Source organism: Amycolatopsis sp. NPDC043885 (assembly GCF_056435685.1).
In genome coordinates this window covers 194,857-252,527 of sequence record NZ_JBWKEA010000004.1, presented here as the reverse complement: position 1 = coordinate 252,527, position 57,671 = coordinate 194,857, and the positions used below count along the sequence as shown (strand labels likewise).

Genomic DNA, 57,671 nt, shown 5'->3' with positions numbered 1-57,671 from the left:
TTCCAGCCGGTCCCCGAGGGGAAGTCGGGCAAGAACCGGCTGCACCTCGACATCGCGCCCACCGAACTCGAGCAGCGCGAGGAGGTCGCCCGGCTCGTGGCACTCGGCGCGAAGATCCTCGAAGACCCCGAGTCGGACCACTGGGTGGTCATGGCCGACCCGGAAGAGAACGAATTCTGCGTGCTGCCGCGGCGCTGAAGCCGCCCCGGTACCGCTTTAAGGGTGACTTCTTCGGCGCGCGCTGGCACGCCTCGGAAACCCCACGCCCTGAGGGCCTCCTTCGAGACATCCAGCGTCTCAAAGGGGCCTTCAGGGCATGTTCGGCGACTCACAGCCCGCTGACCTGGCGACGTGGTCGCCTTCCCAGTCCGTGAAGGCCTCCTTCACTACCTTCAGGGTAGGGAAGGAGGCCTTCACGGACTACGAGCAACTGCCGCCACATTCAGTTACTTCCGGACCGCGGCTCAGGCGGCCTCGTCGTCGCTTCGCGCCGACCGGTCGGAATGCAGCCCCAGCATCTCCAGCAGCATCCGGCAATCCGTCGCGTCGCGGGCGTTCGCGACCACCGCTTCGGTCGCCTTGCGCAGCACCGCCGCGCGCACCGCGGTCGCCCCACCGTCGACCAGTTCCTCCACCGGACGCATTTCCTCGAACGGGTTCCCCATGACCCACCTCCATCGTCCCTTTCGTTGATACCCGATTCCGGCGGCGAAAGCCCCCGCGTTCTTGCGGTTCCGGCGGCGCCCCAGCCGGTTTCTCCCTAGACTGGCGCCATTCGGACGAGTGGACGGAGCGGGAACTGACCACCGAGTTGCGCGGGGACTTCGTGACCCTGACCCCGGTCACCGAGGCCCATGTCCCGGACTTGCGGCGGATCCGCGGCACGGCCGAGGTCGGGGCGCGCTGGGGTTCGGTCGACGGCTCCCCCACCTGGCCGTTCGACGACCCCACGACGGCCTGCTTCACGGTCCTGGAAGGGGGCGTCGTCCGGGGCTTCGTCCAGTACGGCGAAGAGGAGGACCCGATGTACCGGCACGCGTCGGTCGACCTCTTCCTCGACCCGGCGGCCCACGGCCGCGGGCTGGGCACGGACACCGTCCGCACGATGGCGCGGTATCTCCTGCACGATCGTGGGCACCATCGGCTCGTGATCGACCCCGCCGTGGACAACGAAGCCGCCATCCGCTGCTACAAGGCCGTGGGCTTCCGCGAGGTCGGGGTGATGCGCGGCTACGAACGCGACACCGACGGCGAAGGCTGGCACGACGGACTGCTGATGGACTTGCTCGCCGAAGACCTCACGTAGCGGGTCAGGGCGACTCCGAGCAGCACCACGACCATCCCGGCGAGCACCCGCGGGCCGAGTTCCTCGCCGAGCACGAGCGCGCCCAGCGCGACCGAGACGACCGGCAGCAGGTAGCCGACGGTCGCCGCGGAGGTCGCGCCTTCGTCGGCGATGAGCCGGTAGTTGAGGTAGAAGGTGACGCCGGTGCCGAAGATCCCGAGGACGACGACGGCGACCACCGCGGTCACGTTCAGCGGTCCCGACGGTGCGGCGTCGAACGGCAACGCGAGCGCGCTCAGCCCGGTAGCGGTCAGCAGTTGCGCGGCGGAGATCGCGATCGGACCGCCCTCGCCGACGAGTTTCCTTCCCATATAAGCGAAAGCGATCGCGTAGCTGATACCGGCGCCGAGCAGGGCCAGTGTCCCCCAGCCCAGCAGGCCGCTCTTCTGCCAGGGCGCGAAGATCAGCAGGATGCCGGCGAAACCGAGGATCAGGCCGCCGACGCGGATCACGGTGATCCGGCGTTCCGTGCCGATCCCGATGCCGATCAGCAGCGACCACAGCGGGGTCGTCGCGTTCATCACCCCGGCGACACCGGAGTCGACGGTCAGTTCGCCGATGCTGAACAACACGAACGGCAAGGCGTTGCAGAAGAAGGCGGCGACGAGGAGCCTGCCCCAGATCCGCCGTCCGCGCGGGAGACGTTGCCCGGCCCAGCGGCTCAGCACGAGAAGGACGGCCGCGCCGAGCGCGCAGCGGATGACGGTCACCTGAACGGGTGGCAACCCGGTCAGGGCGAGCTTGATCCACAGGAATCCCGATCCCCACAACAGGGCGAGAACTCCCATCCGGATCAGGGTTCCCGGCGCGCCGATGCTCACTTCGTTCCTTTCGCCGGACCGCTCGATACGTCTCCAAGCTGCCTCGGACGACTCGTCAGGACAAGTGAAAAGATCTACACCGACGTTAAGCGGTCCTACATGCTCCGAAGTCCCGGCCGTGGCCGCCGGGAAAGGCGGCCACGGCCGGCTTCCGAGGAGATCAGCACTCGCCCGGTAGCTCGCAAGGCGGAACAGGGCCTGCTCACATTTCGCGGTCGCGCATGATCCACCTCCCTTTCGGCCGGCGCACCGGTGGGGAACGGGCGCGTTCTCGCACAGTTTGCGGGCTGTCTTCGCACCTGCGCATACCCGGTGGCCGTGTTGTGACCCGGGTAATGGGAAGGTTGTGGCACCATCTGCCGCGCAGCGGGAAGAAAGGTGCTTCTGGTGACCGAGAATTCCGGCTCGGCCAGATCGGGGGAGACCGGTAGAGCACGCCCGGTTTCGACGGCCGCGCTGACCTTCGGGCGCGCATTGCGGCAACGACGGCAGGCGCGCGGACTGGCCTTGCGGGAACTCCAGAAACTCGCCTATGTCGACAAAAGCCTCATCAGCCGGGTCGAACGCGGGCTCACCCCGCCGAGCGCGGAATTCGCCGAAGCCTGCGATCGCGCGCTTTGCGCGGGCGGCACCCTGATCGTGCTCGCCGAAGCCGCCCGCGCGGAACCCTATGTGCATCTTCCCCCGCCGCCGCATCATTTCGTCGGCCGTGCGGAACACTTGGCGCTGCTGGACGAAAAAGTGTTCACCGAAGCGGCCAAAGTGGTCTTCGTGGCCGGTCCGCCGGGGGTCGGGAAGACCGCGCTCGTGCTGAATTGGGCGAACCGGCGGCAAGAGGAGTTCGACTGTGTCCTCTGGTCGGATCTTCGCGGCTATGCGGCAGGTTCTCCGGCGCAACCCGCGGACATCCTCGACGATCTTCTGCGCTGCGTCGGTGTCCGCCCCGACCGTGTCCCCGCCGAGGAACACATGCGGCTCGCGCTCCTGCGGGGCCTGTTGCGCGGCCAGCGCACGCTCGTCGTGCTGGACAACGCCCTCGACTCGCACCAGGTGCGGCCGGTGCTGCCGGGCACCCCGGACACCACCGTGCTGATCACCAGCAGGCGACGGTTGTCCGGGCTGGTCGTCGGCACCGGCGCGGTCCAGGTTTCCTTGGAGCCGCTGCAAGATCTCGAAGCGGCGCGGCTCATGGCCGATCTCATCGGCGACGAACGCGCGGCAGGCGATCCCGAAGGCGTCGGCAGGCTCGTCCGGCTGTGCGCGGCGCTGCCGCTCGCGGTGAACATCGCCGCCGAACGGGTCGCCACGCATCCCCATCAGAGCGTCGGCGACCTCGCCCGTGAACTCGTCGCCGAGGGACGAAGGCTGGAACTGCTCGCGGTCGACGACGACGCCGTCGGGGTCCGGGCCGCGTTCAGCTGGTCGTACCGCGCGCTGGAGGCCGACACCGCCCGGATGTTCCGGCTGCTCGGCCTCCATCCCGGGCCGCGGTTCCCCGCGGGCGCGGCGGCCGCGCTCGCCGGTCTGCCGGAACACGACGCGCGACAGCTGCTCGACAAGCTCGTGCAAGCGCATCTCGTCCAGCAGGTCGGCGCGCGGTACTACCGGTTCCATGACCTGCTCCGCGTCTACGCCGCCGGAGAGGCCGCCGCCGCGCGATGGCGGGAGGAGCGGCAGGCGGCGGTCTCCCGGCTGACCCACTGGTACCTCTACGCCGCCAACGCGGCGAGCTGGACGCTGACCCCGGCGCGCGACCACCACATCGACCTGGGCCCCGCGCCCGAAGGCGTCGAGCCGCTCCGGTTCGCCACGTTCGACGATGCCTATATCTGGTGCGCGTCGGAGATGCCGAGTATCACCGGTGTCGCCCGGCTGGCGCTGGACCACGGGCTGTACGAGGTCGGCTGGCGGCTGCCGGTGGAACTGTTCGACTACCACCTGCTCGGCAGGCCGTGGCAGACGTGGATCTCCAGCCACGAGGTGGCGATCGAGTCCGCGGAGGCGGGCGGCGACCTCGGCGGGCTGGCGTGGTCGGCGATCAACCTCGCCGAGGCGCACCGGCGGCGCGGCGACCTCGACCGCGCGCGCGACCTGTTCGGCCGGGCCGTCGAGCTCTCGGAAGAGATCGGCGAGAACCCGAGCCTCGGCTGGGCGCTGGTCGGGCTCGGCAACATCGCGCACGAGCGGGAGGACTACGTCGAAGCCGTTCGGCTCGCCGGGCAGAGCGTGGAGGTGAACGCCCGGATCGGCTACCGGATCGGCGAAGCGACCGCGCGGGTCCACCTCGGCCGCGCGTACCGCGACCTCGGCGAACGAGACCAGGCTCTCGACCACGGACTGCGCGCCTTCGAGGCCTACGCGAAGGACGCCGACCAGCACGGCATGGGGTTCGCCTTGGTGCCGCTGGCCAGGACCTGCCGCCGGTTCGGCGATCTCGAGCAGGCGCTCGAGTACTGCGAGCAGGCGCTGACCGCCTACCGGAACTGCGGCGACGTCTGGGGGCAGGCCGACGCGCTCGACGAACGCGGCTGCGCGCTGGCCGCGCGGGGACAGGCCGACGAGGCCATGGCGGGCTGGCGCGACGCGCTCCAGCTCGTCATGGATCTCGACGACCGGAAGGCGAGCGTGCTGCGGGGCCGTCTCGAAGGCGCGGTCTAGGGACGCTGGCCGGTCGCGGCTGATCCGGGCGCGCCGCACCCGGCGCGAGTAAGCGACGCGCCGTGACGGGCTCGTCGATGAACCTGGCGCGCTTGACCGTCCACAAGGGACACCGGTTCAGGTCGCAGCGTCCCTTATGGGCGCTTTGCGCGGGGTCGTGAGTGGCAATGATCGTTCTAACCCTCTTTGCCACTCACGACCTCCGCCCTGAACTGTACGAACAGACATCAACCGGTCATTTCGTCGCCCAAAGTATCCTTTGTGGACACTCCAGGTGCGGCCTGCTCCCGTACTCGTCCAGCACCACGCCACGAAGCGCTCCTCACCACTCACGACCCTCACGAAAGCCGCACCGGCAGGTTGTGCAGGCCCCGGGTGATCGCGCTCGGCCACCACACAAGCCGGTCCTCCGGCACGGTCAACGTCATCGACGGCGCGCGGCCGAACAACGTCTCCAGCGCCGCGGACGCCTGCATCCGCGCGAGCGCGGCGCCGATGCAGATATGCGGGCCGACACCGAAGGCCACGTGCCGCACCGGCCGCTCGCCCGGCCGGAAGGCGAGCGGTTCGGGGTGCACCTCCGGATCGCGATTGGCCGCCAGCAACGACAACAGGATCGGATCGCCCGCCTCCATCCGCTGCCCGGCGAGTTCCATCGGTTCGGTGACGAATCGCCAGCTCGTGTTCTGCAGCGGGGTGTCGCGGCGCAGGACCTCCTCGATGACGAGCGTCAGGTGCGCGCCGTCGGCGCGGGCGCGGGCCGCCTCCTCCGGATGCGTGATGAGGGTCAGCGCGGTGGACACGATGAGGCTGATCGTCGTCTCGTGCCCGGCGATCAGGGAGAGGAACGCCGTCGCGGCGACCTCTTCGGTGGTCAGTTTCCCGGCGGCCTCCTGTGCGAGGAGGTCGCTGATCAGGTCCGCACCCGGTTCGGCGCGTTTGCGGGCGACGACGTCGGCGAGCAACGCGTCCAGGTCATCGGTCGCCTTGAGCATCGACGCCATGTCCGTGACGTCGCCGGCGGCGACCACCAGCGCGGGCGGGCGGACCTCGTCCAGCAGGCTGTCCGGGATACCGATCAGCTCGCAGATCGACCGAATTCCCAGTGGATAGGCGAAATCCTCGACGAGGTCGCCTTCGCGCCTGTCCAGTATCGGGTCGAGCAGTTCGTTCGCGAGCCGATGCGTGCGGTCGCGCATGTGCCGCAGCCGCCGCGGGCCGAAGGCACCGGCACAGGCCTTGCGCAGACGTGCGTGTTCTTCGCCCTCGAAGTTGTTCATATGCCCGATGAGCGTCGGCCGGTGATCGGCGGGCAGCCCGAGATTGGCCTTGCGCCAGTGGTCCGCCGCGACGGACGGGCATTTGGACAAACGCGGGTCGGCCATCGCGGAAACGACGTCCGCGTGCCGGGTCAGCAGCCAGGCCCAGGTGTCGCAGGGAAGCGGAAGCCGGAACGCGGGGGCGTTCGCCCGGAGCCATTCGTAGGCGGGTGAGGGATCCCTGTCGAATTCCGGGCCGAACAGCATGGGAACCGCGGCGGCGTCGTATGCGGCATCAGGCATACGAGCCACGATGCCAGCTCGTGGCGGAAGAGCGTCCGGCGAACGCGGGTATCGGCCTGTCTCACGCGATCGTCAACGCGGTCCCCCTGTCACCCCCTTGTGGTGACCCAGCAAGATCGAAGCGGGTGCGGTGCGTAGCGGTGGGAGGTGACCCTCGTCAGCGAGTTCGGCAAGCACGACCCTGACGCGGTTTCGGTGCGGCCGCGCGGTTCGCTCCGGAGTTTCGCCGACACCGTCGGCCTCGCCGCCGCCCGCGTCTGGCGGCTGCGTGGCCGTGCCTGGAACACCCTGCGGCATCCGGCGGGGTGGGAACTGTGGCGGCTGCCGCCCGCGGCGGTCTTCTGGATGCTCGGCACCGAGATCGCGGTCGCGGCCTGGGCGCTGTACAGCGGTTTCAAGGCCTCCACCACGACCACCGATCTCGTCCGCTTCGGCGTGATCGCGTGTTGCGCGGTCTGGTATGTCGTCCAGACGCAGCATCCCGAGGAGCAGCGCCGAGCCGACGACCGGCGCGGCGAACACATCGACCAGACCGCCGTCTGGCTGGGCGGCGGGGCCGTCCTGCTGCCGCCCGCGTTGTCACTCGCGCTGCTGCTGATGGTGCGCGTGCAGCGCTACTCCATCGCGCACAAGGCGATGACGACGTTCCTCTTCACCACCGCCGCGCACGCCGCCTCCATTCTCGGCGTGCACACGATCACCGAACTGACGGCACTGCACACCTGGCTCGAATCGGGCACGCTCCCCCAGCGACCGGGTGACATCGCGGTCGCCGCCGTCGCGCTGGTGGGTGCCGCGCTCTGGTACTTCGCGTCGCAGACGCTCCTGATCAGCATCGCGCGCGGCCTCGCGTGGGGCGGCTGGCGGCGGCAGAAGCTGATCGGCAGCTGGGCCGACAACGCGGACTTCGTCTACGCGCTGCAACTCGCCGCGTGCACCACGATCCTCGGCGCGGTCAACATCGCGCTGGTGCCGCTCGTGATGATCGGGGTCGCGCTGCGGTCGACCCGGCTCTCGCAGGTGCTGGCGGACACGATCGCGCGCAGCCAGCGTGACCGGAAGACCGGACTGCTGACCGAGGACTCCTTCCACGCCCCCGCGGCCCTGCGGCTGCTCGAAGACCAGACCGGACGGCGGCCGACGGCGTTCCTGATGCTGGACCTCGACCATTTCAAGCAGTGGAACGACAAGTACGGGCATTCCGGCGGCGACATCGTGCTCGGGTGCGTCAGTGCCGTGCTGCGGCAGAACACCCGCTCCACCGACATCGTCGGGCGCTGGGGCGGCGAGGAGTTCTCGGTACTGCTGCCGGACACCACCCGCGAAGAGGCGATGCGGATCGCCGAGCGGATCCGGGCGGCCGTCGCGAAGACCGCCATCACCGGCCTGACCGAACTCGCCAGCGGGCACGCCACCAACGAGCCCCGCGCGGTGGGGCCGATCCACGGCTGCACCGTGTCGATCGGCGTCGGGCTCTCGCCCGAACACTCGACGGACTATGGCGAGCTCTTCCGCGCGGCCGACGCGGCCATGTACCAAGCGAAACGGAGCGGGCGGAACCGCGTGGTCGTGGCACCGTCCGCCGTCCCGCCTTCGCCCCGGACGACTGACACGCGTTTAGTCCTCTGAATGCGTTCGGCGAGCGTCAGCGGCGGGTCACGAGGCGGGTCTCGAGCAGATCACCGACCACGCGGGTCTCCACGCCGGTCCTCCGCTCGAACGCGGAGCCGCGCAACGGCCACAGCGCGACCAGCACGACACCCACCGCCGCGCAAGCGGCCAGCACCAGCGCGGCGACGAACTGGGCGGCTCCGGCGGTCGCCGTGCTCAGCACCGCGAAGCCGATCAGGACGATCACGGTGGGCAGCACCGCGGCCAGCGCGACCAGGAAAGCGGGGGTGCGGCGCAGGTCCCGGCGCCGGGTGGTCAGCCAGGCGGCGAGCAGGCAGGCGAACGACGCAGCCAGCAGGCAGGCACCCGCCGTGTCGCTGAGCCGATGCCAGCCCAGCGCGATGGTCGACGACGCGACCCAGGCGACGGCGACGCCGCCGATCCCGATGATCGCCGGGCGGAATCGTTGCGGCAGAACGAAAGCGAGCGCCATCAGAATGGCCATGGCGGCGCTGACGTGCCCGCTGGGGAAGCTGTTGTGCCCCGGCCCGCGGCCGCCGTCGGGCAGTTCGGGGCGGACGAGGATGTAGAGCTTGAGCAACTGCGCGGCGACGAGCGGGAGCACGAGGACGCTCAGCGCGGGGACCAGGAGGCCGGGTTTGCGCCGGAGCAGCGCCAGGACGACCAGCCCGATCCCGGCGGCGCCGATCACGAGCACCATGTCCTGGTCACGCAGCGGCCCCGCCCAGTCCATTGTGGACCACTGGCCGGACTGGGCGCTGCGGACGACACCGTTCTCCGCGAGCTGCCCGGCCGACGTGTACACGAAGAGCACATAGGTGACGAGGAACGCGACGGCCAGTCCCAGTCCGGTGGCGAGCTGGAACACGGCCCTGGAGAGGGTCCGCCTGGTCTCGGCGTGCCGTCCCGGCAGCGGACGGCGGGCGGGGGTCGGCTTCGCTTCGTGGATGAGTAGGGCCATGCGTCTCACTGTCCCCACGGCGTTTAGCCATGAGGTCCGGACAATGTCATGGTTCTGCTACAAGATCGAGCCGAGTCGCACACGCGCGGCGACATCCGAATAATGGCGGCGTGGCAAGTGTCCTTTTGATCGAAGACGACGCGTCCGTGCGGGAGGGGCTGGAACTCGCGCTGCGCCGGCAGGCGCACACCGTCCACACCGCCGAGAGCGGTGAGCTCGGGCTGGAGAAACTGCGGGTGTTCCAGCCCGACATCGTCGTGCTGGACCTGATGCTGCCCGGCATCGACGGCTTCGAGACCTGCCGCCGCATCCGCTCGGCGGGCGAGGTGCCGATCATCATGCTCACCGCCCGCAGCGACGACTTCGACATCGTGGCCGGGCTGGAGGCAGGCGCCGACGACTACGTGACCAAGCCGATCGAACCCCGCGTGCTCGACGCCCGGATCCGGGCGGTGCTGCGGCGCGCGGTGAGCGAGAAGCCCGCGAACGACGACGCCGCCGGGGAGCGGCACGGCGGCCTGGTCATCGACCGGGCGGGCCTGGTGGTCACGAAGAACGGCGAGCCGGTCTCGCTCACCCCGACCGAGCTGAAACTGCTGCTGGAGCTGTCGCGCACGCCAGGACAGGTCTACAGCCGCCAGCAGATCCTCTCCGCCGTCTGGGACCACGACTACCTCGGCGACTCCCGGCTGGTCGACGCCTGTATCCAGCGGCTGCGCGCGAAGATCGAAGACGTCCCCGCGAAGCCCGAACACGTCCAGACCGTCCGCGGCTTCGGGTACCGGTTCGGCCGTTCATGAGGCTGCTCTCCGGGCTGCGGCCCCGGCTCATCCTGGCCTTCGCCGCGATGACGATCATCGGGGCGGCGGCCGCGGCGGGGGCCAGTTACGTGTCGGCGAGGAACGCGATCCTCAAGTCCGTCCAGGACGCGGCGATGGATCAGCTGAAGGACCGGGTCGGCGCCTACGACCGCCCGCTGTCCACGCCACCGACCCAGGACGAGCTCAACGACTTCGCGGGCAGCCTGCGGTTGAACGCCGTCGCGGTCCACGGGACCCTGCGGTCGGTCAACGGCCCCGACCTGACCCGGTTCTCGACCGAACTGCGGCGGACGGTCGCGGGCGACATCCGGATCCAGTTCCAGCGGCTGGACCGCGACACCGGCCCCGAACTCCAGGTCGGCCTGCCGGTGCTGACGCGGCAGCCCGACGGGTCGCTGGGGGCCAGCGGCATCGAGGTGTACTCGCTCACCTCGCTCGTCCAGCAGCAACAGGCCATCGACGAACTCGCGAAATCGGCCTGGCAGATGGCCGCGCTCGTCCTTCCGCTGGCCGCGGCGCTCGCCCTGCTCGCGGCGAGACAGGTGCTGAGACCGGTACGCGCGCTCAACACCGCCGCCGCCCAGCTCGGTGAGGGCAGGCTCGACGTCCGGCTGCCCGCCAAGGGGTCCGACGAGCTGGCCGAACTGGTCACGACCTTCAACAACACCGCCGCCGAATTGGAACGCACGGTCGGCGAGGTGAGAGCCATGGAGGCCGACGCCCGCCGGTTCGTCGCCGACGTCTCGCACGAGCTCCGCACGCCACTCGCGGCGATGAACGCGGTCACCGACGTCCTCGACGAGGACGCGGACACCCTGCCGCCCGACACCGCCGTCGCGGCACGGCTGGTCTCGGGCGAGACCCGGAGGCTGACCCGGCTGGTCCAGGACCTGGTCGAGATCTCCCGGTTCGACGCGGGCCGCGCCGAACTCGTGCTCGACGAATGGGATCTCGCGACGGCGATCCGGGACAGTCTCGACGCCCGCGGCTGGCGCGAGGGCGAAGACCTGGTCACGGACCTGCCGGAAGGCGTCCTCGCCCGCGTCGACCGGCGGCGGCTCGACCTGATCGTGGCCAATCTCGTCGGCAACGCGTTCCGGCACGGCGCGGCCCCGGTCGAAGTCCGTCTGCGCGCCGGTGACGACGGCGTCACCCTGGCGGTCGAGGATCACGGGCCCGGTATCGATCCCGAGGTCCTGCCGCATGTGTTCGACCGGTTCACCAAGGCCGACACCGCCCGTGCCCGCTCCGAGGGCAGCGGGCTCGGCTTGGCGATCGCACTGGAGAACGCTCGCCTGCACGGTGGCGACATCACCGCCACCGACACCGGGCACGGCGCCCGGTTCATCCTGCGCCTGCCGCACCGCACCGAAGGAGGGACGCGATGAGAAGGACCAGGGTATTGCCCGCTCTCGCGGCCGCGACGCTGGTGGCGGCCTGCGGCGTCCAGCCGACCGGCGTCGTCCCGGCCGGGCCCGGCCCGTCGATCCGCGCGACCACGGGGACCTACGTTCGCGCCGGTCTGACGCTGTACTTCGTCTCCGACGGCCGTGTCATCCCGGTGACCCGGCCAACCGAAGGCTTCATCTCCCCCGAAGGCGCGATCACGCTGCTGTTGAAGGGGCCGACGGAGCGGGAAGCCGCACAGGGGCTCACCACGTTCGTCCCGCCGGAGATCGGGCGGGTCGAGGTGTATTCGGGCAACCCGACGTCCATCGTGCTGCCGTTCTCCGTCCGCAAATTGTCCAACCAGGCCATCAACCAGCTGGTCTGCACGACGATCGCGGCCTCGGCGGACACCGGACGGGCTCCGGTCATCCCGGGCGTGAACGTGTCCTCACCGGACGACAAGATGTACTTCCAATCCTGCAAAGCGGACTGAATTCGTCACTCACAGTGCTCACATAAAAGCACTTCTTGTGTCTGTACGGACATGAGCCCCTTTTGGTTCAACGATCAAGGTAACTGTGGGCGAACACACTCGGGCGTGACATTGCCGTGTCCTTTTCGTAATGTTGCCCGGAGCTCGCGGCCCCCGACGCGAGTTCCCGTCCCCGAAGTGGTGAGTGATCAGAGAAATGGCCGGCAGACATCGCAAGAACAAGGCTCCGCAGTGGAAGCTCCCCGCGGGTATCGCGGCAGCGGTCGCCACGGCGCTCCCGGCGTCGATGTGGCTGACCACCGCAGGTTCCCCCGACGTCGAAGCGGCCAGTGCCGCACTCGCGGTGAAGGCTCCCCCGGCCTCCAGCGTGACGCCCCCGCCGTCGACCAGCAGCACCCCGCCCTCCAGCACAAGCCCTACCCCCTCAACGGCCCCCTCCCCCGCGACCTCCTCGGCTCCCCCGAAGCCGACGACGTCGACCAAGGCCCCCGCCCCGGTCAAGAAGACCGTGCCCGCCGCGACGGCGTGTTCCACCGACCTCGCCGGCACCAAACCGCACGTGGCCCAGGTCGGTAACCACGTCAAGGCGAAGTTCGGCGTCAAGAACGTCGGCGGTGTCGCCGGCCGGGCGAACGCCAGCGACCACCCCTCCGGCCTCGCGCTGGACTTCATGGTGGACACCGCCACCGGCAACGCCATCGCCGAGTACCTCCTGGCCAACCAGAAGGACTTCGGTGTCACCTACGTCATCTGGCGTCAGCGCTACAACGACGGCAGCGGCTGGGACACCATGGAGGACCGCGGCGGCGCGACCGCCAACCACATGGACCACGTCCACGTCTCCTTCGCCAAGAGCGCGAAGGTGAACGTCAGCTGCTAACGATTCCGGGCGGGCCGCTCGCCGGGCTGGATCACCGGTCGTCCGACGACCTCTTCCACGCCTTTGACGGCGAGCCGGTCCGCCCGCTCGTTCTCCGGATGCCCGGCGTGGCCCTTGACCCAATGCCATGCGACGTCGTGCCGTGAGGCGGCTTCGTCGAGACGGCGCCACAGGTCGGCGTTCTTGACCGGTGTCTTGGCCGAGGTCATCCAGCCGTTGTTCTTCCAGTTCCGCACCCAGCTGGTGATGCCGTTCCGCACGTAGGTGCTGTCGGTGTAGATGTCCACCGTGACCCGGCGCTTCAGGCTTTCCAGCGCCTCGATGGGCGCGGTCAGTTCCATCCGGTTGTTCGTGGTCGGCCCGGGATCCCCACCGTAGATCTCCTTCTCGACGGTGCCGTACCGCAGCACCGCGCCCCAGCCGCCGGGACCGGGATTCCCGCTGCACGCGCCATCGGTGTAGATCTCGACTTCCGCCACCGGGACACCCTAGCGACGGGGTCAGTCCGGCAGCAGCGGCACCCACGGCCGCTCAGCCTGCCCGAGATGCACCGCACGCGTGATGGATTTCGACCCGAACCGGTCCCGGACGGTGTCGAGCGTCGAATCGAGCGCGTCCCTCGGCTTCGCCCCGAACGGCAAGGCCAGCTGGATCGCGTCGTCCTTCGACAGATTCGTGAGCGCGAGCCCGATCAGCGTGAGCCCGCGTTCGTCGATCAGCGGTCTCGCCGCCGCGAGCAGGTCACGGGCCGCCGCGACGATCGCGCCGGTCTGTTCCGTCGCCTCCATGAGGGTGTGCGAACGCGTCGCCTTCGTGAAGTCGGCGAACCGCATCCGCAGCACGACGGTGCGGCACACCCGGTGCGCCGCCCGCAGACGGCGGGCGAGGCGATCGGCAAGGGTCAGCAGCATCGCGTCGAGTTCGGCGGGTGACCGCGGCCTGCTCCCGAGCGCGTGCTGCGCCCCGATCGACCGGCGGCGACGGCCCGTCTGCACGCGGCGAGGGTCGTCGTTGTGGGACAGGGCGTGCAGATGGGCGCCGACGCCGCGGCCGAGCATCCGGACGAGTTCCTTCTCCCCGAACCCCTCCATCTGCCCGACCGTCGTCACGCCGCGCTCGCGCAGCTTCCGCGCCGTCACCTTGCCGACACCCCACAACCGCTCGACCGGGAGCGGGTGCAGGAACTCCAGCTCCTTGTCGTGCGGCACGACGAGGAGGCCGTCGGGTTTCGCGACGCCACTGGCCACCTTCGCGAGGAACTTCGTCCTGGCCACGCCCACGGTGATCGGCAGGCCGACCTGCTCCAGGACGTCCTTGCGCAGCTTCGCCGCGATCCGGCTCGGTGTGCCCGCGATCTTCAGCAGCCCGCCGACGTCGAGGAAGGCCTCGTCGATCGAGATGCCTTCCACGAGTGGCGTCGTGTTGCCGAAGACCTCGAAGACCGCCTTGCTCGCCGCCGAATACGCGTGCATCCGGGGCGGAACCACGATCGCGTCCGGGCACAACCGCCGCGCCTGGCCGCCGCCCATCGCCGTGCGGACGCCGAACGCCTTGGCCTCGTAACTGGCCGCCAGCACCACACCGCCGCCGACGATGACCGGCCGCCCGCGCAGTTTGGGGTCGTCACGCTGCTCGACCGACGCGTAGAACGAGTCCAGGTCGGCATGCAGGATGGGCCCCTCGGTCGTCATAGAACATATGTTCGCATCAAACGGCCCAACGACCAAGCGCCCCGCTAACCTGGCCCTGGTCGACGCAGTGAAAAAAGGGGGCCACATGCGGCGACTCTCACCAGGGGCGACAGCGGCGGCCGCGGGAGTGGCCGCCCTGACCTCGATCGCGGCCGGCGTGGTGGGAAACCTGGCGACCGGCACCGTCGGTGAGATCAGCGCCGGATGGAAACCGGTCATCTGGACGGGGCTCGGCCTCTTGGCGGCCGCACTGACGTTCTCGGCGATCCAGAACGCCTTGAGATCCGCGCGCGATCCGGCGTCCGCCACCGATGTCCCGGACGCCGGATCGGCCGAGCACGGCGAACGCGATCGCCGGGCGACGCCGTGGCAGGTCAAGGCGGTGCCCACGGTTTGGGCCCTGATCGTCATCGTCGGTCTTGCCGGTACCGCGCTCGCGTTCACCTCGCCGGGTTTCTTGGACATCGGCGAGATCTACCTCTCGTCCTTCCAGCTCCAGCCCAATACAAGGGGCGGCTGGGAGGTCACCGCTCCCGCCGGCATCGCGATAGGCGTCGCAATATTCGCGTGGTGTATCCCCCCCCCCGTTCCTCGCTGGCGCGCACGCCTACCGCGCCGTTCCTGTTTCCGTCGGCGAAACAACTCGCACACTCGCCGCGAGCGTCGCGTTCGCCGGCGCCGGCTGGTCCGTCTTCGCCGGAACCCTCGCCGTCGCGGCGGCACTCCGGCAGCTGGTGTCGCCGGCGGCCGCCCTTTACGTGGCGCTGATCGGTCTCCTGGCCCTGATCTTCACCGCGTGGGGTTGGGCCAAGGAAGCGGAAACGCTCAGTCGAACGGCGGCCCAGAACAGGAAACCCGGTGCTTGAAGACCTCTCCGTCCCGGATCTCGGCGGAGTACGTCGGCCTCGGCGAGATCGCGCGCCAGGCGTTCAGCACCTCCTCCGACTCCCAGTACTCGAAGATGTTCACCCGGCCCGGCTCGAGCGTGTCCGCCGCGATCACCACGTCGAGACACCCGGGGTGGGCCCGCGCCTTCTCGACGATCACCTGGTGCCCGGCCACGTACCGGTACCTCTCCTCCGGATCGACGTACACCTTGCCCGCCACGATCACGGTCATCTCCACATCCCTTCGTCCGGTCGGTTCACCCCACCGACGAACGCGGACGCCGGGAACCGACACGGGCGCGGACGAAATCCGTCACCGATCGTCCGCCGGCGAAACACCAGATCGCGATCACCGGGTCGCAGATCGCGCAGCCGAACGACGAATGCTCGGCGAACGGGATGATCGGGGCACCCTTGAGGTGGTGGACGACGTCCCAGCCGGTGTGCAGCAGCCAGGCGATACCGATGAACGTCCAGGATTCGAGGCCGAGGTAAGCCACATAGGTCACGAGCGCGGTGAACGCGAACTCCCAGATCCCGAGGCCGCCACCGCTCAGATAGGCGGCGCCCGCCCCCGCCACCATGACCGCGTTGAAGCGGCGGCGGTGCGGTTCGTGGATCAGCGACATCAGCACGACGTAGACGAGGCCGACGAGAATCGGCGCGATGATCATCATGGCTCGACGCTAGAACCGGCCGGGGTCCGCTCCCAGTGGCGTGAACGACGCCTTCCAACGGGATCTCGCCATCGGGTGGATACGGTGCGGTCATGCACACCGTCGCGGTCCTCGCCCTGGACAAGGTGATCCCGTTCGACCTCTCGACGCCGATCGAGGTCTTCACCCGGACCCGGCTCGCCGACGGCAGCGCCGGTTACCGGCTGCTCGTCTGCGCCGAACACCCGGACGTCGACGCCGGGCACTTCACCCTGCGCGCGCCGTGGGGGCTCGAGGCGCTGCGCGAGGCCGGCACGATCATCGTCCCCGGCACCGCGGATCCGACCGGACCGTTGCCGGAAACCGTCCGCGACGCGCTCACGTCGGCCGCCGCGAGAGGCACGCGGATGGCCTCGATCTGTTCCGGCACCTTCGTTCTCGCCGCCGCGGGCCTGCTCGACGGCCTCCGCGCCACCACGCACTGGGTCGCCGCCGAAGCGCTGGCCGCAGCGTACCCCGGAATCGAGGTCGACCCGGACGTACTCTATGTCGACAACGGGCAGATCCTGACGTCCGCGGGCGCCGCCGCCGGCCTGGATCTGTGCCTGCACCTGATCCGGCGGGACCACGGCTCCGCGATCGCCGCCGACGCGGCCCGCCTTTCGGTCATGGCGCTGGAACGTGAGGGCGGCCAGGCGCAGTTCATCGCGTTGCGGCATCCGCCCGCTCCCCGCGGCGCGGCCTTGGAACCCACCCTCCTCTGGATGCAGGAGAATCTCGCGCGCGAACTCACCTTGGCCGACATCGCCGCACGCGCCGGGATGAGCACGCGCACGCTGATCCGCCACTTCCGCGAGCAGACCGGGACGACACCACTGCAGTGGCTGCACCGGGCGAGAGTCCGGCAGGCGCAGCATCTGCTGGAGACCACTCAGTACGCCGTCGAACGGATCGGCACCGAAGTCGGTTTCGGTTCGCCCACAGCGTTCCGCGACCGGTTCAAGCGCACGACGGGCGTCAGCCCCGGCACCTATCGACGCGCTTTCCGTTAAGCGGCGCGGGCCAGAGCGGTGTCCGAGGCCCGCGCCCGGGCCTGTTCCGCGAATCGCTTCCGGGCGGCGACGACTCTGAGCCAGCGTTCCGAGCGCTCGGCGTCCAGATCGGAGGTGGCGCGGGCGAGCACTTCGGCGGCGCGTGCGGCGGAATCGATCTCGGCGGCGGCGCCGAGGTAGTCGCCCGCGTCGATCAGCTTGCAGGCGTGACGCATCTCGGTCTGCGCGGTCGAGTAGATGGCGTAGGCGGCGAGGTTGTTCGCCAGCGGGCCCAGTGAATGCGACATCGGATTCTCCGTTCCTTCTCTTACTCACACGTCGAACGGGCACGCGCCGGTTCGACACGGCGGACGGATTTTTCTCGAGGGTTGCGCCGGGTGGCCGATTCACGACAGCCTGAAGCGCATGCCAGCCCGAGCGGCGTCGTTCCGCAGTGTCTTCGCGGTCGCCGGATTCCGCCGGATCTGGCTCGCGCATCTGCTCTCGGTCGCCGGCGACCAGCTGGCCAGGGTCGCGCTCACGGTGCTGGTGTTCGACCGGACGTCGTCGGCCGGGTGGGCCTCGGCGGCGTACGCGCTGACCTTCGTGCCCGATCTCCTCGGTGGCGCACTGGGCGGCATCGCGGACCGGTTCTCACGACGCACCGTGATGGTGGTGACCGACGTCGGCCGCGCCGTCCTGATCGCGCTGATGGCGGTGCCCGGGCTCCCGCTGCCCGTCGCGGCCGCGCTGTTGTTCCTCGTGCAGCTCATGGCCGGGCCGTTTCACGCGGCCCGGCAGGCGATGCTGCCGGATCTGCTCGATCCGGACCGGCTGGTCGTCGGCCAGGCCGTCATCTCGTCCACGTACCAGGCCGGGCTCGTGGTGGGCTTCGGCGCGGGGGCCGCCGTCGTCACCGGCCTCGGCGTGCCGGGTGCGCTGCTGATCGACGCGGGAACGTTCGCGCTGTCGGCGCTCATGCTCCGCTTCGGGCTCGAACGATTCCCACCCTCGGCACCCGCCCACCACGAACGCCCGTCCCTGATCGCGGGCTGCCGTCTGGTGGCACGCGACCGCAAGCTGCGCTGGCTGCTGCTCATCGCCTGCTGCTGCGGTTTCTACGTCGTGCCCGAGGGCCTCGCCGTCCCGGTCGCCGCCGAACTGGGCGGCGCGGGCGCGTTGCCGTGGTTGCTGGCCGCGAACCCGGTCGGTTCGGTGCTCGGCGGCATCCTGCTGAGCCGCGTCCCGCGCGAACGGCAGCTCCGGGTGCTGGGCGCGTTGGCGGTGGCGAGCAGCCTGGTGCTGATCCCGACCGGCTGGGCGCCGGGCCTGGTCACCATCGTCGTGCTGTGGACGATCTCGGGTGTGTTCTCCGCGCACGACATGATCACGCAGACGCAGTACAGCCTGGCCGCGCCGCCTGCCCATCGCGGTCAGGTGATCGGGGTCGCGATCGCGGCGTTGCGGACGGCTCAGGCGGCGGGGATCGCGGCGGCCGGGCTGCTGGCCCAGGTCGTCGCGCCGACCACCGTGGTCACCGTCGCGGCGGCCGCGGGTGTGGTGGTCGCCGCTGTCGCCGGGGTGGGCTGGTCACGGGCGGTGTCGTCCCGCCGCGGCCTGGCGGAATCCGAAGATCCCGTGGGGCCGGTCGGCGGGACGACACCCGTTGGCGAGCACGGTTCCTGACACATCACGTCCAGTTGTTGTCACGACGGGTCGTCCAGTTGTTGTCACGCACTACGTTCACCTCCCTTCGCGAAGCCGCGCGCTCGTGGGCGAGATCACTCACGTCCAGTTGTTGTCCCGCATGTCGTTCACCTCCCTCGAAATAGCGATCTATCCGGCAAAACGCTCACCAGTTGTTGTCCTGCATCGGTGCACCTCCCTCGTTTCGGTTGGGCTGTCCGGGGGAATTCGGCGCCGCCGGTCTTATCGTCCGGACAACGAGGGTCGTCGCCGTCCCGGTTCGATTACGGTGTAGATCACCGACGGAAGAGGGTGCGTGGACGGACGACTCGGCGGCGCGCGGCGGCGGCTCAGGGCCTGGCACCTGTGGAGCCTGCCGCGACCTGTGCGGTCCTACGTCCTGGTCGTGAATCTCATCGCAATCCTCTCGACCGCCGCCACGGCTTGGCTGATCCCGGTGACCGGTACCGACCTGGTCCGGTTCGGCGTCTTGACCCTGTGCGCGGCCATCGCGATCGAGGGCACCCGGCAGATCGAACGCCAACGGGAGTACGACAGAGCACCGTCGGTCGCCTACGTCGACACCAAGGCGGTGTGGAGCGTCGCCGCCGTCATCGCGCTGCCGCCGGTGCTCGCCGCCGCGATGGTCGTGGTGACCTACACCATCGCATGGCTGCGGATCTGGCCACGTCAACGGCCGGTTCTCCCCCATCGGTGGATCTTCTCCGCCGCGACGGTCCTCTGTGGCACGCAAGCCGCCGTCGTCGTCCTCAGCCTCGGCATGCGCCACTACCCCGGTGCGCCCGATTCCGGGCTGCTCGCCGGACTGGGCGACCTCGCCGTCATCATCGTGGCCGCGGCCTTGCGGTGGGCGATCAACACCGCGCTGGTGATGATCGCGATCGCGCTCTCGTCGCCGCCGAAGTCGATCAGCGAACTGTTCTCCGGGTTCGGCGACCAGATCCTCGAGGCGGGCGCGCTCGGCCTCGGTCTCGTGACGGCCGTCGTCCTCGTACAGGCCAACCCGCTCGTGCTGGTCGGGGTCGTCATCGCGCTGGTCGCGCTGCACCGCGGGCTCCTGCTGACGCAGTACCGGCGCGACGCGCACACCGACGCCACCACCGGTCTCGTCACGAAACGCCGCTGGCGTCAACTGGCCGAAGAGCAGCTGGGCCGGACGCGTGCCGGACGCAAACTCGGCGTGCTGTTCCTCGACCTCGACAATTTCAAGACGATCAACGACACCTACGGCCATCCCAACGGCGACCTCGTCCTGCGCGCCGTCGGCGACGCGCTGCGCGCCGAGATCCGCGAACAGGACGTCTGCGGGCGGTGGGGCGGCGAGGAGTTCGCGATCGTCATCCCGGACATCCACGGCGAGGAGACGCTGCTCCACGTGGCCGAACGGATCCGGCACCAGGTGGCGGTGGTGTCGGTCGCGCTGCCCGATCGCGACACTGTACTGACCGATCTGACGGTGTCGATCGGCGGGGCGCTGTATCCGGCGGCCGACATCACCAGCGTCGACGACCTGCTCGTCGCCACCGACATGGCGCTCTACCGAGCGAAACAAGGCGGCCGCAACAGGGTCGAATTGGCTCCGCCCGCGCAGTAGTCTCCCCTCGTCTGGGGAGGCGATTCGCTCGGGGTCCGGTCGGTCTGGTGGTCGCTATCCAGATCCTGGTGCTGACCTCGCCGCGGGGGAACGGCTCGACTGTGGTTATGTCGATCAGCCGCCGCTGACGCCCTTGCTCGCGAGGATCTCCACCGACGTCTTCGGCGCCACTCCCGCCGGCCTGCGCGTGGTCGCGACGCTGTGCGCCGCCGCGACGGTGATCCTGCTGGCACTGGTCGCCCGCGAGTTCGGCGGGGGTCGCGGCGCAAAGGTCCTCACCGCCGCGATGACCGCGCCGGCGGCGTTCGTCGTGGTGGACGGGCACGTGCTGGTCTGGAGCGCGCTGGGCCTGGCGGTTCTGCGTCTGTTCCGCACCGGCTGGCTCCCCGCTGGGATCCTGCTCGCGCTCGCGGTGGCCGCGCCGGCACTGATCTGGCAGGCTGCGCACGATTTCACTTTGCTGACCGTGGCTTCCGGCATCAGCGAGGACGACGGCGCGGAGAACCGGATCCTGTTCGTGCCGATGCAGTTGCTCTATCTCTCCCCTCTGGTCGTGCCGGTCTGGATCGCCGGAGGACTCAGGCTGTGGCGCGATCCTGAGCTGCGCTGGGCCCGCTCACTGGTGCTGGGCGGAAAACCGTACTACTCGGCGCCCTTCCTGTTGCTGCTCGCGGCCGCCGGCGCCGAACCCTGTCTGCGCGGGCTCGACCGTGCTTGGCGCCGCGCTCTCGCCGTCGGCCTCGCTTTCATGGGCGCGGCCGTGTCGCTACGGGCTTCCCGCGGTGCACTCGGGGCATATGTCCTATGCGGACCGGGGCCCTCCGCCCGCTGACGCTGTCGGCCCGGTGGTCGCCGTGGGGCCGTACCTTCAGGCGTGGTTCATCGGATGCCGCGAGGCGGCCGTGCACGACAACGGGCTCGGAGTGGAGAACGAGGAGCAGGGAGTGCGAATTTCCTTTTGTGCGGGGACTTCCCGGCCTGGGTCTTCGCTGTGGGGCGAGTTGCGGAATTACTGCTGATCGGGCCGTTGCCGGAAACGGCGATTGGAGAATAGCGTTGCCGTGTAACGGAAACCTCTTGGAGCCGGAAACTGTCGGTGGTCGGTTGTAGCTTCTGCGTGTGGACACACACAACGCCACTGTGGCGCTACTCAAGGAAATCACCTCATCCGATCTGCTGCGGGAGGTCAACGCCGCACTGGATTCATTGGAGGACAAGGATGCTGTCGACGCCGCCGTCGCGGCCTCGGAAGGAATCGCACGATTGGAGGCGGTCCGGTTCCGCGCGCTCGCGCAGCTGAACCGGCACCGCGACGGGGCGTCGAGTGTGGTGCAGGAGGTCGCGTTCGCCCTGTCCGTTGTGGACGGTCACGCAGGCGCCTTGGTGTCCACGGCGGCGGCGTTGACCACCCGCCTGCCCCGAACACTCGGACTACTGGACCGGGGACAAGTGGGGGGCTACGGGGCGATGAAGGTCGCGACCGCGACCGCGTGGCTGTCGGACGACGACGCCCGCGCGGTGGACGAGGTACTGGAAGACCGGCTGCCCGGCCGGAATTCCGAGCAGATCCGGAAGGCGGCGAACCACGCGGCGATGCTGGCCGACCGTGACGGCGCCGCCCGACGCGCGGAACGCCACCGTGCCGGGCGCCGGTTGTCGATCCGGCACGGCGAGACCGGGGTCGCCTCGATCGAGGTCGACGACGGCCCGGTGGAGAAAGTCGCCGCCGCCTACACCCGGATCGATCGCGAGGCACGCGCGCTCAAGGCCGGCGGGGAGACCCGCACCCTGGATCAGCTCCGCGCCGACGTGGCCCTCGATCTGCTGTTGGGTGGCCAAGGCGGCAAGAGTGAACGGTGCGAGGTGTTCCTCTACCTGGACCTCAACACCTACCTCGGGATCAACGAGGATCCCGCCGAACTGGCCGGACACGGCCACATCCCGGCGTCGTTGGCGCGGCAGATCGCGTCCGGGCCGGACACGGTCCTGCGGCGGATCATCACCGACCCACTCTCCGGGCAGGTCCTGGATTTGGGTCGGGACCGGTATCGGCCTACGGCGGGGTTGGGCGAGTTCGTACGGGTACGGGACCGGGAATGCCGAAGACCCGGCGTATCTGCCACCGCCCCGCCCAAACCTGCGACCTCGACCACTCCCTGCCCTGGCAACACGGCGGCCACACCGCCGACACCGAACTGATCGACCTGTGCCGCCGCGACCACCGCCTGAAAGACGAACCCGGCTGGATCTATCGACTGGGTTCGGACGGCACCCTCACCATCACCACACCCACCGGACACAGCTACGACAGCACACCACCACCACTACACGAACCCCGCACGGAGAAACCACCGTTCTGAGGCCATCGCCGAAAAACGGCTATGGCTAGATCGAGAGCTGCCGTCACAACTCGCCGCCACCGGCGAGCCGGCCCGACACGGCTCCCGGCTCAGGAATCACCACCGCTGTCAGCGTCGCCGAAAACCGACCACGACGTCCCCAGACGACAGCGACTCACAACGACGCAATGCCTCTGCAGCCGCCCCGATGCCGGCCCCGGCCGTCGCCGAAAACCGACCACCGCCCAAGCACCGCGGTGTCGCGGACCCGACCACCGCTTTCCACCTTGCCCGAGAACCTTCGGACTTAGGCCCGCCGAGACAACCGCCGCCATCCCGTACTGCCGTAGCCGAAATACGGCCACGACTCGATCGAGGCCGCACCATAGCTCGCCCCCGCCGGCGAGCCGTCCAGCGCGTGCTCCCGACTCAGGGATCACCACCTATGGCAGCCTCACCGGCAGCCCCAGAGCGACTCGGAGCGACCAACTGCCGCGCACCCCAGCCCCACCCGTCGCCGAAAACGGCCACCCTCACCACACCGGACAGAACAAGCCCCGAGCCACCTCGATGAAACCGGCGTGAACACCGGATGACACCTCGCGAACCCGGCTACCAAGCCGAACCCCCAGTTGTCCACTTCGTCACGTCATCAGGCCTCTCGACTAGGTGTTCCAGGACACTTTTTGGCGGGTTCCTACAACACCCGGCCCTCGGCATGCGCCACCGGCGACATTCTCGTACCGGCCGGTAAGAGGCAGGCTGTTAGACAGGTACAGGAGACTGTCCCGCGCCTGATCCGGCGGGACGTCAGCTGTTGTGTCGCGTACTTGGGAGGCTCAGTCGGTGTTCAGTCGTGTCGCCATCGTCAACCGCGGAGAAGCCGCGATGCGGCTCATCCACGCCGTCCGCGAGCTTTCGGCGGAGACCGGACGGCGGATCGAGACCGTCGCGCTCTTCACGGACGCGGACCGGTCGGCGACGTTCGTGCGGGAAGCCGACATCAGTTACAACCTCGGCCCCGCGTCGGCGCGTCCGTATCTGGATTTCGCCGTGCTGGAGCGGGCGCTGACCGAGACCGGGGCCGACGCGGCCTGGGTCGGCTGGGGTTTCGTGGCCGAGGATCCGGCCTTCGCCGAGCTGTGTGAGCGGCTGGGCGTCACCTTCATCGGGCCGAGCGCGGACGCCATGCGCAAGCTCGGCGACAAGATCGGCGCGAAGCTGATCGCCGAAGAGGTCGGCGTCCCGGTCGCTCCGTGGAGCCGCGGCGCCGTCGCGGATCTCGACGCCGCCATCAAGGCCGCCGACGAGATCGGCTACCCGCTGATGCTCAAGGCGACCGCGGGCGGCGGCGGCCGCGGTATCCGCGTCATCACCTCCGCCGACGAGCTCAAGGACGCCTACGAGCGCACCAGCCTGGAGGCCGAGCGAGCCTTCGGCAGCGGCGTCGTCTTCCTGGAGCGCCTGGTCACCGGCGCCCGGCACGTCGAGGTCCAGGTCATCGCCGACGGCCAGGGCACCGCGTGGGCGCTCGGCGTCCGCGACTGTTCGGTGCAGCGCCGCAACCAGAAGATCATCGAGGAGTCCGCCTCCCCGGTGCTGGCCCCCGAGCAGGCCGACGAGCTCAAGCGGTCCGCCGAGCGGCTCGCGCTCGCGGTCGGCTACCGCGGCGCCGGAACGGTCGAGTTCCTTTACCACCCCGGCGACAAGCTGTTCGCCTTCCTCGAGGTCAACACCCGCCTGCAGGTCGAGCACCCGATCACCGAGCTGACCACCGGCATGGACCTGGTGAAGGCCCAGCTGCACGTCGCTTCCGGCGGCAAGCTCGAAGGCGTCCAGCCCGCCGAGTTCGGTCACGCCGTCGAGGCGCGGCTCAACGCCGAGGACCCGGACCGCGACTTCGCACCGTCGCCCGGCCGCATCGCGCGCCTGGACCTGCCCGCCGGCCCCGGTATCCGCGTCGACACCGGGGTCAGCGAAGGCGACACAATCCCGGCCGACTTCGACTCGATGATCGCGAAGATCATCGCCTACGGCCGCGACCGTGACGAGGCGCTCGGCCGTCTGCGCCGCGCGATGGCCCAGACCACGGTCATCATCGAGGGCGGCGCGACCAACAAGAGCTTCGTCCTCGACCTGCTCGACCAGCCCGAGGTGATCGACGGCAGCGCCGACACCGGCTGGATCGACCGCGTCCGCGGCGAAGGCAAGCTCGTCACCCACCGCCACTCGGCGATCGCGCTCGCGGCCGCCGCGATCGAGGCATACGAGGACGAGGAAGCCGTTGAGCGCCAACGGCTTCTCTCCACCGCGCACGGTGGCCGCCCGCAGGTCCAGCACGAGAGCGGCCGTCCGCTCGACCTCAAACTGCGCGGCGCCGCGTACCGCGTCAGCGTCGCCCGGATCGGCCACCGCCGGTTCCGCGTCGGTGTCTCGGCGGGCGGCGGCGACATCCACCCCGCCGACGTCGAGGTCGACCGGTTCGACGAGCACACCGGCCAGATCACCGTCAACGGCACCCGGTTCCGCCTGGTCACCGGCACGCACGGGCCGATCCACCTGGTCGAGGTAGACGGCGTCACCCACCGCGTCAGCCGGGACGAGGGCGGCGTCGTCCGCTCGCCCGCGCCCGCGCTCGTCGTCGCGACACCGCTGGAGGTCGGCGCGGAGGTCGAGGCCGGCGCGCCCGTGCTGGTGCTGGAAAGCATGAAGATGGAGACGGTGCTTCGCGCGCCCTTCCGCGCGAAGCTGCGTGAGTGTGTCGTCTCGGTCGGCAGCCAGGTCGAGACCGGCGCTCCCCTGCTGCGGCTCGAGCCGCTGGCGGAGGAAGGCGCGGAGGTCGCCGAGGACGCGGGCAGTGTCGAGATCGAGCTGCCCGCCGAACCGAACGGAACGTCGGCGGCGCAGCGGATCTCGCGGGGACAGCAGGATCTGCGCAGTCTCCTGCTCGGCTTCGACGTCGACCCGCACGACGAGCGCCGCACGCTCAGCACGTACCTCGCCGCCCGTGCCGAACTGGACGGCAACGGCGACCGCCCGCTGGAGGGCGAGGTCGAGCTGCTGACGGTGTTCGCCGATCTTTCCGAGCTGATGCGCAACAAGCCGGCCCGTGAGGACGCCAAGACGGACACCCGGGTGCACAGCTCCCGCGAGTTCTTCCACACCTATCTGCAGAGCCTCGACGTCGAACGCGCCGGGCTCTCGGAGTCGTTCCAGAACAAGCTGAAGAAGGTGCTCGCGCACTACGGCATCAAGGACCTGGAGCGCACGCCGGAGCTGGAAGAGGCGGTCTTCCGCATCTTCCTCGCCCAGCAGCGGACCTCGTCCGACGTCGCGGTCGTCACCGCGCTGCTGCGGCAGTGGCTCACCGAACCGCAGCCGTTCGAGTCGATGCGGGAGCCGGCGGGCAAGGCGCTGGAGGCGCTCATCGCCGCCACCCAGCTCCGTTTCCCGGTGGTCGGCGACCTGGCGCGCAGCGTGGTGTTCCGTTGGTTCGCCCAGCCGCTGCTCCGCCGCACTCGCGCCGAGGCGTACAGCGAGGTCCGCAAACACCTGCGGCACCTCGACCTGCACCCGGATTCGCCGGACCGCGCCGAGCGGATCGCGAGCATGCTGGCCAGCGCGCAGCCGCTGGTCCGCCTGCTCGGGCAGCGGATCGGCCGCCCCGGCACCGATCACGGCCCGCTGCTGGAAGTCCTGAGCCGTCGCTACTACGGCAACCGCGCGCTCACCGGTGTCCAGCAGGTGACCGTCGGCGGCTGCACCTTCGTCACCGGTGACTACGCCGACGCGAACGAGCGGTTCCACATGGTCACCACCGCCGTCGACCGCGCCGGTCTGCCCGGCGCGGTCAAGGCGGTCGCCGACCTCGCCGCGCAGCTGCCCGCCGACACCGACGTCGAGGCGGACCTCTACCTGACCTGGGACGACGAGTCCGCCGACGACGACACGATGGCGGCCGGGCTGCGCGAGGTCCTCACGGCCGAGTCGCTGCCGAGCCGGATCCGGCGGATCACCACGACGGTCGCCGGGCACGGCGGCGCGGTGATGCACCACCACTTCACCTTCCGCCCGTCGTCGACCGGGTTCAGCGAGGAGCGGCTGATCCGCGGTCTGCATCCGCTGATCGCCCAGCGGATGCAGTTGCAGCGGCTGGCGAACTTCGACCTCACGCGGTTGCCCTCGGGCGACGAGGACGTCTACCTGTTCAAGTGCGTCTCGCCGATGAACCCGGCGGATCAGCGGCTGGTCGCGCTCGCCCAGGTCCGTGACCTGACCCCGTTGCGGGACAACGACGGCAAGCTGCTGGCGCTGCCCGCGGTCGAGGGCACGCTGGCGGGCTGCCTCGACGCGATCCGCGAGGTGCAGGCGAAGCTTCCGCCGAAGAAACGCTTCGACACCAACCGGATCATGCTGTACGTGTGGCCGACCAGCGAGCTCACCGGTGAGGAGCTGGACACCGTCGCGCAGCGTGTGCAGCCGTCGACGGCGGGCGCGGGTCTCGAAGAGGTCCAGTTCCTCGGCAGGCAGCGCGACCGCGCGACCGGCGAGGTCAAAGAGGTCGCCGTGCGGATCGGCTACGACGTCAGCGGCGGCGTGCAGATGTCGCTGTCCGAGCCCACCACCCAGCCGATCCTGCCGCTCGACGACTACCGCCAGAACGTCCTGCGCGCCCGTCGCCGCGACACGGTGTACCCGTACGAGCTGACCGAGATGCTCGGTTCGTTCACCGAGTACGACATGGACGACACGAACACCCTCGTCCCGGTCGACCGGAAGAAGGGCCGCAACAAGGCGGCGATCGTCGCCGGTGTGGTCACCACGCCGACCGAACGTCACCCCGACGGCGTCAAGCGCGTCGTGCTGCTCGGTGACCCGACGAAGGCGCTCGGCGCGCTGTCGGAGCCGGAGTGCTCGCGGGTGATCGCGGCGCTGGACCTCGCCGAACGGCTCCAGGTCCCGCTGGAGTGGTACGCGCTGTCGGCCGGTGCCCGGATCTCGATGGAGTCCGGTACCGAGAACATGGACTGGGTCGCGGCCGCACTGAAGCGGATCGTGCACTTCACCCAGAACGGCGGCGAGATCAACATCGTCGTCGCCGGGATCAACGTCGGCGCCCAGCCGTACTGGAACGCCGAAGCGACGATGCTCATGCACACCAAGGGAATCCTGGTGATGACGCCGGATTCCGCGATGGTGCTGACCGGCAAGCAGTCGCTCGACTTCTCCGGTGGCGTCTCGGCGGAGGACAACTTCGGCATCGGCGGCTACGACCGCGTGATGGGCCCGAACGGCCAGGCGCAGTACTGGGCGCCGAACCTCGCCGCGGCGCGTGACGTGCTGATGTCGCACTACGACCACACCTACGTGGCGCCGGGCGAGTCCGGCCCCCGCAAGGCGGTCACGAACGACCCGATCGACCGGGACATCTCGTCGTTCCCGCACGCGGCCGTCGACAGCGACTTCACCACGGTGGGCCAGATCTTCTCGCGGGAGGCCAACCCCGACCGCAAGAAGCCGTTCGACATCCGCACCGTGATGCGCGCGCTGTCGGACCAGGACCACCCGGTACTGGAGCGCTGGCCGGGCATGGCGGACGCGGAGACCGCGGCCGTGCAGGACGTACACCTCGGCGGACGGCCGGTCTGCCTGCTCGGGATCGAGTCACGTTCGGTGCCGCGCCGCGGCTTCCCGCCCACCGACGGCCCGGACACCTACACCGCGGGCACGCTGTTCCCGCGGTCGTCGAAGAAGGCGGCGCGGGCGATCAACGCGGCCAGCGGCAACCGGCCGCTGGTGGTGCTGGCGAACCTGTCCGGCTTCGACGGCTCGCCGGAGTCGATGCGGAAGCTCCAGCTGGAGTACGGCGCGGAGATCGGCCGGGCGATCGTCAACTTCGAGGGGCCGATCGTGTTCACCGTGATCTCGCGTTACCACGGCGGCGCGTTCGTGGTCTTCTCGAAGGCGCTGAACCCGAACATGACGGTGCTGGCGCTGGAAGGCTCGTTCGCCTCGGTGCTCGGCGGCGCGCCCGCCGCGGCGGTCGTGTTCGCGGGTGAGGTCAACGCGCGGACGGCGGCCGACCCGCGGGTGCGGTCGCTGACGGAGAAGCTCAGCGGGGCGACCGGTGCCGAACGCGCGGCGCTGGCCGCGGAACTGGCGGAACTCCAGTCGTCGGTGCGGTCCGAGAAGCTGGGCGCGGTCGCGGCCGAGTTCGACGGCGTGCACAGCATCGAGCGTGCGGTGAAGGTCGGTTCGGTGGACGCGATCATCAGCGCCGCCGAGATGCGGCCGCGCATCATCGAGGCGATCGAACAGGGCCTGGCTAAGCAGTAGCACTCAACCGCAATGAAGGGCCTTTCATAGCAAAATTTGCTATGAAAGGCCCCTTCATCTCACGGGCGGGAGGGCGGATCAGGCGGCAGGTCCCCGAAGTCCTCCGGCGCGATCTTGTCCAGCGCCTCCCGGAACTCCTCGACCGCCCGTTCCTGCGCGACCGGATCCGACGGCACCTCGGGCAGTTCCGCGTCCGGGTCGCTTCCGACGATCTCGACCCGCACGGAAGCGACCTCCAGCACCGCGTCGGCCACCTCGATCCCGACCCCGGCGCGTAACCCGATCGCGACCGCGTCACTCGGCCGCGCCGAAACGCGGATACCGGAATCGAGCACCAGGTCGGCGAAGAAGATGCCGTCCCGCAGCGCGGTGACCTGGACCCCGGTGACCCGGTGCCCGAACGACTCGACCACCTGGCCGATCAGTTCGATCGTGCCCGGCCGCGGCAGCCGGATCCGCTCCTGCGCGAGCGCCACCGCGCTCGCCTCGGGCCCGCCGATCGTGATCGCCAGCCAGCGGCGTTCGCCCTCCCGCTCCCGCAGCAACATCACCGGTGCCGCTTCCGGAGCCAGGACTGCCATCCCTTCGACATCCATGGGGATCATGCGCGGTACCTCATTCCCTCGGTCGGGCGGTGTCGTCCTTCAGTGCCTTGTCCGCCACCACTTCCGAAGGGGTGGCCTGGTCGCGACGCTGGAACGGGGTCGTATGCCCCTCGGCGCGCAGCCTGGGGATCATGTGGGGGTAGTGGAGTTCGAACGCCGGGCGTTCGGACCGGATCCTCGGGAGGTCGAAGAAGTTGTGCCGGGGCGGCGGACAGGTCGTCGCCCATTCCAGGGAATTCCCGTGGCCCCACGGATCGTCCACTTCGACGACCTCCCCGAACCGGTAACTGCGGACGATGTTCCACAGGAACGGCAGCACCGAAGCACCGAGCAGGAAGGCGCCGATCGTGGAAATGGTGTGCAGCACCGTGAAACCGTCGGTGCTCAGGTAGTCGGCGTAGCGGCGCGGCATTCCTTCGTTGCCGAGCCAGTGTTGGACGAGGAACGTCGCGTGGAAGCCGATGAACGTGGTCCAGAAATGGAGCTTCGCGAGCCGCTCGTCGAGCATCCGCCCGGTCATCTTGGGGAACCAGAAGTAGATCCCGGCGAACGTGGCGAACACGATGGTGCCGAACAGCACGTAGTGGAAGTGCGCGACCACGAAATAGGTGTCGTGGATGTGGAAGTCCAGCGGTGGCGCGGCCAGGATGATCCCGGTCAGCCCGCCGAGCAGGAACGTCACCATGAACCCGATCGACCACAGCATCGGTGATTCGAAGGTGAGCTGCCCCTTCCACATGGTGCCGATCCAGTTGAAGAACTTGATCCCGGTCGGCACCGCGATGAGGAAGGTCATGATGGAGAAGAACGGCAGCAGCACCGCGCCGGTGGCGAACATGTGGTGCGCCCACACCGCGAAAGACAGCGCGGTGATCGCGATCGTCGCGAACACCATGAGCTTGTAGCCGAAGAGCGGTTTCCGGCTGAACACCGGAACGATCTCGGTGATGATGCCGAAATACGGCAACGCGACGATGTACACCTCGGGATGGCCGAAGAACCAGAACAGGTGCTGGAACAGGATCGCCCCGCCGTTGGCCGGATCGAAGACGTGCGCGCCGAGCCGCCGGTCGGCCTCCAGCCCGAACAGGGCGGCGGTGAGGATCGGGAAGACCGCCAGGATCAGGATCGCGGTGAACAGGATGTTCCAGGTGAACAACGGCAACCGCCACATCGTCATCCCGGGCGCGCGCAGGCAGAGGATCGTGGTGACCATGTTGACCGCGCCGAGGATCGTCCCGAGCCCGGAGACGATCAGGCCCATGATCACCAGATCGGCGCCGACGCCCGGGGTGTGCGCGGCGTTGGACAGCGGCGTGTACATCGTCCACCCGAAGTCGGGCGCCCCGCTCGGCGTGAGGAACGCGCTGAGCGTCATCAGCCCGCCGAAGAGATACAGCCAGTAGGAGAACGCGTTCAGCCTCGGGAAGGCGACGTCCGGCGACCCGATCTGCAGCGGCAGGATGTAGTTGGCGAACGCGAAGAGGTTCGGTGTCGCGTACAGCAGCAGCATGATCAGGCCGTGCATGGTGAACAGCTGGTTGTACTGCTCCTGCGACAGGAACTGCATCCCCGGCCTGCCCAGTTCGCCGCGCATCAGCAGCGCCATGAACCCGCCGATGAGGAAGAATGCGAACGAGGTGCTCAGATAGAGCACGCCGATCATCTTGTGGTCGGTGGTGCGGACGACGTTGAGGAACACGCTGCCTTTGGGGGCCCGGCGCCGCCCGCCGAAACGGACGGCCTGCGGTCGGAGCGATGTCTTCACCGCGGTCATGACGACTCCCAGCACGAGGACGCACCTTCTGAAGGCTGGTACCCCTCCAGGAGAGTCCCTACACGCGTGCTTTTCAAGAGGCTGAAGGGGGACCATGCCCGCGTCTGATGAGGTGAACGCCCTTCACCGCGCGCGACACGGGGAAAGTCCCCATCAGCCGCTGAGCAGAGCCTCCAGATGGTCCGCCGCCGCGGCGGCCCCGCCCGCCGCACGGAACGAGGCACCCACCTTTTCGGCGGCCGACCGGTACCCCGGATCGTCCAGCACCCTGGTCACCGCGGCCGCGATCCGGTCCGGTTTCGCGTGGCCGAACCGCAGCCGGACACCGGCGCCCGCGTCGACGACCTGTCCGGCGACGATCGGCTGGTCGTCCCGGATCGGCGCGACCACGAGCGGCACCCCGTGCCACAGGCTTCCGCAGACGGTGTTGTACCCGCCGTGGCAGACGACGGCGTCCACGCGGGCCAGAACTGCCATCTGAGGCACGTGGGGCACCACGAGCACCGTGTCCCCCATCGGCCCCACAGCTCGGCCGGGGTCGGCGATGACGGTCCGGATCCCGTCGATCCGAGAGAGCCCCCGTGCCGCCGCGCGGAGGAAGTCGCCCGCGGCGTCGGCGTTCGTGGTCCCGAGGGTGACGAACACGGTCGGCACCGCCGGGTCGAGCCGGTCCCAGGGGAGGTCGCAGGTGGGCGCGCGGCCGCCGATGGACGGCCCGACCAGCCGGACCTGGTGCGGCACCGTGGCCGGGCCGAGCAGTTCGCGGGTGGTGAAGGCGAGCACACCGTGCGGGGACATCCTCGGGTCGGCGGGGCCGCCGTCGATCCGCGTGCGCAGACCGTCGAGGAGTTCATCGAGCCAGGCCGCCACCTTCGGCGTCCCGGCCAGCCGGTCGACGAGCTCCGCGGACGTCGTCGCGGAGGTGATCCACGGCAGGCCGAGCCCGTCGGCGACGAGGCCGCCCGCGATGGCCTGCTGGTCGGCGACCACGACCTGCGGGCGGAACCGGCCGATCGCGGCGCGGACGCCGGGTGCCATCGCCTCGGCCAGCGGGATCAGGAACTGCTCCCACAGGGACCGGAACGCCGCCGGTCCCTTGAGACTCGCGTCGCGCTCGGGCAGGCGGCGCGGGACCGCGCACGGGAACACGTCGGCGCCGTCGCCGGCGAGTCTCCGGATGATCTCCGGCCGCCCCGCCCAGGCGACCTGGTGCCCGCGCGCGGTCAGGGCGGCCGCGACCCCGACCACGGGGTTCACGTGCCCTGTCAGCGGCGGCGTGACGAAGAGGACTCTGCCCACTCAGGCCGCCGCGCCGTGGTTCTCGGCGATCCAGCCGATCACCTCGTCATTCCCGAGCCGGTTCTTCGCCTCGGCGAGCCCGGCCGCCACGGTTTCAGTGGTCATTCTTCGTTCTCCGTCCAAGCCACGACGTAATCCTTCGCCGGTGTGGTGATCGTGGTGTGCCACACCGGATACCGGGTACCGCTCACCGCGACGGTGAGCCGACCGTCGTCCGCGCCGACGACGGTGAAAGCGCGCGGGCCGGTGCGGAGCCGTTTCGCGACGGCTTGCTTCGCGGCCCGGAATCTGGTGGACCACAAGGCTTCCGGCGCACCGAGCAGCGCTCGTTCCGCCTCGTTGAGGTCGGCGTCCGTGCGGTCTTCGACAGCCTCGACGTCGATACCGCACGGTCCTCGGCGGGCGATGGCGACGCCGAGCGCGTCCCGGTGGGCGATCGAGACGGTGAGCTCCGGCAGTGTCCTTCCGTAGGCGCCCGAAACGGTCGGCGCGCCCGAGGAGTCGTTCCCGATCCGGATCTCTGCCGGGAAGATGTCGCCTTCACCGTTTGTCCACAAGAGACGGCGGAGGGCGTCCTTCGCCGCGATGCGGCCGAGCAGCCAGGCCCGCTTCCGGCGCGGCGGCTGATCGGCGTACGCCTGTCTTTCCGCACCGGCCAGCACGTTCCGCATGATCAGGTCGCGGGCCACCGGATCCGGCCATTGCTCGCGGACCAGCGCCCAGCCGCCGGGCCGTTCTTCGGACAGCGTGGCGCGCTCTGGCCGCCGGTCCACCGCCCGGATCACGGGATCGCTGTCGAAGCGGCGATCGCGCCGCGCCCGAGGCGCCGGCGACACGGAGAATTCGGCTGCCGGCGGGTTTCGTTCCCCGATTCGCTCCAAAATGGACTTCGTCGCCGCGGCGGTGCGGAAGCCGCGGCAGGCACCCTCGTCGAGCGACACCAGCGCGCCGCCGAGGTCGAGCCGGATCGTCCGGCCGTTTTTCACGCCGTCTCGGCCGGGCAGGAATTCGAACGCCGGATCGGCACCGTCGGCCCACAACGCCGTGACGACCCGTAGCAGCTGCGGGAGGCCGCGCCGGTGCCCGCAATGCGCGGCGACGACGAGGTGTTCGCGGTCGTGCAAGGTGTTCCCGATCAGCGAGCCGAGCTGTCCCGCGCCCGTCTGCACGAACGCCCGGAATCCCGCCGCGTACATGTTCTCGACGAGAGCGCGGAACCGCACCGGCTCCAGCAGATGCCGCACGAACAGTGCCCGCATCTCCGCGTCCGACGAGGGATAGTGCCGTCCGGTCGTGGCCGACCAGACGGGCAGTTTCGCCGGGTGCAGCGTATGGCGCTCGGCGGCCTCGCGGATCGGGCCGAGATACGGTGCGAGCATCGGAGTGTGGAAGCCGGACCGGAACGGCAGCACCTGGGAGATCACGCCGTCGGCGCGGAATCCGCGCACGAAACCCTCGACGGCCTCCGCCTGCCCGCAGATCATCGACTGGTTCGGCGCGTTGTCGTGGGAAAGGACCACGTCGGAGTGTCCTTTGAGGACTTCGGTAACCGACGACGCCGCCGCGCCGATCACCGCGGAGGCCAGCCCCGGAACCTTGAGCGCGTCGGGATCGAAGTCCTCCATGAACGAGTCGGCGTCAGTGTCGGAATGGATCCCGGCCACGGCCATGGCGGTCCACTCCCCCAGGCTGTGCCCGGCCAGCGCGTCCGGGGTCATGCGCAGTCCGCGTAACGCCTTGTCGAGCAGCCTGCCCAGCTGGAACACGGCGTGTGGCTCGAATTCGTCCTCCAGCCCGGGGAAGACGAACGCGAGTTTGCCCTCGCCCGCGCCGAGCAGCGGTTCCGGAACGAACCAGAGGTCGTTACGGGCCCGCCAGGGTCTCCCCTTCGCGACCACTTTCCTGGCCAGGTTCAGCCGTTTGGGCGTCGGGTCGACGAGCCCGAGCCGCACCCGGCCGCGACCGGTGTCGCCACCGCTCAGGACGTCGTCGCGGTCGAGCAGACAGCCCATTTCCGCGACGGTCGGCGCGGAGAGCCGCAGGACGCGTTCGGGCTCGGAGACCTCGACGCCCGCCCGCGACGCGGCCTGTCCCAGGACGACGTGGGCGTTGATCCCGCCGAAGCCGAAGGCGTTCACAGCACCGACATCCCGACGATCGCGATCGGGGGCGTAGCGGCCACCGGTCACCACCCCGACGCGGTGTAGGTGACGGCCGTGAGGCCCTCGTCACCCCACGCCAGTTCGCGTAGCAGGCTCAGCGTGCCTTCCTCGGGGTCGATCAGTTCGATCCCGCGCCGGGCGTAGTCCCGCATCAGTTCCGGGGTGACCATCCCGTTGCCGACCCCGGTGGGCGCCCACGGTCCCCAGTGGACGGTCAGCCCTCGCCGTCCGTACACGGTGGCCCAACGGCGGCCCAGCGCCTCCAGCGCGTCATTCGCGGCCGCGTAGTCGGACTGGCCTCGATTCCCCCGTGTCGCGGCGATACTGCCGAACAGGACGGCGAATTTCGGCGCTTCGGGCAGTTCCCCCGCCGCCGCGAGCAAGGTGCTCGCCCCTTCGACCTTGGTGGCGAAGACACGATCGAACGACGCTGGGTCCTTCTCGGCGATCAGCTTGTCCTCGATGACGCCCGCCGCGTAGACGATGCCGTCGAGCCGTCCGTGTTCGGCGTGGATCTCCTTGACCGCGCGGTGCGCGGCTTCCGCGTCCAGCATGTCGACCGAGCGGTAGCGCACCGGGCTGCCGAGGTCGCCGATCCGCCGCAGCGTCCCGCGAACCTCGCGTTCGTCCTCGATGAGCCGGATGGTCCGTTCGATTTCGGCCGGTTCGGTCAGCCCGTCGCCGATCAGGGCCGCACGCAGTTCTTCCGTCGTCGTGGCCGTGGCGATCACCGGTTCCTCGCCGTCGATGGGCACGGCGGTGCGGCCGAACAGTTCGACGCGGCAGCGCGACGCCGAGGCCAGCGTGATGGCCAGCCGGGCGGTGATGCCCTTGGCCCCGCCGACGAGGAGGACGACCGAATCCCGGTCCAGCCCCAGCGCCTCGGCCTCGGCCGTCCCGTCACCCGCCGGACCGGCGCCCGTGCCGCCGAGCAGGCCGAGGCCTTCCTCGGTCATCCGCAGACCGCGCCGCGCGCCGTCGCGGCGGACGACGACCGGCTCCCAGTCCCGGGCGGACAACTCCGCGAGCAGGCTCTCCACCAGTTCGTCCACAGTGGACTTGGGATGCTGCTCGACCACCCGGGCGACCGTGTCCGGATACTCCCTGGCCACCGTCCGGAAGAAGCCGCGGGCACCGTCGGCGGGTCCGTTCGCGATGAGCCAGCGCGGCCCGCCCGCCAGAACCGCTTGATACAGCGCGAAGTCGTCGGGGAAGGACGGTGACAGATGGAACACGCCGTCCGCGCCGTGCCGCGGTACGCCCTGGACCAGTTCGGTTTCGGCGCCGTACCCGGCGAGCCGGGCGGTGAGCATCTCGGCGACCTGGCCTTCACCGACGACGGCGAAGCGCAGCCCGGCCAGCTCCTCGTCGACGGGGACGGCGTCGGCGAGGTCGAACTCCCGCATCAGGTAGCGCTTCGGCGCCACCACGACCGCGTCCGGCTCCTCGGCGGGCAGTGCCGGTTCGGTGCCGCCGCCGGAGATCAGGTCCGCCGGCGCCGCCGCGGTCCTTGCTTTGGCGAGCACCTCGGGATCGGTACCGAGGTAGCCGAGCAGGACGTCCCGTTGCGCGGCGATCATCTCGCGGCCGGTGCGGAGGAACTCCGAGATCAGCGCCTCGCCGCCGTCGGTGCCAGGCCGGGAAGTCACGATCGCCTCCGTGGAGATTCGTTGTGCGGGGTGCAGGGGATCTCGCCGTCGGCGGTGCGGACGAGGTGCCCGTCGACGGTCCAGCCCGCCTTCGAACACGACCGTCCGATGTGGACGGCGATCGAGCACGGCGCCGACGAGCCGGGCGCCAAGAATCGACCTACCCACGGGAAGCCTCCGGCACACGGAAGAGCGACTTGGTTACCGGGCGTACTTAAACGCAGGCGAGGCTTCCCGTCAATACTCGACGGTAGGGTTTGCGGTCACAGGAACCGGATGGCGGAACGCCGACCCGCGAAACGCGAAGACCTTCGCGGAAATTTAGCGTTCCGAATACATCGCAGACCGCTGAGCGGCTTGCTTTTCCCGCAGTGGCAAGGAAGAACGGTCAACGGCCGGGCGACCCAACAGCCGATACGCCATCCGGCCTGTTACCCGGAGTCCACCATTCCGCTTTCATCGGACCACTGGGAATAGTGGTCCGCACCTATTTCCGGAAATCGACGGTGATTCCCCCTATCGTCGGTAGCACGCCGATGACGGATTCGGTATCGCGCGCGTTCATGAAGAAACATGAAAGGACTCAGCGGGTGTTCGCGTTCCGGACCGCGATGCTCAGCAGTTCCGCGGCCGGACCGGCGAGCCGCCGTCCGGCCGGCCACACCGCGCGCAGTTCCCGGCCGAAGTCGACGCCGTCCACCGCGACCGGGACGAGCCTGCGGTCGGCGACGTCCCGGGTGATGGCGAGTTCGCTGATCACCGCCGGTCCGGCGCCCGCGATCACGGCGTTGCGGACGGCGGAGGCGGAACCCAGTTCCAGCAACGGTTTCGCCGGTCCGACCCCGGCCTTGCGCAATGCCGCGTCCACGGTCTCCCTGGTCCCGGACCCCGGTTCGCGGACCACGAGCGGCGTGATCGCCAGTTCGGCCGCCGTGAGCGGACGGCGTTTGCGCGCCCACGGATGGCTCGCGGGTACGACGAGGACCAGCCGGTCGGTGGCCACCCGCCGGGACGAAAGGCCGGGCAGCGAACCGGGCGACTCGACGAACCCGAGATCGACCTTGCCTTCCCTGGCCATTTCGGCGGCCTGGTCCGAGTTGGTGACCTCCAGCCCGAGGTACAGCCCGGGGTCGCCGCGTTTGAGTTCGCCGATCCAGCCGGGCACCAGGTACTCGGCCAGTGTCATGCTCGCGGCGACCCGCAGATGCGCCTCGTGCTGGGTGCGCAGTGCTTCGGCGCCGTCGAGCAGGCCGTCGAGTTCGGACAGCACGCGGTGCGCCCAGCCCGCGATCACCCGGCCGTCGGGGGTGAGCGCGGAACCACGCCGCGTGCGGTCGACCAGCACCAGCCCCAGCCTCCGCTCGACTGTGGACAGTCGTTTGCTGGCCGACGGCTGTGCGATCCCGAGGCTGGCCGCGGCCTGTCCGATACTGCCGAGCTCGTCCACGAGCACCAACAGGCGCAGGGAGTCCAGATCGGGTGTGGTCATAGCCCAAGTGTATGACCTACCCCTGGTATTCCCGGCTACCGAGGTCGGCCCGTCCGGGCGAGGCTCGAACCATGAGCACCACGCACGCGAGACCGACGAAGCCCTACCTGACCGCGTTCGCGATCACCGGCGCCGGAGTGGCCGCCGCGTACCTGGTCGGCACCGCTTTCCCGGTCATCAGCGCGCTCACCATCGCCGTCGTGCTCGGCATCGTCACCGGATCGCTGCCTTCGCTGTCCGACGGGACCCGGAAAGCCATCGCCGGGATCACCAAGAAGCTGCTCCGCGCCGGTGTCGTGCTGCTCGGTCTGCAACTCTCGCTCCCGGCCGTCCTGGCGCTGGGCCCCGGGACCCTGGTCGCCGTCGTGCTCACCGTCGGGATCACGTTTCTCGGCACGATCGGTCTCGGCAGGCTCCTCGGCGTGCCCCGCGGCCTGGGGATCCTGGTCGCGACCGGGTTCTCGATCTGCGGCGCGTCCGCCATCGCCGCCATGGAAGGCGTCGTGAAACGCGAGGACTCCGACGTCGCGACCGCGGTCGCCCTGGTCACCTCCTACGGCGGGCTCGCCATCGCCGCGGTCCCGCTGATCGGTGGCTGGCTGCGGCTCGACGCGGCCCGGATCGGCGAGTGGGCGGGCCTCAGCGTGCACGAGGTCGCGCAGGTCGTCGCCGCGGCCACTCCCGCCGGGAGCGCCGCCATCGCGGTCGCCATCGTGATCAAGCTCAGCCGGGTGGTCCTGCTGGCCCCGATGGTCGCCGCGGTCGGCGTGCACGAGCGGCACCGGCCCGTCGACGGCAAGCGGCCGCCGCTGGTCCCGCTGTTCGTTCTCGGCTTCCTGGCCATGGCCGCCCTGCGCAGCACCGGGATCATGCCGGGTGTCGTGCTCGACGTCGCCAAGGTCGCCTGCACCCTGCTACTGGCCGGGGCGCTGTTCGGGCTGGGCTGCGCGGTGCGGATCGGCAAACTCGTCCGCACCGGGGGCCGCGCCCTGCTGCTCGGCCTGCTCTCGACCCTGCTGGTCGGGACCACCGCGCTGGTCACACTGACCGTGCTCGGCTGAGGACGGCGGCCGCGAGCAGCGCGACCACGCCTCCGGTGACCATCACGGCCGGGACGGAGACCGCGTCGACGACCAGCCCGCCGAGCAGCGCGCCCGCCGAAAGGGTCGCTTGGAACGACGAGGTGAACAGCACCGACGCCGCTTCGGGCGTGTGCGGCGCCGCCCTCCCGAACCACGTTCCCGAGCAGACCGGGACGGCACCGTAGGCGAAACCCCAGAGCACCAGCAGCGCGAGCGCGCCCGCTTTCGTGTCGCCGATGAACGGCAACGCGCAGGTCACGACGCCTATCGAGCCCGCCGCGGCGAGGAAGGTCAGCCGGAGATCGCGGGCGATCGCCGCGCCGGCCACGAAATTGCCGACGATCCCGGCGGTGCCGTAGACGAAGAGGAAGACGGTGAGCAGCTCCGGGCTCACGTGCGTCACCTGTCGCAGGAGCGGCGTGACGTAGGTGTAGGTCCCGAAGTGGGCGAGCACGGTCAGCACCGTGACGAGCAGGCCGAGCCGGGTCGCGCGCTCGCGGGTCATCCCCCGCAGGTCGCCGAGCCGGGTCGCGTCCGCCGACGGCAGTGGAGGCAACGCCAGCGCCAGCGCGGCGAGGACGCCGATCGTGAAGACCGCCATCACCGCGAAAGCCGCTCGCCAGCCGAAAAGTTCGCCGAGGAACGTTCCCGCCGGAACGCCGAGAACCGAGCCGAGCGGGACGGCGGAGAAGATCACCGCGGTCGCCCTGCCCGCGCGCCCCGGGCCGACGAGCCGTGCGGCGAGACCGGAACCGATCGCCCAGAAGGCGCCGATCACCAGCCCGACCAGGACTCGCGACAGCAGCATCGCCCAGTAGGCCTGCGCGGTCGCCGCGAGGACGTCGGCCAAGGCCAGGACCACCATCAGCGCGCACAGCAGGATCCGGCGGTCGAGCCGTCCGGCGGCGACGGTGACGGCCGGGGCCGCGAGCGCGGCGAGGAAACCGGGCAGGGTCATGGTCAGGCCCGCCGTCCCCGGGGTGATCCGGAAGTCCTCGCCGATCGGGGTCAGGAGGCCGATCGGCAGGATCTCCGTGGTGACGAGGGAAAAGATCCCGAGCGTCACCGCGAGGACGGCGAGCCATCCCTTCAGCGGGGTCCGCGCGGAGGTGTCGAGGGTCGAAGCGGTCATGTGCTTCAGCCCATCACCACGCGGGCACCACGGTCTGGCGGATTCGCGACGTTGATCTAGGTCCGCGACCGCTGGGTCACGACGATGCAGGCGACAACGATCAGCGCGGTCACCGGCGCGGCGGCTGGGAGGTGCTCACCGAGCAGCAGGACCGCCCAGACCAGGGTCAGCAGCGGCTGGGCGAGCTGCAACTGGCTCGCCCGCGCGACACCGATCTCGGCCATTCCCCGGTACCAGGCGAAAAACCCGCCGAACTGCGAAACGAGCGCGACGTACAGCAGGCCGACGATGCCCTCGCCGGTGACGTGCAGCGGTTCGGTCGCGAGCCCGAAGACGGCGAACGCGCCGGTGACCGGCAACGCCATCACCAGCGCCCACGCGATCACGTGCCAGCCCGCCATCTCCCTGGCCAGCCTGCCGCCCTCGGCGTACCCGAACGCGCACAGCACGAGCGCGCCGAACAGGAACAGGTCCGCTGTGGACAGTCCGCCGCCGCTCTGCGCGACGGTGAACACGACGACCGCGCTCGCGCCGACCGCCGCGGCGAGCCAGAACCGGCGGGACGGCCGGTTCCCGGTCAGCTTCGAGGAGATGACGGCGGTGGCCAGCGGCAGCAGCCCGATCACCACCGCGGAATGCGCGGTCGACGACGTCTTCAGCGCGAGCGTGGTGAGGATCGGGAACGCGAGGACACAGCCGAGGGAGACCACGGCCAGGCCCCGCCACTGGTCGCGCCTCGGCAGCGGGACCCGGAAGACACGAAGACAGGTGCCGGCGACCAGCGCGGCCAGGACGCTTCGCAGCCCGGTGGCGGTCCACGGGTCGAAACCCTTGAGCGCCCATACGGTGGCGGGGAACGTGAACGAGAAGGCGAGGACACCCAGCGCCGCCAGCGCGGTCCCGGAGCGGACCGCTACTGCCCGATCCGCGATAGCGCTATCATCCAGTCTCATGTCCGATGGTAGCAGCGTCACCAGCCTGGTCACACAGCTGAGGTCCGACCTGGAGCGCTATCCGATCGATGGAAAGCTCCCGTCCAGCCGGGAGCTGGTCCGGGAGCTGAAGGTGAGCCCGGTGACGGTATCGCGGGCCATCGCCGCGCTGGCCGCCGAAGGACTGGTGATCACCCGCCCCGGCGCCGGCGTCTTCCGGGCCCCGCCGCCCCGCGAACGGGCGGTGACCGGTGACGTGTCCTGGCAGGAGGTGGCGCTGAGTTCCCAGTCCGGTACCCGCGCGATCGACGCGACCGGCGTGCTCACCGCGCTGAGCGACCCGCCGTCGGGCGTCATCGACCTCAACGGCGGCTACACGCATCCCAGCCTCCAGCCGGAACGCGAACTCGCGGCGGCGTCGGCCCGCGCCGGACGCCGCCCCGGCGCGTGGACACGGCCGCCGATCTGCGGCCTGCCCGAACTGCGGGCCTGGTTCGCCCGCGACATCGGCAGCCCGGTGAACGTCGAGAACGTGCTGATCACCTCGGGCGGGCAGAGCGCGCTGACCACGGCGTTGCGCGGGCTCGGTGCCCCCGGCGCGCCGGTACTGGTGGAATCCCCGACGTACCCGGGGATGCTCGCCATCGCGCGGGCGTCGGGGCTGCGGCCGGTCCCGGTGCCGATCGACCGCGACGGCGTCCGGCCCGAACTGCTCGCGGACGCCTTCCGCGACACGGGCGCCCGGTTGTTCGTCTGCCAGCCCGCGTTCCAGAACCCGACCGGCGCGGTGCTGTGCGCCGAACGCCGGGCCGAGGTCCTGCGGATCGCCCGTGACGCGGGCGCTTTCGTCATCGAGGACGATTTCGCCCGCCTGATGGCACATCCCGGCAGCCCGGCTCCCCCGCCGCCGCTCGTGGCCGACGACCCCGACGGCGTCGTGGTGCACATCCGCTCGCTCACGAAACCGGCGTCACCGAGCCTGCGGATCAGCGCGCTGGCCGCGCGCGGCCCGGCGCTGGAACGCCTGCGCGGACTTCACGCCGTCGAAAGCTTCTTCGTGCCGCGTCCGCTGCAGGAGACCGCGCTCGAACTGGTGAGTTCTCCCGCCTGGGGCCGCCACCTGCGGAGCCTCGCGGCCTCGTTGCGGGAACGCCGCGACGTCGCCGTCTCGGCACTGCGGGTGTTCCTGCCCACCTGGGCCGCCGTCCCGGTCCCGACCGGGGGTTATCACCTGTGGCAGCCGCTGCCCGGCTTCGTCGACGAAGTGGCGCTGACCAGCGCCGCATTCCGCGCCGGAGTAGCGGTCACCCCCGGCAGGATGTACTTCGCGGCCGAGGCACCGGGGCCTTATCTGCGCCTGAGCTACGTCAGCGCCGCGACCGGCGCGCAGCTGCGGGACGGCGTCCAGCGCCTTTCCCAGGCGTACCAGGAGATCCCCGGCTGACGTCTCGTACGATCGCGCACGGAGGCGACGAAAAGGCATGACACAGCCGGCAGCGGCGCACGATCCACCTGGCAGGCTCTGGGAGCTGCTCGACGACGGCCGGCGCAAGGCGCTGCGTGCCGAGGCCGAACTGCGCCGGTACCCGGCGGGCACGGTGATCATCCGCGAGGGCGACCGGTCGGACTGGGTGCTGATCCTGATGACCGGGCGGGTCAAGATCACCTCGGTGTCCACCGGCGGTTACGACGCCGTGCTGGCCGTCCGCGATCCGGGCGACATCATCGGCGAGATGGCGTCGATGGACGGCAGCCTGCGCTCGGCCACGGCGATCGCCGTCGAGCCGGTGACCGGCCTGTGGCTGTCCTCGCGCGCGTTCAACGCCGTGCTCCGCGAGCATCCCGGCATCTCGGTGGTCCTGCTCCGGATCATCACCTCCCGCCTGCGCTACGCCAATTCGCGCCGCACCGAATTCGGGGACAGCACCGCCGCCGAACGGATCGCCCTGCGGATCAGCCAGCGCGACCTGGCCGGGCTCGCGTCCGCTTCGCGGGAAGCCGTCGCGCGGACCCTGCGCGCCAACGGGTTGCTCAGCACCGGCCGCCAGCGGCTGGTCGTGCGGAGCGTGGACGATCTCAGGCAGCTGGCACCCGACGACCGCTGAGCCGCCACGGCAGGCCGAAGTGCCGTTCCACGCGCGCTCCGGTCACCAGGAACAGTTTCCGCACGCGTGGCTCGTCCTCCGGATCGAAGTCCGGCGTGGTCTCGATCAGCGTCGCGAGTTCGCGGACGAGCCCGGCCGCGGACTTCCCCGGCACGAGCAGCACCCGCACCGGCGCGAGGCTCCGCACGGCCGGGGGCGGCGCGACGAGGTCGATCCGCGCACGGACCAGGCCGGTCAGCCTCAGCAGCCGGAGAACGGCGCCCGCCACCGCCCAGGCCACCAATTCCGCCACGAGGACCGGCGACAGGATCAGCGCCAGCCCGGCAGCCTGCCCGACGGCGATCCCCAGCATCAGCCAGTCCTCGAAGCCCAGGCGTTCTTCCTCCGCGGACCTGCCGCGGTGCCGGGTGAACGACACTTCCCGGTAGCGCTCGCTTTCGGTGACGATCGCGAGCGGGCGGATCCGGCGCAGCCAGGGCGCGAACCGGCGCACGATCAGCCATTCCCGCCTTCGGCATCGGTCACTCGCATCGCGTTCCCCTCATCGGTGTGCAGTTCTCCGACGAAGCAGCGGCCGATGCCGTTCCCCCGGGCCGGCAACCGCCGGTGGGTCCCGCCAACGGCCGGACCCACCGGCGCCACGACGCGAACCGGTGATCGACCGCCCCTCACCCTCTCCGGATCGATCACCGTCATCGGCCCTCCCTTCCGATCTCACGCCGTGTCCGACGGGAACGAGCTTGGCAGTCATCGTCCCGTCGTTCTGCGTCACCTGACACAAAGCGCGAAACCGGGTTGTACGCGTCTTGTACGAGCCGGAAGGACTCTGATGCCCCGTCACCTGAACCGCATCCAGGACGGAGTCACTCCCGTGAAGATCTCCCGCGTCGCACAGGGCCTGTTCGCGGCCCTCGTCGCCACCGCGGCGGTCGGCGCAGCCCCGGCCACCTCTCTCGCCGCGCCGGCCACCGGCGACCAGTTCTCGACCGCCGCGGTCGGGAACACGTTGGTGTACAAACAGAAAACAGAAGGTTACGACTGCTTCAGAATCCCCGCCATCGTCAAGGCGAACAACGGCGAACTGCTCGCGTTCGCCGAAGGCCGCAACGGCGGAGCCAGCTTCTGCAACGACAGCGGCGACATCGATCTCGTCGTGAAACGCTCCGCCGACAACGGCAGGACCTGGAGCGCCCCGAAAATCGTCATCGAAGGTTTCGGTGACACCAAAGGAAACCCGACACCGATCGTGATCCCGTCCACCGGGCGGATCGTGCTGCTCTCGGTGATGGAATGCGTCAAGAACCCCGACTGCAACCGGATTCCGCGCGTCTCGATCAGCGACGACCACGGCAAGACGTGGGCCGCGCCCAAGGTGCTCACCACGCAGCTCGGGTTCAGCACCGCGCCCGGCTGGCTCGCGACCGGGCCGTCGCACGGCATCGTGCTGACCCGCGGCGCGCACGCCGGCCGGATCGTCGCCGGAATGAGTTACACCGTCGACGGCAAGAACAGCGGCGCGCTCATCTACAGCGACGACCAGGGCGTCACCTGGAAGCGCGGCGCCACCGACACCCCGGCGTCGACGGCCGGGCTGAACCCGCAGGAGATCAGCGTCACCGAGCTGCTCGACGGCCGGGTCTACGCCGCGGCGCGCAACCAGGCCAACAACGACAACAAGTGCCTCAGCGGTGGCGCCAAGAACCGCGCCTACGCCATCAGCTCCGACGGCGGAGCGAGCTTCTCGACCAAGTTCACCTTCGAAGAGGACCTGATCACCCCGGTGGTGCAGGCCTCGACCGCGCGGATGACCGCCACCGACAAGGCGGGCAAGTACAACCGGATCCTGTTCGCCGCGCCGTCGGTCTGCGACCGCCGCAAGGAACTCGTCGTGAGGTCGTCGTTCGACGAGGGCGCGAACTGGCAGGGCAACTCCGCCGGAACGCTGGTGTGGAGCGGTGACGCCGCGTATTCCGACATGGTGCAGCTGTCCTCGGGTTCGGTCGGCGTGCTGTACGAGGCGGGCCCGGCGGGGAACGCCAACGAGACCATCCGCTTCTCGACCGTCACCGAGACGACCCTCGGTGCCCCGGTGTGCGGCGGCGGATACGGCGTGATCGACTCGGCGCCGCTGGGGACGGCGGGAACGGTTTACCTGTCCTACAACGCTTCCAACGGGCATAACTGTGTCAGCACGATGAAGAGCGAGTCCGCGGGCACCGCGACCGCGACGTCGGCCTACCTCGAGGTGGCGGGGGCGTCCCGGATCACCGACTCCGGGTCGTTCTCGTGGTTCGCCGGTCCGGTGCGGGCGGCCGCGGCGGGCAAATGCGTGAAGTGGGGCGGTTCCGCGGGCGGGACGTCGTACAACAGCCCATCGGAACACTGCGGCTGACCCCTGGGTCTCGTGAGTGGTAAGGACGGTTCTAACCATCCTTACCACTCACGAGGTCACCTGCGGCGTGTCACCCACCAGAGCCGTGCTCCCAGCACCGCCGCGCCCGCGGGCAGCAGGTTGGCCAGGACGACGGCGAACAGGGCCGTCCCGGCGGCTCCCCCGACCCGGCTGACGATGTTGATCTGCGCGGCCGCGTCGGGCAACTGATCCTTGGTGACGGCCGCGTATCCGGCCGTCGTCGCGGGCATCAGCAGGAACGCGACGGCGATTCCCCTGGCCAGCAACAGGATCTGCACGACAAGGCCGTCCGGCGGGAAACCGCCGATCGCGAAGGGGACGGTGGTGGCGAGCGTCGCGACACTTCCCCAGGCGGCGACCAGGCCCGCGCCGTAGCGGTCGGTGAGCGCACCGGAGCTCGGCAGCGCGATCGCCGAGCCGACCCCGAGCCCCATCAGCAGCAGCCCCGTCTCGACGACCCCGCTCCCGCCCAGCACCTGGAAGTACAGTGGCAGCAGGAAAAGCGCGCCGAACAACGCCGGTGCGGCGAAGAAGGACAGAGCGACCGCCGCGGTGTAGACGCGGCTCCGGAACAAGGTCAGGTCCAGTACCGGGTTCGCCCGGCCCCACGAACGCCGGACGAACAGCGCCAGCAGCACGAACCCCGCCACGAGCGGCAGCAGCACTCCGGCGCCGAATTCTTCGCCGCCTTCGCCCCAGGTGGTGAGGCCGTACAGCAGCGCCGGGATTCCCGCACTCACCAGGACGAAGCCGAGCCAGTCGGGCCGGGTCGCCGCGCCCTTCTCGCCGCGAGGCACCAGCTTCAGCCCGAGCGTCAACGCGATCACACCGACCGGGATGTTGATCAGAAACAGCCACTCCCACGAGAGACCGCGCAACAGGACACCGCCGAGTACCGGGCCGAACGTCGGGCCGACGCTCATCACGATGCCCAGCGTCCCCATGACACGGCCGAGCCGGGCGGGCCCGACCGCTTGGCCGAGCACCGTTTGCCCGGCGGGCAGGAGCAGTCCGGCGGCGAGGCCCTGCAGCACCCGCAGCCCGATCAGCCAGCCGATGTTCCCGGCAAGCGCGCACAGCACCGAAGCGACGGTGAACGCCGCCAGCGAAGCCAGCCAGACCCGGCCCGCGCCGAAGCGGCGGCTGAGCCAGCCGCACAACGGCAGCGCGACCGCCAGCGCGACCAGGTACGCGGTGAAAACCCATTGCACGGAGGCGATTCCGGCGCCGAGTTCACGGGTGAGTGTCTCCGCCCCCACCGCGAGGACCGTGGCGTCCAGCATGGTCATGAACGCGCCGAGCACGATCACCCAGGCCATCCGCCAGGCCTCGGCCGGAACCTTGTCCGGCGGCGGAACCGCTTTCGCCGGCCGTTCCAGCGAAACAGCCATCGGAGTGTTCTCCTCACGTGCCCCAGGGATCTTGACCTGGCCCACGCTAAGACCTCGACTTAGCTCAAGGTCAAGCGAAGAACGCTTCGATCACTTCGGCGGACGCTGCCGAGGGGAGAGCTTGGTGAGCGCCAACTTCTCCAGCCGGCACGAGATCTCCGCGATGCCGGCGTCGAACCGGTCCAGGTCCACGCCCCTGGCGGCCAGCTCTTCGCGAACGTGCTTCTCGACCTTCGCCCAGTCGTTGCGGTACTCGGTGGCGAGTTCCTTCCACGGCACACCGGCCAGCCCGGCGGTGAGGCCGCTGTCGTAGGCGAGCACGCCGCGCTCCATCAGGTACGCGATGCCCGGGTACCCGAGATAGCCCTGCCAGTAGGACCCGTTGTCGTTGGCCGTGATCGACCCCGCCGCCGGATCATGGCGGACGTCGTACGTCTTCGCCTTGTCCGACGACGCGACCCGCGCGGTGTCGCCGTCGATCTCGACCCGCCCGTCGGCGACCGCGCCGAGTGCCTCGTAGATCTTGATGACCGGGGACGGCTTCCAGTCCGCGGCCACTCAGCCCTCCAGCCGTTCGAGCAGGACGACCTCCACCGTGTCACCCTCCTCCTTGCCGATCGCCTTGCGCACATCGGCCTTCACCGGGAGCTTGTGGGTGCCGTCGCCCAGCGCCATGAACGAGCTCCGGAACGGATGCCCGTCGATGGTGCCGCGGACCTTCACCAGCCCCTTGGTGCCGAAGAACTCGGCGGAGCCGGGCATGACCACGTACGTCCAGCCGCCCTTCTCCGGGCTCTTGACCAGCGTCGCAGTGAACCGTTTGTCCATGGGGGCACCATACGGCAGGGCACCGACGAAACGGTCTTTCACAGTGCGACACGGATGCGCACCCGGCGGCCGACGTCACGGGCCCAGGCCCGGATCGACGGCCAGTCACGGAAGTCGCCCGCCCACGGGCCCGCGGCCATGATCTTCCAGAACAGGCCGCTCGCGGTGGCCGGGGTGAGCCTGCCGCCGAAGGTGGCCGTCCGCTCGGCGTCGATCCTCGCGGCCAGCACGGCGACCCCCGCCGGCAGGCTCACCCGTTTGCCTGCGGCACGCGGCCCGCACGGCCCGCTGTGGAACAGCCAGACCGGCCGGTTCCGGAGCGCCTCTTCGTGCTCGGTGAGCAGGCGCACCGCCTCCGGGCGCCAGCGCCGGTGGTACAGCGCGCTCCCGACGATCACCGCGCCGTACGGCTCGACGTCCTCGACTTCGGCCGCGTCCAGCAGCTCGGCCGTCAGACCGCTTTCGCGCAGTTCGGCGGCGATCACCTCGGCGATCTCCCTTGTCCCGCCGGACTTGCCGGCGTGGGCGACGAGCACTGCGGTCATGCCGCCATTGTCCGCGCGGCCGCCTGCCGTGCCACCGTCCAGCCCATCGACACGCCGCATTCGGCTCACCTCTTCACCCGTCGGAGCGCTACCCGGGAGGCAGGAACGCCGGTCTCGCCGCCGGATCGGGTTCGTCGTAGTAGCGATGGAACACGGCGGTCTGCCCGCCGGACAGCGGCGGGACTATCCAGCTCCACTCGGCCTGGCAACGGCGTCCCGCGCGCTCCTCCCTGGCGATATGCGTGAGGAACCGCCGCGATTCGGTGTGATGGTCGGCGACGGTCACGCCCGCCGCGTCGAAGGAGTGCTGGACGGCCAGCGTCAGCTCGACGAGCGCGCGGTCGCGCCACAGGGTGCGTTCCGACTTCGTCGACAGGCCCATCAGGTCCGCGATCACCGGCAGCAGGTCGTAGCGGTCGGTGTCGGCCAGGTTGCGCGCGCCGATCTCGGTGGCGAGATACCAGCCGTTGAAGGGTGCCGCCGGGTAGGTGATCCCGCCGATGACCAGCCGCATGTCGCTGATCGCCGGTACCGCGTGCCAGCGCAGCCCGAGCCCGGCGAACCAGCGGTGGTCGGGATGCGACAGCGGGACCTCCAGCACGGCGTCCTTCGGCAGCCGGAACAGCCGCCGCTCCCCCGGCCCGGACTCGATGAGCAGCGGAAGGACGTCGAACGACCCCTTGCGCTCGGGCGGGCACCAGCCGTGCTCCTGGACGGTCTCGGTGAAGCCGGCGTAGCGCGGATCGCCCAGCACCGAGCCGTCGCTCAGCCGGTAGCCGGCGTACCGGACGAGCTGGTCGTTGTGGATCTTCGGACCGGGCTCCTCGGGACCGTCCGGCGCGAACACGGTGATGGTCGGGCGGATCCGGCCGCCCCGGGTCGCCTCCCGCAAGTGGGTGACGCATTCCTCGGCGACTGCGGCGGCTCCGACGACGTCGCGCCGATCCCGCACCCTCAGCCCCTGCCAGTACAGCCTGCCGATGCACCGGGCGGAATTCCGCCAGGCCACCCGCGCGCCGAACTCGACCTCGGCCGTCGTGTGGCGGTACGTGCCGGTCGCGGCGATCTCGGCGCGGACCACGTCGAGCCGCTCGCGGAGCCGCGTGGGCCCACCGTCCGTTTCGGCGTGGAAGAGCTGGAGGAAGTCCTCCGCCTCGGCCACGTCCACGCTCCGTTCCCGCGGCGCCATCTCCGGAGGCAAGCGAGGGATATCCGTCGCCCGCATGGAGGCCGTCGCCATCTCGGCTTCCCGCTCTCCGAATTCGACGCCGGCACCTGCGGCGGGAACGATCACCATTCCTCCTGCACTCGGAAATGCCCGGAGGGATCATGCCTGATCGGCAAGATGGCCAGGTCCGGACCAGACGAAAGACGATACCCCACGGAAAGACGACCACGATCCTCCAAATGGCAGAAGCTTCGCCCACCATGACATTTCAGCAGGTGAAAAGCTTGCGGACGACAATATTTGGAATTGCGTACGACTTCGCTGGATATTCACCGAATTGCACCGCGTGAAACGATCACCTCCAACCAAGATCACTTTACGATCATCGTAATCACTCTTTCGAGCGTATTCGACAGCGGACTCTTCTGCACTTTCCCCGTGCCGGTGTATTGGCCCGCGCCCACCGTCGCTAGAGTGCGGGGAGCTCAGACGGAAGGAAAATCGTGGTCGACAGGCGGATTCCGGTCATCCTGGTCGCGGGCTTCCTCGGCTCCGGCAAGACCACCCTGCTCAACCACCTGCTGGCCAACCGGCAGGGCGCGCGGATCGGGGTCGTGGTCAACGACTTCGGCAGTATCGCGGTCGACGCGATGGCCGTCTCCGGCCAGGTCGACACCATGATGTCTTTCGGCAACGGCTGCCTGTGCTGCGCCGTCGACGCCAGCGGGCTCGACGCCATGCTCGCGAAGCTCTCCGAGGCCGAGGCCGGGATCGACGTCATCGTGATCGAAGCCAGCGGACTCGCCGAACCGCGTGACCTCATCCGCCTGATGATCGCCAGCGAGAACCCCGTCATCGCCTACGGTGGCCTGGTCGAGCTCGTCGACGCCGCCGAGTTCGAGTCGACCAGGAAGCGGCACCCGGAGCTGGACGAGCACCTCGGGTTCGCCGACCTGGTCGTGCTCAACAAGACCGACCGGGCCGACGAGGACACCTTGGCCAAACTGCGCGGCACGATCGACGAGATCGCGCCCGGCACGCCGGTGATCGCGACCTCCCACGGCCGGATCGACCCCACCCTGTTCTTCGACGCCCGGCCGCGCGAACGGGCGGGCCAGCTGTCGTTCGACGACCTCCGCGAGGAGGAGCACGACCACGAGCACCACTTCCACACCGCGTACGACAGCGTCGCCTTCACCACCGAACGGCCGCTGGACCCGCGACGGCTGATGGATTTCCTCGAACAGCGCCCCGGCGGGCTCTACCGGATCAAGGGTTTCCTCGACTTCGGCCCGAACGGCCCGCGGTCCCGGTTCGGCCTGCACACCGTCGGCTCCTTCATCCAGCTGGACCGGTCGGCTTGGCCCGCCGGCCGGCCGCGCCGGAGCGAACTGGTGCTGATCGGCTCGGGGATCGACACCGAAGCCGTCACCGCGCGCCTCGATGCCTGCGTCGCGGACGATCCCGAGGCCGTCGACGATCGGGGCATGCTGCGCGTGCTGCGGTTCATTCAGGACTGACACGCCGGGCCGCGCCTGCTCACCGGCCGATCTCGCGTGTCCTTTGCCTGGACACAGGGAGCGCGATTCCCCGGCCGGCCGAGTGAGTCCGGACCGGACGTACTTTGACACGCCGGAAGGCCGAAATACCGGGAATCGCGGCGCGTCTCGTCGACACTGGCCTGCGGAAGAAATCTCGAGCTGGACCACCTGTATCGGGAGGACAGTTCCATGACGAACACCGCCGGACGCTGGTACCTGGTCGGCGCGCTGCCGGAGGACTCCCCCGCCGCGCATCTGATGACCCGCTCCGAAGACCTCCGCTATCGGCGTTCCGCCTGCGGGGACAAGGAATCCCGGCTGTGGACACCGGTGGATCTCACCACCACCGACGTCGCCCCGTGCCCCCGCTGCGCCGCGACCCTCCCCGGCCACCGTTCCACCCGCAAGGCCGAGCCCGCCGCGAACACGCAACTCGCTTTCGACCTGCCGCTCTGACTCCCCCGCGTTTAGTCCTCTGAATGCGGTTATTGCGCGTGCAACTACCGCATTCAGAGGACTAAACGCTGTCTTTCTTGGCCCTGCTCGGCGCGACCCGGGGCGGCTCGTTCGGCATCTTCGGGTAGACGGGCGGCCAGGGCGCGTCCATCAGCCCGTTCGCCATGTCCTTCCTCGACATTGCGAGCAGCGGCTCGATCGACTGTGGTTTCGTTCCCTCCCAAGGGTCTCCGCGTTCGGCGAGCCGAGCGGGCACAGTGGACAGGGTGAGCTTGTCCGGCTCGATGGTCTCCAGTTCGTCCCAGCCGATCGGTGTCGACACCTGCCCGCCGCCCCTCGGCCGCACACACCACGCGCCGAACACCGTCTTGTGCGGCGCGTTCTGGTTGAAGTCGACGAACACCCGGGAGCCGCGTTCTTCCTTCCACCACTGTGCCGTCATCTCGTCCGGGTGGCGGCGTTCGAGTTCGCGGGCGAGCGCGACGGCGGCCGCCCGGACCTCGTAGCCGTCCCACTTCGGTTCCAGCGGCACATAGAGATGCAGGCCGCGCGAGCCCGAGGTCTTCAGCTGCGCGGTGATGCCCAGCTCCTCGAGCAGCGCCTTCGCCAGGACGGCGCCATGCCGCAATTCGGGGAACCCGATCCCCGGCGACGGGTCGAGATCGACGCGGAGCTGGTCGCTGATGTCCAGCGCGTCGGCCCGGTTCGGCCAGACATGGAAACCGAGGCAGCCCTGGTTCACCGCCCAGATGATATGCGCGAGGTCCTTCGCCACGAGCGCGTCCGACGTGGTCCCGTTCGGGGTGGACACCACCGTCGTGGTCAGCCAGCCGGGCGCGTTCTTCGGGACCCGCTTCTGGAACCACGACTTCCCGCCCGCGCCGTCGGGATAGCGTTCCAGCAGCAGAGGCCTGCCGCCGAGTTGCGCGAGAAGCGGGACCGAGACCGCGCGGTAGTACTCGACGAGGTCCAGTTTGGTCTCGCCGTGCTCAGGGAAGTAGACCTTGCCCGGATTGGACACCGTGACCTCGACGCCGTCGAGGTCCAGCGTGACCGGCTCTGCCTTCATCTTTCCCCCAGTTCGGTGAACAAAGTGGCCAGCTCGGCGGGCGGGACCTCTTCGAGCTGCGCGTACGTGCACGAGGCAGGTTCGCGGTCGGGGCGGAAGCGCACGAGCCTCCCGCCGTGGCGGAACCTGGTGCCCTCGACGTGTTCGTAGCGGACCTCGGCGACCCATTCGATGCGGAGCGGCTCCCAGCTCAGATCCTTCTGCGGCGCCCACCGGCTGCCCGCGCCCGGCATGCGGCCGCCCGCCTCCTCGTGGGTCTCGGCCCACTCGCGCCACGGATGGTTCTCCAGCGCGTTCTCCCGCAGCGGCGCGAGCTCGTCCACCAGCTCACGACGCCTCGCGGCGGTGAAACTGCTGGCCACGCCCACACTGTGCAAGACGCCTTCGTCGTTGTAGAGCCCGAGCAGCAGCGACCCGACGCCAACGCCGTCCTTGTGCCACCGGAACCCGGCGACGACGCAGTCCGCCGTCCGCTGGTGCTTGACCTTCCACATCACCCGCTTGTCCTGTTCGTACGGCGCGTCGGCGGGTTTGGCCATCACGCCGTCGAAACCCGCGCCCTCGAACCGGGTGAACCAGTCCTGGGCGACGTCGGGATCGTCGGACAGCGGGGTGAGGTGGACCCGGGCGAACTTCGTGTCGACGACGCCCTCGAGCAGCTTCCGCCGTTCCCCGAACGGTTCGGGCGTCAGATCCCGGTCGTCCAGCGCGAGCAGGTCGAACACCACGAAACTGGCGGGCGTCTCCTCGGCCAGTTTGTTCACCCGGGACGCCGCCGGGTGCAGGCGCAGCTGGAGCGTCTCGAAGTCGAGCCCGCCCTCGGTGACCAGCACGATCTCGCCGTCGACGACACAACGCTCGGGCAGCGCGTCCTTGAGCAGCTCGACCAGCTCGGGGAAGTACCGCGTCAGCGGCCTGTCGTTGCGCGAGCCCAGCACGACCTCGTCGCCGTCGCGGAAGACCACGCACCGGAAGCCGTCCCACTTCGGCTCGTACAGCAGCCCCGGCGTACGAGGCAGTTCGTGCACGGCCTTGGCCAGCATCGGCTTGACGGGTGGCATCACGGGCAGTTCCACGAGGCCGATCCTAGGCCGCGTCACCGACAAAAGCGCGGCATCTCCAGTTCGGCCAGGAGGAGCCCGCTCCGCGGTTTCGGCGTGAAGTAGGTGGCCTTCCTCGGCATCCGCGATCCGGCCGCGTGCACGGCGAGCACCTCCGCGTACGGGACCGGGGCCAGCAGGAATACCGCGTCCGCGTCTTCGGGCACCGGCGCGCCCGGCAGCAGAGGACGCACGTTCGGCCCTTCCGGATCGACGCCGAGCGCCCCGCGAAGCAGCTCCTGCTCCACCACCGCGTGGTCGCCGCCCGCCTTGCCGAGCGACACCCGGAACGCCGACTCGCCCGCCAGCACGGTCACCTCGCCCGGCTCGGCGGGCGGCCCCGGCGGGCCGGGATGGACGTCGAACCCCGCCTCCGTCCATCGCCGAAGAAGGGTGTCCGGGTCGAGGCCGGTGCCGGCGAGCACCCGGTGGATGGGCCCGATCCGCAGCCCCGGCCCGCCGGTGACCAGCGCGAGCAACGCGCCGCGTCCCGAAGCCGCGGCGGCCGCGACCCGGTGGTTGCCGTCCGCGACCAGGAGATCCAGCTCGTCCAGCGCCGCCAGCAGCTCGTCCTGGGCCGGGCCCGGACCGGCGAGCCACAGTTCGTGCTTGCGACCCGGGCCGTCCACTGTGGACAGGCTCGGCACCTGTCCCCGGCAGAACCGCTCGATCAGCGCGGTCAGCTCCCGGCCACCGGTCGCGGGGACCAGCATCGCGGCACTCGTCGCGACACCGAGCCCGGCCAGCATCGCGGCCCGCTCCGCGACGACGTCCGGATAGACGTCCTCGGTATGCCGCACCCGGGTGACCCCGTCGTCCCGGACCGCGGCCGGATCGACCAGGCACAGCACGCCCAGCGCGACCCCGTCCGGCCCGTCGATGCGATACGGCGCGACGACGTCGGCGACCGGGCGATAGTGCCGCTCCCGGATCCGCTCGAACGTCGCTCTGGCCTGCGGCAAGGCCGCCTCGATCGAGAGGCCGCCCGCCAGCGCGGCCGGGGTCCTCGCCGGATGCTGGACCGCCAGCAGGCTGTCGCCGTGCGCCCCGGCGAGCGCGGCCTCCACCCGGTCCGGGTCGGCGAACTCGTCGACGTCGGGGCCAGGGACGCTGTCGCGGACGGCCCAGCCGCGGCCGATCGGGCGGATCCAGGTGCTCATCCGATCCATTTTGCGGGATGGCTCACGGAAAAATCGGTCCCATCACCGGGTGTCTCCGTGGAATGCTTACCCATGCGAAGTAGTTGACGCCGTTCATGAGCCTGAGGAGACCGCCACAGATGACGACCCCGGCCCCGGTCACCGCGAAGGAAGGGGTCGGTTTCCGGTCCGAACGCGGCCCCGTCCTGATCGCCGTGATGCTGTGTTCCGGCCTGATCGCGCTGGACTCGACCATCATCGCCACGGCGGTGCCCTCGGTGGTCGCCGATCTGGGCGGGTTCTCGCAGTTCCCGTGGCTGTTCTCGATCTACCTGCTGACCCAGGCGGTCACCGTTCCGCTGTACGGCAAGTTCGCCGACGTCCTCGGCAGGCGGCCGGTGATGTTCTTCGGGATCGCGGCGTTCCTGGTGGGCTCGGTGCTGTGCGGCGCGGCCTGGAGCATGCCGGTGCTGATCGCGGCTCGCGCGGTGCAGGGCATCGGCGCGGGCGCCATCCAGCCGATCGCGCTGACCATGGTCGGCGACATGTACACGGTCGAGGAACGCGCCAGGGTGCAGGGCTATCTCGCCAGCGTGTGGGCCATCTCGTCGGTGGTCGGGCCGACGCTGGGCGGCGTGTTCGCCGAGTACCTCGACTGGCGCTGGATCTTCTTCATCAACCTGCCGCTCGGCGCGCTGGCGGCGTGGATGCTGTTCCGGAACTTCCGCGAACGCGTCGAACGCCGCTCGCACCGCATCGACTACCTCGGCGCCACGCTGCTCACCCTCGGCTGCTCGCTGCTGATCCTCGGCCTGCTGGAGGGCGGGGTCGCCTGGGGCTGGGCGTCCGCGCCGAGCCTGGCGATCTTCGGCGGCGCGGTGGTGCTGCTGGCGGCGTTCGTGTTCGTGGAACGCAAGGCCGACGAGCCGGTGCTGCCGCTGTGGATCTTCACCAAACGGACCCTGATCGGCGGGAACCTGGTCGCCGTCGTCGTCGGCATGCTGCTGATGGGCCTCACCTCGTATTTGCCGACCTTCTCCCAAGGCGTGCTCGGCACCGGCGCGCTCGTCGCCGGATTCGCGCTGGCGGCGCTGACCGTCGGCTGGCCGATCTCGGCATCGCTGGCGGGCCGGGTCTACATGCGGATCGGGTTCCGGGACACCGCGCTGATCGGCAGCGGGATCGTCATCGCGGGCGCGGCGCTCACGGTGTTCCTGACGGCGGGGTCGTCGATCTGGCTGGCGGCCGCGGCCGCGTTCGTCCTCGGGCTGGGGCTGGGCCTGGCGTCGAGCCCGACGCTGATCGCCGTGCAGTCCACGATCGGGTGGGAACGCCGCGGCGTCGTCACCGCGACCAACATGTTCAGCCGCTCGCTGGGCAGCGCCGTGGGCGTGGCGATCTTCGGCGCGATCGCGAACGCCACGCTGGGGAGCCGCTTCGCCAGCCCGCCCGCGGGGGTCACCGGCCTGCCATCCGGGGTCGACGCGACCAGTGTCGTCCTGGAGGGCCACGGCCCGGACACCCCGACGACGACGTTCGTGCGCGGCGCACTGGCGGACGCCACGCACCACGTCTTCCTGGCGATGCTGGTGGTCGCCGTGCTCAGCGTCGGCGCGCTGCTGCTGATGCCGCGGCGGACCGAAGAGCTGAAGTTCGACTAGCAGGCCGGTCCAGTGTCGTGAGTGGCGATTCGGGTTCTAACCCGAATCGCCACTCACGACCACGGTGACCCACTCAGCCCGGCACCGATCCTGATCTTCAGGTCCTCCGCCACACCCGCTCCTTCCGCCGGGCACGGCCGCGGCCCGGCGGCCAGTGTTCCCAGCGTGAACAACCCCGCACAAGCATGGACTCATTCCGCGAATCCCCCGTACATTCCAGTGTCGTGCGGGCCGTTCCCGCACGGATTGGGGGATTTCGATGGCAGGACAGGCTCCGAGCAGCTGGACGCGATGCTTCCATCGGGCGCCGTCGGCCGGGATGCGGCTCCTCGTCTTCCCGCACGCGGGCGGATCGGCGAGCGCGTACCGCGCGTTTTCGGCGGCCCTCTCGCCCACGATCGAGGTGCACACCGCCCAATACCCGGGGCGGCAGGACCGGATGGGCGAGCCGGTCATCGACGATGTCCACGTCCTGGCCGAGCACCTGGTGGACGTCGCCGCCGCGCTCCCGAAACCCTTCGCCCTCTTCGGCCACAGCATGGGCGCGATCGTCGGCTTCGAGGTCGCCCGGCGGCTCGAAGCGCGAGGCATCGTCCCGGCCGCGCTGTTCGTCTCGGCCCGCCGTGGTCCGGACGTGCAGAAGGAGAAGTCGCATCACCTCGCCGACGACGACACCTTCCTCGACGAGGTCAGCCGTCTCGGCGGCACGGACCCCACGATCTTCGCCGACCCGGACATCCGCGCGCTCGCGTTGCCCGCGCTGCGCGGTGACTACAAGGCCGTCGAGACCTATCGCTACCGGCCCGGCCCCGACGTGAGCTGCCCGGTCGTGGCGCTCGCCGGGAACGCGGACCCGGTCCTGCATCTGCCGGACGTCGAAAACTGGCGCGAGCACACCACCGGCTCGTTCGAGATGGAGGTGTTCGAGGGCGGTCACTTCTTCCTCGAAGACAACCTCGACGCCGTCGTCGCGCGCATCCTCGGCAAGCTGACCGTCAGTCCCTGAGGCCTTCCCTGCTCGCCCACGCGACGACCTCGGTCCGGTTCGCCAGGCCCAGTTTCGCCAGGACGCTCCGGACGTGGCTTTCACCGTCCGGCGATTGCTCAGCGCGTCGGCGAGCAGGGCGACGCTCTCGCGTCCCCGCCCGGTCAGCGGGTCGGCGGCGCGGCGCCCGGCACGGATCCGGTCGAGCAGCGCCGCGGCCCGCGCGAGTGGTCCCGGTATGGCCAGTCGCCGGAACTCGTCGAGCGCGTCGCGTGCGATCCCTTGCGCGCGAACGAGATCGCCCCGGGCGACCAGTGTTTCGGCGAGCAGCAACCTCGCC

48 protein-coding genes and 2 pseudogenes (2 of these 50 only partly in view) are annotated in these 57,671 nt (G+C 69.9%); 23 read left to right on the top strand and 27 right to left on the bottom strand.

What is annotated here, in order from left to right:
• A protein-coding gene (locus AC069I_RS16195; protein WP_478230057.1) for a VOC family protein crosses the window boundary here: on the top strand, window positions 1-198 show its 3' portion. Its footprint begins 162 nt before the window's first position; only the last 198 of its 360 coding nucleotides appear in the window; its start codon lies off the left edge, out of view; it ends in the stop codon at window positions 196-198.
• Between the two features lie 266 nt (window positions 199-464).
• Here AC069I_RS16195 and AC069I_RS16190 read toward each other — a convergent pair whose 3' ends face one another.
• Window positions 465-665: a hypothetical protein gene (locus AC069I_RS16190; RefSeq protein WP_340682925.1), complete on the bottom strand. Its 201-nt coding sequence runs from the start codon at window positions 663-665 to the stop codon at window positions 465-467.
• 134 nt (window positions 666-799) lie between these two features.
• Between AC069I_RS16190 and AC069I_RS16185 the strand changes: the two genes are divergently transcribed.
• The gene (locus tag AC069I_RS16185) at window positions 800-1,306 is read left to right on the top strand and encodes a GNAT family N-acetyltransferase (protein WP_478230110.1); all 507 of its coding nucleotides are present in this window, start codon (window positions 800-802) and stop codon (window positions 1,304-1,306) included.
• Here the strand turns inward: AC069I_RS16185 and AC069I_RS16180 are convergent.
• Window positions 1,231-2,166, bottom strand: coding sequence for a DMT family transporter (locus AC069I_RS16180; RefSeq protein ID WP_478265730.1), 936 nt, complete (start codon window positions 2,164-2,166; stop codon window positions 1,231-1,233). The genes AC069I_RS16185 and AC069I_RS16180 overlap by 76 nt on opposite strands.
• 387 nt (window positions 2,167-2,553) lie before the next feature.
• Between AC069I_RS16180 and AC069I_RS16175 the strand changes: the two genes are divergently transcribed.
• On the top strand, window positions 2,554-4,824 hold the full coding sequence (locus AC069I_RS16175; RefSeq protein ID WP_478230055.1) for a tetratricopeptide repeat protein: 2,271 nt from the start codon (window positions 2,554-2,556) through the stop codon (window positions 4,822-4,824).
• Window positions 4,825-5,162: 338 nt separating this feature from the next.
• On the opposite strand, the gene AC069I_RS16170 is transcribed toward AC069I_RS16175, so the two are convergent.
• Window positions 5,163-6,386 carry a cytochrome P450 gene (locus tag AC069I_RS16170; protein ID WP_478265729.1) on the bottom strand — a complete coding sequence of 408 codons (1,224 nt, stop codon included), beginning with the start codon at window positions 6,384-6,386 and terminating at the stop codon, window positions 5,163-5,165.
• A 147-nt stretch (window positions 6,387-6,533) separates the two neighbouring features.
• On the opposite strand from AC069I_RS16170, the gene AC069I_RS16165 reads away from it, so the two are divergent.
• Window positions 6,534-8,015, top strand: a complete 1,482-nt coding sequence (locus AC069I_RS16165; protein ID WP_478230053.1) for a GGDEF domain-containing protein — start codon at window positions 6,534-6,536, stop codon at window positions 8,013-8,015.
• Window positions 8,016-8,031: 16 nt separating this feature from the next.
• On the opposite strand, the gene AC069I_RS16160 is transcribed toward AC069I_RS16165, so the two are convergent.
• A complete protein-coding gene (locus AC069I_RS16160) occupies window positions 8,032-8,979 on the bottom strand; it encodes a phosphatase PAP2 family protein (protein ID WP_478230052.1) in 948 nt (315 codons plus the stop codon).
• A gap of 110 nt (window positions 8,980-9,089) precedes the next feature.
• On the opposite strand from AC069I_RS16160, the gene AC069I_RS16155 reads away from it, so the two are divergent.
• The 4 genes from AC069I_RS16155 to AC069I_RS16140 all read left to right on the top strand — a co-directional run bounded on the left by AC069I_RS16155 (window position 9,090) and on the right by AC069I_RS16140 (window position 12,562).
• Window positions 9,090-9,779: a response regulator gene (locus AC069I_RS16155; protein ID WP_478230051.1), complete on the top strand. Its 690-nt coding sequence runs from the start codon at window positions 9,090-9,092 to the stop codon at window positions 9,777-9,779.
• Window positions 9,776-11,188 (top strand): ATP-binding protein, encoded by a 1,413-nt coding sequence (locus tag AC069I_RS16150; RefSeq protein WP_478230050.1) that lies wholly within the window; start codon window positions 9,776-9,778, stop codon window positions 11,186-11,188. The genes AC069I_RS16155 and AC069I_RS16150 overlap by 4 nt, the downstream gene beginning before the upstream one ends.
• Window positions 11,185-11,682: a hypothetical protein gene (locus tag AC069I_RS16145; RefSeq protein WP_478230049.1), complete on the top strand. Its 498-nt coding sequence runs from the start codon at window positions 11,185-11,187 to the stop codon at window positions 11,680-11,682. The genes AC069I_RS16150 and AC069I_RS16145 overlap by 4 nt, the downstream gene beginning before the upstream one ends.
• A gap of 196 nt (window positions 11,683-11,878) precedes the next feature.
• The gene (locus AC069I_RS16140; RefSeq protein WP_478230048.1) at window positions 11,879-12,562 is read left to right on the top strand and encodes a VldE C-terminal domain-containing protein; all 684 of its coding nucleotides are present in this window, start codon (window positions 11,879-11,881) and stop codon (window positions 12,560-12,562) included.
• Here AC069I_RS16140 and rnhA read toward each other — a convergent pair.
• From rnhA to AC069I_RS16120, 4 genes are all read right to left on the bottom strand, one after another.
• A complete protein-coding gene (gene rnhA, locus AC069I_RS16135) occupies window positions 12,559-13,041 on the bottom strand; it encodes a ribonuclease HI (protein ID WP_478230047.1) in 483 nt (160 codons plus the stop codon). The genes AC069I_RS16140 and rnhA overlap by 4 nt on opposite strands.
• Before the next feature lie 21 nt (window positions 13,042-13,062).
• Entirely contained in the window at window positions 13,063-14,253 is a 1,191-nt protein-coding gene (dinB, locus tag AC069I_RS16130) for a DNA polymerase IV (RefSeq protein ID WP_257487584.1), read from the bottom strand.
• A gap of 825 nt (window positions 14,254-15,078) precedes the next feature.
• Complete coding sequence (locus tag AC069I_RS16125) at window positions 15,079-15,372, bottom strand: putative quinol monooxygenase (RefSeq protein WP_478265728.1); 294 nt, start codon at window positions 15,370-15,372, stop codon at window positions 15,079-15,081.
• A 25-nt stretch (window positions 15,373-15,397) separates the two neighbouring features.
• Window positions 15,398-15,817: a DUF6010 family protein gene (locus tag AC069I_RS16120; protein WP_478230043.1), complete on the bottom strand. Its 420-nt coding sequence runs from the start codon at window positions 15,815-15,817 to the stop codon at window positions 15,398-15,400.
• A 92-nt stretch (window positions 15,818-15,909) separates the two neighbouring features.
• Here AC069I_RS16120 and AC069I_RS16115 point away from each other — a divergent pair, with 92 nt between their 5' ends.
• Window positions 15,910-16,848: a GlxA family transcriptional regulator gene (locus AC069I_RS16115; protein WP_478265727.1), complete on the top strand. Its 939-nt coding sequence runs from the start codon at window positions 15,910-15,912 to the stop codon at window positions 16,846-16,848.
• Here AC069I_RS16115 and AC069I_RS16110 read toward each other — a convergent pair.
• Window positions 16,845-17,135 carry a hypothetical protein gene (locus AC069I_RS16110; RefSeq protein WP_478230041.1) on the bottom strand — a complete coding sequence of 97 codons (291 nt, stop codon included), beginning with the start codon at window positions 17,133-17,135 and terminating at the stop codon, window positions 16,845-16,847. The two genes, AC069I_RS16115 and AC069I_RS16110, sit on opposite strands and share 4 nt — an antisense overlap.
• A gap of 118 nt (window positions 17,136-17,253) precedes the next feature.
• On the opposite strand from AC069I_RS16110, the gene AC069I_RS16105 reads away from it, so the two are divergent.
• The 5 genes and pseudogenes from AC069I_RS16105 (at window position 17,254) to AC069I_RS16085 (ending at window position 28,803) form a co-directional block, all read left to right on the top strand.
• Window positions 17,254-18,513 carry an MFS transporter gene (locus tag AC069I_RS16105; protein ID WP_478230040.1) on the top strand — a complete coding sequence of 420 codons (1,260 nt, stop codon included), beginning with the start codon at window positions 17,254-17,256 and terminating at the stop codon, window positions 18,511-18,513.
• 316 nt (window positions 18,514-18,829) lie between these two features.
• Window positions 18,830-20,128 carry a GGDEF domain-containing protein gene (locus AC069I_RS16100; protein ID WP_478230039.1) on the top strand — a complete coding sequence of 433 codons (1,299 nt, stop codon included), beginning with the start codon at window positions 18,830-18,832 and terminating at the stop codon, window positions 20,126-20,128.
• Between the two features lie 133 nt (window positions 20,129-20,261).
• Window positions 20,262-20,960, top strand: a complete 699-nt coding sequence (locus AC069I_RS16095; RefSeq protein ID WP_478265726.1) for a hypothetical protein — start codon at window positions 20,262-20,264, stop codon at window positions 20,958-20,960.
• Between the two features lie 344 nt (window positions 20,961-21,304).
• A pseudogene (locus AC069I_RS16090) lies at window positions 21,305-22,488 on the top strand (HNH endonuclease signature motif containing protein).
• Window positions 22,489-23,313: 825 nt separating this feature from the next.
• Entirely contained in the window at window positions 23,314-28,803 is a 5,490-nt protein-coding gene (locus tag AC069I_RS16085) for an ATP-binding protein (protein WP_478265725.1), read from the top strand.
• A gap of 59 nt (window positions 28,804-28,862) precedes the next feature.
• On the opposite strand, the gene AC069I_RS16080 is transcribed toward AC069I_RS16085, so the two are convergent.
• From AC069I_RS16080 to AC069I_RS16055, 6 genes and pseudogenes are all read right to left on the bottom strand, one after another.
• Window positions 28,863-29,408, bottom strand: a complete 546-nt coding sequence (locus AC069I_RS16080; RefSeq protein WP_478230630.1) for a bifunctional nuclease family protein — start codon at window positions 29,406-29,408, stop codon at window positions 28,863-28,865.
• A 10-nt stretch (window positions 29,409-29,418) separates the two neighbouring features.
• A complete protein-coding gene (gene ctaD / locus AC069I_RS16075; protein WP_478230648.1) occupies window positions 29,419-31,185 on the bottom strand; it encodes an aa3-type cytochrome oxidase subunit I in 1,767 nt (588 codons plus the stop codon).
• Window positions 31,186-31,338: 153 nt separating this feature from the next.
• Window positions 31,339-32,484, bottom strand: coding sequence for a glycosyltransferase (locus AC069I_RS16070; RefSeq protein ID WP_478230631.1), 1,146 nt, complete (start codon window positions 32,482-32,484; stop codon window positions 31,339-31,341).
• Between the two features lie 101 nt (window positions 32,485-32,585).
• Window positions 32,586-34,643: pseudogene (locus AC069I_RS16065) on the bottom strand (acyltransferase domain-containing protein); the annotation flags it as partial.
• A 26-nt stretch (window positions 34,644-34,669) separates the two neighbouring features.
• Entirely contained in the window at window positions 34,670-36,295 is a 1,626-nt protein-coding gene (locus tag AC069I_RS16060; RefSeq protein WP_478265724.1) for an SDR family oxidoreductase, read from the bottom strand.
• A 583-nt stretch (window positions 36,296-36,878) separates the two neighbouring features.
• On the bottom strand, window positions 36,879-37,784 hold the full coding sequence (locus AC069I_RS16055) for a LysR family transcriptional regulator (RefSeq protein WP_340682950.1): 906 nt from the start codon (window positions 37,782-37,784) through the stop codon (window positions 36,879-36,881).
• Between the two features lie 71 nt (window positions 37,785-37,855).
• On the opposite strand from AC069I_RS16055, the gene AC069I_RS16050 reads away from it, so the two are divergent.
• A complete protein-coding gene (locus tag AC069I_RS16050) occupies window positions 37,856-38,845 on the top strand; it encodes a YeiH family protein (RefSeq protein ID WP_478265723.1) in 990 nt (329 codons plus the stop codon).
• On the opposite strand, the gene AC069I_RS16045 is transcribed toward AC069I_RS16050, so the two are convergent.
• Complete coding sequence (locus AC069I_RS16045; RefSeq protein WP_478230634.1) at window positions 38,823-39,998, bottom strand: MFS transporter; 1,176 nt, start codon at window positions 39,996-39,998, stop codon at window positions 38,823-38,825. The genes AC069I_RS16050 and AC069I_RS16045 overlap by 23 nt on opposite strands.
• A 56-nt stretch (window positions 39,999-40,054) precedes the next feature.
• Window positions 40,055-40,951: a DMT family transporter gene (locus AC069I_RS16040; protein WP_478230635.1), complete on the bottom strand. Its 897-nt coding sequence runs from the start codon at window positions 40,949-40,951 to the stop codon at window positions 40,055-40,057.
• Here AC069I_RS16040 and AC069I_RS16035 point away from each other — a divergent pair.
• Both AC069I_RS16035 and AC069I_RS16030 read left to right on the top strand, forming a co-directional pair.
• Window positions 40,950-42,374: an aminotransferase-like domain-containing protein gene (locus AC069I_RS16035; protein WP_478265722.1), complete on the top strand. Its 1,425-nt coding sequence runs from the start codon at window positions 40,950-40,952 to the stop codon at window positions 42,372-42,374. The genes AC069I_RS16040 and AC069I_RS16035 overlap by 2 nt on opposite strands.
• A 37-nt stretch (window positions 42,375-42,411) precedes the next feature.
• Window positions 42,412-43,035, top strand: coding sequence for a Crp/Fnr family transcriptional regulator (locus tag AC069I_RS16030; RefSeq protein ID WP_478265721.1), 624 nt, complete (start codon window positions 42,412-42,414; stop codon window positions 43,033-43,035).
• On the opposite strand, the gene AC069I_RS16025 is transcribed toward AC069I_RS16030, so the two are convergent.
• A complete protein-coding gene (locus AC069I_RS16025; protein WP_478265720.1) occupies window positions 43,007-43,528 on the bottom strand; it encodes a hypothetical protein in 522 nt (173 codons plus the stop codon). The genes AC069I_RS16030 and AC069I_RS16025 overlap by 29 nt on opposite strands.
• Window positions 43,529-43,530: 2 nt before the next feature.
• Window positions 43,531-43,731 (bottom strand): hypothetical protein, encoded by a 201-nt coding sequence (locus AC069I_RS16020; protein ID WP_478230639.1) that lies wholly within the window; start codon window positions 43,729-43,731, stop codon window positions 43,531-43,533.
• A 175-nt stretch (window positions 43,732-43,906) separates the two neighbouring features.
• Here AC069I_RS16020 and AC069I_RS16015 point away from each other — a divergent pair, with 175 nt between their 5' ends.
• A complete protein-coding gene (locus tag AC069I_RS16015; RefSeq protein WP_478230649.1) occupies window positions 43,907-45,427 on the top strand; it encodes a sialidase family protein in 1,521 nt (506 codons plus the stop codon).
• Window positions 45,428-45,483: 56 nt separating this feature from the next.
• On the opposite strand, the gene AC069I_RS16010 is transcribed toward AC069I_RS16015, so the two are convergent.
• From AC069I_RS16010 to AC069I_RS15990, 5 genes are all read right to left on the bottom strand, one after another.
• Window positions 45,484-46,839, bottom strand: a complete 1,356-nt coding sequence (locus AC069I_RS16010) for a DHA2 family efflux MFS transporter permease subunit (RefSeq protein WP_478265719.1) — start codon at window positions 46,837-46,839, stop codon at window positions 45,484-45,486.
• A 90-nt stretch (window positions 46,840-46,929) separates the two neighbouring features.
• Window positions 46,930-47,397, bottom strand: a complete 468-nt coding sequence (locus AC069I_RS16005; RefSeq protein WP_478230641.1) for a hypothetical protein — start codon at window positions 47,395-47,397, stop codon at window positions 46,930-46,932.
• Window positions 47,398-47,667, bottom strand: coding sequence for a DUF1905 domain-containing protein (locus AC069I_RS16000; protein ID WP_340682959.1), 270 nt, complete (start codon window positions 47,665-47,667; stop codon window positions 47,398-47,400).
• A gap of 38 nt (window positions 47,668-47,705) precedes the next feature.
• Window positions 47,706-48,212, bottom strand: coding sequence for a flavodoxin domain-containing protein (locus AC069I_RS15995; protein WP_478230650.1), 507 nt, complete (start codon window positions 48,210-48,212; stop codon window positions 47,706-47,708).
• Between the two features lie 88 nt (window positions 48,213-48,300).
• Window positions 48,301-49,509: a nitric oxide synthase oxygenase gene (locus AC069I_RS15990; RefSeq protein ID WP_478265718.1), complete on the bottom strand. Its 1,209-nt coding sequence runs from the start codon at window positions 49,507-49,509 to the stop codon at window positions 48,301-48,303.
• 374 nt (window positions 49,510-49,883) lie between these two features.
• Here AC069I_RS15990 and AC069I_RS15985 point away from each other — a divergent pair, with 374 nt between their 5' ends.
• Both AC069I_RS15985 and AC069I_RS15980 read left to right on the top strand, forming a co-directional pair.
• Entirely contained in the window at window positions 49,884-50,900 is a 1,017-nt protein-coding gene (locus AC069I_RS15985; protein WP_478230643.1) for a CobW family GTP-binding protein, read from the top strand.
• A 210-nt stretch (window positions 50,901-51,110) separates the two neighbouring features.
• Window positions 51,111-51,377, top strand: a complete 267-nt coding sequence (locus tag AC069I_RS15980; protein ID WP_340682962.1) for a hypothetical protein — start codon at window positions 51,111-51,113, stop codon at window positions 51,375-51,377.
• Window positions 51,378-51,438: 61 nt separating this feature from the next.
• Here AC069I_RS15980 and ligD read toward each other — a convergent pair whose 3' ends face one another.
• Genes ligD through AC069I_RS15965 form a run of 3 tightly spaced genes read right to left on the bottom strand, consistent with a single transcriptional unit; the run spans window position 51,439 to window position 54,715 of the window.
• Window positions 51,439-52,446 carry a non-homologous end-joining DNA ligase gene (gene ligD, locus AC069I_RS15975; RefSeq protein ID WP_478230644.1) on the bottom strand — a complete coding sequence of 336 codons (1,008 nt, stop codon included), beginning with the start codon at window positions 52,444-52,446 and terminating at the stop codon, window positions 51,439-51,441.
• Window positions 52,443-53,522, bottom strand: a complete 1,080-nt coding sequence (locus AC069I_RS15970; RefSeq protein ID WP_478230645.1) for an ATP-dependent DNA ligase — start codon at window positions 53,520-53,522, stop codon at window positions 52,443-52,445. Before AC069I_RS15970 ends, ligD begins: the two co-directional genes overlap by 4 nt.
• 20 nt (window positions 53,523-53,542) lie before the next feature.
• Entirely contained in the window at window positions 53,543-54,715 is a 1,173-nt protein-coding gene (locus tag AC069I_RS15965; protein ID WP_478265717.1) for a DUF1015 family protein, read from the bottom strand.
• A 110-nt stretch (window positions 54,716-54,825) separates the two neighbouring features.
• Between AC069I_RS15965 and AC069I_RS15960 the strand changes: the two genes are divergently transcribed.
• From AC069I_RS15960 to AC069I_RS15950, 3 genes are all read left to right on the top strand, one after another.
• Window positions 54,826-56,346, top strand: a complete 1,521-nt coding sequence (locus AC069I_RS15960; protein WP_478265716.1) for an MDR family MFS transporter — start codon at window positions 54,826-54,828, stop codon at window positions 56,344-56,346.
• Between the two features lie 259 nt (window positions 56,347-56,605).
• A complete protein-coding gene (locus AC069I_RS15955; protein ID WP_478229068.1) occupies window positions 56,606-57,352 on the top strand; it encodes a thioesterase II family protein in 747 nt (248 codons plus the stop codon).
• 73 nt (window positions 57,353-57,425) lie between these two features.
• Window positions 57,426-57,671, top strand: the 5' portion of a protein-coding gene (locus AC069I_RS15950) for a hypothetical protein (protein ID WP_478265715.1). Its footprint extends 114 nt past the window's final position; only the first 246 of its 360 coding nucleotides appear in the window; the start codon lies at window positions 57,426-57,428; the stop codon falls past the right edge of the window.

What these genes read in the sequence shown, in the direction of transcription:
- AC069I_RS16170 (WP_478265729.1), bottom strand. Translation starts at nt 6,386, where the DNA reads ATGCCTGATGCCGCATACGACGCCGCCGCGGTTCCCATGCTGTTCGGC.
- AC069I_RS15990 (WP_478265718.1), bottom strand. Translation starts at nt 49,509, where the DNA reads ATGGTGATCGTTCCCGCCGCAGGTGCCGGCGTCGAATTCGGAGAGCGG.
- AC069I_RS16055 (WP_340682950.1), bottom strand. Translation starts at nt 37,784, where the DNA reads ATGACCACACCCGATCTGGACTCCCTGCGCCTGTTGGTGCTCGTGGAC.
- AC069I_RS15980 (WP_340682962.1), top strand. Translation starts at nt 51,111, where the DNA reads ATGACGAACACCGCCGGACGCTGGTACCTGGTCGGCGCGCTGCCGGAG.
- AC069I_RS15960 (WP_478265716.1), top strand. Translation starts at nt 54,826, where the DNA reads ATGACGACCCCGGCCCCGGTCACCGCGAAGGAAGGGGTCGGTTTCCGG.
- AC069I_RS16190 (WP_340682925.1), bottom strand. Translation starts at nt 665, where the DNA reads ATGGGGAACCCGTTCGAGGAAATGCGTCCGGTGGAGGAACTGGTCGAC.
- AC069I_RS16145 (WP_478230049.1), top strand. Translation starts at nt 11,185, where the DNA reads ATGAGAAGGACCAGGGTATTGCCCGCTCTCGCGGCCGCGACGCTGGTG.
- AC069I_RS16040 (WP_478230635.1), bottom strand. Translation starts at nt 40,951, where the DNA reads ATGAGACTGGATGATAGCGCTATCGCGGATCGGGCAGTAGCGGTCCGC.
- AC069I_RS16105 (WP_478230040.1), top strand. Translation starts at nt 17,254, where the DNA reads ATGCCAGCCCGAGCGGCGTCGTTCCGCAGTGTCTTCGCGGTCGCCGGA.
- dinB (WP_257487584.1), bottom strand. Translation starts at nt 14,253, where the DNA reads ATGACGACCGAGGGGCCCATCCTGCATGCCGACCTGGACTCGTTCTAC.
- AC069I_RS16125 (WP_478265728.1), bottom strand. Translation starts at nt 15,372, where the DNA reads ATGACCGTGATCGTGGCGGGCAAGGTGTACGTCGATCCGGAGGAGAGG.
- AC069I_RS16035 (WP_478265722.1), top strand. Translation starts at nt 40,950, where the DNA reads ATGTCCGATGGTAGCAGCGTCACCAGCCTGGTCACACAGCTGAGGTCC.
- AC069I_RS15955 (WP_478229068.1), top strand. Translation starts at nt 56,606, where the DNA reads ATGGCAGGACAGGCTCCGAGCAGCTGGACGCGATGCTTCCATCGGGCG.
- AC069I_RS16020 (WP_478230639.1), bottom strand. Translation starts at nt 43,731, where the DNA reads ATGACGGTGATCGATCCGGAGAGGGTGAGGGGCGGTCGATCACCGGTT.
- AC069I_RS15995 (WP_478230650.1), bottom strand. Translation starts at nt 48,212, where the DNA reads ATGACCGCAGTGCTCGTCGCCCACGCCGGCAAGTCCGGCGGGACAAGG.
- AC069I_RS16030 (WP_478265721.1), top strand. Translation starts at nt 42,412, where the DNA reads ATGACACAGCCGGCAGCGGCGCACGATCCACCTGGCAGGCTCTGGGAG.
- AC069I_RS16150 (WP_478230050.1), top strand. Translation starts at nt 9,776, where the DNA reads ATGAGGCTGCTCTCCGGGCTGCGGCCCCGGCTCATCCTGGCCTTCGCC.
- AC069I_RS16080 (WP_478230630.1), bottom strand. Translation starts at nt 29,408, where the DNA reads ATGATCCCCATGGATGTCGAAGGGATGGCAGTCCTGGCTCCGGAAGCG.
- AC069I_RS16010 (WP_478265719.1), bottom strand. Translation starts at nt 46,839, where the DNA reads ATGGCTGTTTCGCTGGAACGGCCGGCGAAAGCGGTTCCGCCGCCGGAC.
- AC069I_RS16140 (WP_478230048.1), top strand. Translation starts at nt 11,879, where the DNA reads ATGGCCGGCAGACATCGCAAGAACAAGGCTCCGCAGTGGAAGCTCCCC.
- AC069I_RS16000 (WP_340682959.1), bottom strand. Translation starts at nt 47,667, where the DNA reads ATGGACAAACGGTTCACTGCGACGCTGGTCAAGAGCCCGGAGAAGGGC.
- AC069I_RS16045 (WP_478230634.1), bottom strand. Translation starts at nt 39,998, where the DNA reads ATGACCGCTTCGACCCTCGACACCTCCGCGCGGACCCCGCTGAAGGGA.
- AC069I_RS16110 (WP_478230041.1), bottom strand. Translation starts at nt 17,135, where the DNA reads ATGTCGCATTCACTGGGCCCGCTGGCGAACAACCTCGCCGCCTACGCC.
- AC069I_RS16050 (WP_478265723.1), top strand. Translation starts at nt 37,856, where the DNA reads ATGAGCACCACGCACGCGAGACCGACGAAGCCCTACCTGACCGCGTTC.
- AC069I_RS16120 (WP_478230043.1), bottom strand. Translation starts at nt 15,817, where the DNA reads ATGATGATCATCGCGCCGATTCTCGTCGGCCTCGTCTACGTCGTGCTG.
- ligD (WP_478230644.1), bottom strand. Translation starts at nt 52,446, where the DNA reads ATGAAGGCAGAGCCGGTCACGCTGGACCTCGACGGCGTCGAGGTCACG.
- AC069I_RS16115 (WP_478265727.1), top strand. Translation starts at nt 15,910, where the DNA reads ATGCACACCGTCGCGGTCCTCGCCCTGGACAAGGTGATCCCGTTCGAC.
- AC069I_RS15965 (WP_478265717.1), bottom strand. Translation starts at nt 54,715, where the DNA reads ATGGATCGGATGAGCACCTGGATCCGCCCGATCGGCCGCGGCTGGGCC.
- AC069I_RS16160 (WP_478230052.1), bottom strand. Translation starts at nt 8,979, where the DNA reads ATGGCCCTACTCATCCACGAAGCGAAGCCGACCCCCGCCCGCCGTCCG.
- ctaD (WP_478230648.1), bottom strand. Translation starts at nt 31,185, where the DNA reads ATGACCGCGGTGAAGACATCGCTCCGACCGCAGGCCGTCCGTTTCGGC.